The sequence below is a fragment of the Streptomyces sp. NPDC048291 genome (genome assembly GCF_043201715.1).
In the GTDB taxonomy this organism is placed as follows: domain Bacteria; phylum Actinomycetota; class Actinomycetes; order Streptomycetales; family Streptomycetaceae; genus Streptomyces.
In genome coordinates this window covers 1-56,280 of record NZ_JBICZC010000007.1, presented here as the reverse complement: position 1 = coordinate 56,280, position 56,280 = coordinate 1, and the positions used below count along the sequence as shown (strand labels likewise).

51 protein-coding genes and 1 rRNA gene (1 of these 52 only partly in view) are annotated in these 56,280 nt (G+C 71.5%); 27 read left to right on the top strand and 25 right to left on the bottom strand.

The genetic code is table 11. The annotated features are described in order from the left end of the window. The 3 genes from ACGF5O_RS19680 to ACGF5O_RS19670 all read right to left on the bottom strand — a co-directional run. Positions 1–370 carry the 5' portion of a hypothetical protein gene (locus ACGF5O_RS19680; protein ID WP_393811138.1) on the bottom strand. It extends 29 nt beyond the left edge of the window, so the window shows 370 of its 399 coding nt (coding positions 1–370); it begins with the start codon at positions 368–370; its stop codon lies beyond the left edge, outside the window. Then, a complete protein-coding gene (locus ACGF5O_RS19675; RefSeq protein ID WP_365695129.1) occupies positions 367–657 on the bottom strand; it encodes a hypothetical protein in 291 nt (96 codons plus the stop codon). Before ACGF5O_RS19675 ends, ACGF5O_RS19680 begins: the two co-directional genes overlap by 4 nt. Before the next feature lie 69 nt (positions 658–726). Continuing rightward, positions 727–1,374 carry a Uma2 family endonuclease gene (locus ACGF5O_RS19670; protein WP_393811137.1) on the bottom strand — a complete coding sequence of 216 codons (648 nt, stop codon included), beginning with the start codon at positions 1,372–1,374 and terminating at the stop codon, positions 727–729. A gap of 234 nt (positions 1,375–1,608) precedes the next feature. Between ACGF5O_RS19670 and ACGF5O_RS19665 the strand changes: the two genes are divergently transcribed. Next, on the top strand, positions 1,609–2,349 hold the full coding sequence (locus ACGF5O_RS19665) for a PH domain-containing protein (RefSeq protein ID WP_393811136.1): 741 nt from the start codon (positions 1,609–1,611) through the stop codon (positions 2,347–2,349). A 55-nt stretch (positions 2,350–2,404) separates the two neighbouring features. Continuing rightward, a complete protein-coding gene (locus tag ACGF5O_RS19660) occupies positions 2,405–3,172 on the top strand; it encodes a response regulator transcription factor (protein ID WP_393811135.1) in 768 nt (255 codons plus the stop codon). Here the strand turns inward: ACGF5O_RS19660 and ACGF5O_RS19655 are convergent. Next, on the bottom strand, positions 3,162–4,952 hold the full coding sequence (locus tag ACGF5O_RS19655) for an ABC transporter ATP-binding protein (protein WP_393811134.1): 1,791 nt from the start codon (positions 4,950–4,952) through the stop codon (positions 3,162–3,164). The genes ACGF5O_RS19660 and ACGF5O_RS19655 overlap by 11 nt on opposite strands. 825 nt (positions 4,953–5,777) lie before the next feature. Next, positions 5,778–7,574: a bifunctional metallophosphatase/5'-nucleotidase gene (locus ACGF5O_RS19650; protein WP_393811133.1), complete on the bottom strand. Its 1,797-nt coding sequence runs from the start codon at positions 7,572–7,574 to the stop codon at positions 5,778–5,780. A gap of 169 nt (positions 7,575–7,743) precedes the next feature. On the opposite strand from ACGF5O_RS19650, the gene mshD reads away from it, so the two are divergent. Next, positions 7,744–8,673, top strand: coding sequence for a mycothiol synthase (mshD, locus tag ACGF5O_RS19645; RefSeq protein WP_393811132.1), 930 nt, complete (start codon positions 7,744–7,746; stop codon positions 8,671–8,673). Positions 8,674–8,728: 55 nt separating this feature from the next. Here the strand turns inward: mshD and ACGF5O_RS19640 are convergent, their stop codons facing one another. The 5 genes from ACGF5O_RS19640 to ACGF5O_RS19620 form a co-directional block, all read right to left on the bottom strand. After that, positions 8,729–8,887 (bottom strand): hypothetical protein, encoded by a 159-nt coding sequence (locus ACGF5O_RS19640; protein WP_393811131.1) that lies wholly within the window; start codon positions 8,885–8,887, stop codon positions 8,729–8,731. Positions 8,888–9,012: 125 nt separating this feature from the next. Next, on the bottom strand, positions 9,013–10,554 hold the full coding sequence (locus tag ACGF5O_RS19635) for an ABC transporter permease (RefSeq protein ID WP_393811130.1): 1,542 nt from the start codon (positions 10,552–10,554) through the stop codon (positions 9,013–9,015). Further along, positions 10,551–11,441, bottom strand: a complete 891-nt coding sequence (locus ACGF5O_RS19630) for an ABC transporter ATP-binding protein (RefSeq protein ID WP_393811129.1) — start codon at positions 11,439–11,441, stop codon at positions 10,551–10,553. The genes ACGF5O_RS19635 and ACGF5O_RS19630 overlap by 4 nt, the downstream gene beginning before the upstream one ends. Positions 11,442–11,553: 112 nt before the next feature. After that, entirely contained in the window at positions 11,554–12,363 is an 810-nt protein-coding gene (locus ACGF5O_RS19625; protein WP_393811128.1) for a zf-HC2 domain-containing protein, read from the bottom strand. Continuing rightward, a complete protein-coding gene (locus tag ACGF5O_RS19620; protein WP_393811127.1) occupies positions 12,360–12,908 on the bottom strand; it encodes an RNA polymerase sigma factor in 549 nt (182 codons plus the stop codon). The genes ACGF5O_RS19625 and ACGF5O_RS19620 overlap by 4 nt, the downstream gene beginning before the upstream one ends. Positions 12,909–13,019: 111 nt before the next feature. Here ACGF5O_RS19620 and ACGF5O_RS19615 point away from each other — a divergent pair, with 111 nt between their 5' ends. From ACGF5O_RS19615 to ACGF5O_RS19580, 8 genes are all read left to right on the top strand, one after another. Beyond that, complete coding sequence (locus ACGF5O_RS19615) at positions 13,020–13,421, top strand: GntR family transcriptional regulator (RefSeq protein ID WP_393811555.1); 402 nt, start codon at positions 13,020–13,022, stop codon at positions 13,419–13,421. Continuing rightward, positions 13,418–14,296, top strand: coding sequence for an ABC transporter ATP-binding protein (locus ACGF5O_RS19610; protein ID WP_393811126.1), 879 nt, complete (start codon positions 13,418–13,420; stop codon positions 14,294–14,296). The genes ACGF5O_RS19615 and ACGF5O_RS19610 overlap by 4 nt, the downstream gene beginning before the upstream one ends. Further along, entirely contained in the window at positions 14,293–15,207 is a 915-nt protein-coding gene (locus tag ACGF5O_RS19605) for an ABC transporter permease (protein ID WP_393811125.1), read from the top strand. Before ACGF5O_RS19610 ends, ACGF5O_RS19605 begins: the two co-directional genes overlap by 4 nt. Then, entirely contained in the window at positions 15,204–16,010 is an 807-nt protein-coding gene (locus ACGF5O_RS19600; RefSeq protein ID WP_393811124.1) for a hypothetical protein, read from the top strand. Before ACGF5O_RS19605 ends, ACGF5O_RS19600 begins: the two co-directional genes overlap by 4 nt. Before the next feature lie 196 nt (positions 16,011–16,206). Next, positions 16,207–18,564: an RNA degradosome polyphosphate kinase gene (locus ACGF5O_RS19595; RefSeq protein ID WP_393811123.1), complete on the top strand. Its 2,358-nt coding sequence runs from the start codon at positions 16,207–16,209 to the stop codon at positions 18,562–18,564. Then, complete coding sequence (locus ACGF5O_RS19590) at positions 18,545–19,567, top strand: CHAD domain-containing protein (RefSeq protein ID WP_393811122.1); 1,023 nt, start codon at positions 18,545–18,547, stop codon at positions 19,565–19,567. The genes ACGF5O_RS19595 and ACGF5O_RS19590 overlap by 20 nt, the downstream gene beginning before the upstream one ends. After that, positions 19,564–19,980, top strand: a complete 417-nt coding sequence (locus ACGF5O_RS19585) for an NUDIX hydrolase (RefSeq protein WP_393811121.1) — start codon at positions 19,564–19,566, stop codon at positions 19,978–19,980. The genes ACGF5O_RS19590 and ACGF5O_RS19585 overlap by 4 nt, the downstream gene beginning before the upstream one ends. A gap of 93 nt (positions 19,981–20,073) precedes the next feature. Further along, the gene (locus ACGF5O_RS19580) at positions 20,074–23,049 is read left to right on the top strand and encodes an AAA family ATPase (protein WP_393811120.1); all 2,976 of its coding nucleotides are present in this window, start codon (positions 20,074–20,076) and stop codon (positions 23,047–23,049) included. A gap of 6 nt (positions 23,050–23,055) precedes the next feature. Here the strand turns inward: ACGF5O_RS19580 and ACGF5O_RS19575 are convergent, their stop codons facing one another. The 3 genes from ACGF5O_RS19575 to ACGF5O_RS19565 are packed head-to-tail and all read right to left on the bottom strand — an operon-like array spanning position 23,056 to position 25,364. Next, the gene (locus ACGF5O_RS19575) at positions 23,056–23,514 is read right to left on the bottom strand and encodes a cupin domain-containing protein (RefSeq protein ID WP_393811119.1); all 459 of its coding nucleotides are present in this window, start codon (positions 23,512–23,514) and stop codon (positions 23,056–23,058) included. After that, positions 23,511–24,515 carry an alpha/beta fold hydrolase gene (locus ACGF5O_RS19570; RefSeq protein WP_393811118.1) on the bottom strand — a complete coding sequence of 335 codons (1,005 nt, stop codon included), beginning with the start codon at positions 24,513–24,515 and terminating at the stop codon, positions 23,511–23,513. The genes ACGF5O_RS19575 and ACGF5O_RS19570 overlap by 4 nt, the downstream gene beginning before the upstream one ends. 48 nt (positions 24,516–24,563) lie before the next feature. Beyond that, entirely contained in the window at positions 24,564–25,364 is an 801-nt protein-coding gene (locus ACGF5O_RS19565; RefSeq protein WP_393811117.1) for an alpha/beta fold hydrolase, read from the bottom strand. A gap of 249 nt (positions 25,365–25,613) precedes the next feature. Between ACGF5O_RS19565 and ACGF5O_RS19560 the strand changes: the two genes are divergently transcribed. From ACGF5O_RS19560 to ACGF5O_RS19550, 3 genes are all read left to right on the top strand, one after another. Continuing rightward, entirely contained in the window at positions 25,614–28,424 is a 2,811-nt protein-coding gene (locus ACGF5O_RS19560) for an AAA family ATPase (RefSeq protein ID WP_393811116.1), read from the top strand. A gap of 392 nt (positions 28,425–28,816) precedes the next feature. After that, positions 28,817–29,671 (top strand): hypothetical protein, encoded by an 855-nt coding sequence (locus ACGF5O_RS19555; RefSeq protein ID WP_393811115.1) that lies wholly within the window; start codon positions 28,817–28,819, stop codon positions 29,669–29,671. Between the two features lie 104 nt (positions 29,672–29,775). Continuing rightward, entirely contained in the window at positions 29,776–29,943 is a 168-nt protein-coding gene (locus ACGF5O_RS19550; RefSeq protein WP_294008537.1) for a hypothetical protein, read from the top strand. A gap of 23 nt (positions 29,944–29,966) precedes the next feature. Here ACGF5O_RS19550 and ACGF5O_RS19545 read toward each other — a convergent pair whose 3' ends face one another. Continuing rightward, the gene (locus ACGF5O_RS19545) at positions 29,967–30,305 is read right to left on the bottom strand and encodes a metal-sensitive transcriptional regulator (protein WP_352089325.1); all 339 of its coding nucleotides are present in this window, start codon (positions 30,303–30,305) and stop codon (positions 29,967–29,969) included. A gap of 197 nt (positions 30,306–30,502) precedes the next feature. On the opposite strand from ACGF5O_RS19545, the gene ACGF5O_RS19540 reads away from it, so the two are divergent. Together ACGF5O_RS19540 and ACGF5O_RS19535 are read left to right on the top strand one after the other, a co-directional pair. Continuing rightward, a complete protein-coding gene (locus tag ACGF5O_RS19540) occupies positions 30,503–31,123 on the top strand; it encodes a DUF47 family protein (RefSeq protein ID WP_351703506.1) in 621 nt (206 codons plus the stop codon). Between the two features lie 7 nt (positions 31,124–31,130). Beyond that, the gene (locus tag ACGF5O_RS19535) at positions 31,131–32,129 is read left to right on the top strand and encodes an anion permease (protein ID WP_393811114.1); all 999 of its coding nucleotides are present in this window, start codon (positions 31,131–31,133) and stop codon (positions 32,127–32,129) included. 366 nt (positions 32,130–32,495) lie between these two features. On the opposite strand, the gene pstB is transcribed toward ACGF5O_RS19535, so the two are convergent. The 4 genes from pstB to pstS all read right to left on the bottom strand — a co-directional run bounded on the left by pstB (position 32,496) and on the right by pstS (position 36,639). Further along, positions 32,496–33,272, bottom strand: a complete 777-nt coding sequence (pstB, locus tag ACGF5O_RS19530) for a phosphate ABC transporter ATP-binding protein PstB (protein WP_393811113.1) — start codon at positions 33,270–33,272, stop codon at positions 32,496–32,498. A gap of 38 nt (positions 33,273–33,310) precedes the next feature. After that, positions 33,311–34,357 (bottom strand): phosphate ABC transporter permease PstA, encoded by a 1,047-nt coding sequence (gene pstA, locus ACGF5O_RS19525; protein ID WP_393811112.1) that lies wholly within the window; start codon positions 34,355–34,357, stop codon positions 33,311–33,313. Then, on the bottom strand, positions 34,354–35,364 hold the full coding sequence (gene pstC / locus ACGF5O_RS19520; RefSeq protein ID WP_393811111.1) for a phosphate ABC transporter permease subunit PstC: 1,011 nt from the start codon (positions 35,362–35,364) through the stop codon (positions 34,354–34,356). The genes pstA and pstC overlap by 4 nt, the downstream gene beginning before the upstream one ends. A 144-nt stretch (positions 35,365–35,508) precedes the next feature. Continuing rightward, positions 35,509–36,639 (bottom strand): phosphate ABC transporter substrate-binding protein PstS, encoded by a 1,131-nt coding sequence (pstS, locus tag ACGF5O_RS19515; protein ID WP_393811110.1) that lies wholly within the window; start codon positions 36,637–36,639, stop codon positions 35,509–35,511. A 364-nt stretch (positions 36,640–37,003) separates the two neighbouring features. On the opposite strand from pstS, the gene ACGF5O_RS19510 reads away from it, so the two are divergent. Continuing rightward, positions 37,004–38,566, top strand: a complete 1,563-nt coding sequence (locus ACGF5O_RS19510) for an FAD-binding oxidoreductase (RefSeq protein ID WP_393811109.1) — start codon at positions 37,004–37,006, stop codon at positions 38,564–38,566. A gap of 160 nt (positions 38,567–38,726) precedes the next feature. Here ACGF5O_RS19510 and ACGF5O_RS19505 read toward each other — a convergent pair whose 3' ends face one another. The 5 genes from ACGF5O_RS19505 to ACGF5O_RS19485 all read right to left on the bottom strand — a co-directional run bounded on the left by ACGF5O_RS19505 (position 38,727) and on the right by ACGF5O_RS19485 (position 43,360). Then, positions 38,727–39,419 (bottom strand): phosphatase PAP2 family protein, encoded by a 693-nt coding sequence (locus tag ACGF5O_RS19505; RefSeq protein WP_393811108.1) that lies wholly within the window; start codon positions 39,417–39,419, stop codon positions 38,727–38,729. Between the two features lie 193 nt (positions 39,420–39,612). Next, a complete protein-coding gene (locus tag ACGF5O_RS19500; protein WP_393811107.1) occupies positions 39,613–40,632 on the bottom strand; it encodes an NlpC/P60 family protein in 1,020 nt (339 codons plus the stop codon). A gap of 73 nt (positions 40,633–40,705) precedes the next feature. Further along, positions 40,706–41,479, bottom strand: coding sequence for a trypsin-like peptidase domain-containing protein (locus ACGF5O_RS19495; RefSeq protein WP_393811106.1), 774 nt, complete (start codon positions 41,477–41,479; stop codon positions 40,706–40,708). Between the two features lie 101 nt (positions 41,480–41,580). Then, positions 41,581–42,348, bottom strand: a complete 768-nt coding sequence (locus tag ACGF5O_RS19490; RefSeq protein WP_393811105.1) for an SDR family oxidoreductase — start codon at positions 42,346–42,348, stop codon at positions 41,581–41,583. Between the two features lie 103 nt (positions 42,349–42,451). Next, on the bottom strand, positions 42,452–43,360 hold the full coding sequence (locus ACGF5O_RS19485) for an oxidoreductase (RefSeq protein ID WP_393811104.1): 909 nt from the start codon (positions 43,358–43,360) through the stop codon (positions 42,452–42,454). A gap of 108 nt (positions 43,361–43,468) precedes the next feature. Between ACGF5O_RS19485 and ACGF5O_RS19480 the strand changes: the two genes are divergently transcribed. From ACGF5O_RS19480 to ACGF5O_RS19440, 9 genes are all read left to right on the top strand, one after another. After that, positions 43,469–44,071: a TetR/AcrR family transcriptional regulator gene (locus ACGF5O_RS19480; protein ID WP_393811103.1), complete on the top strand. Its 603-nt coding sequence runs from the start codon at positions 43,469–43,471 to the stop codon at positions 44,069–44,071. Between the two features lie 294 nt (positions 44,072–44,365). Further along, the gene (locus ACGF5O_RS19475; RefSeq protein ID WP_393811102.1) at positions 44,366–45,730 is read left to right on the top strand and encodes a peptidase S8; all 1,365 of its coding nucleotides are present in this window, start codon (positions 44,366–44,368) and stop codon (positions 45,728–45,730) included. A gap of 372 nt (positions 45,731–46,102) precedes the next feature. After that, positions 46,103–47,410: a peptidase S8 gene (locus ACGF5O_RS19470; protein WP_393811101.1), complete on the top strand. Its 1,308-nt coding sequence runs from the start codon at positions 46,103–46,105 to the stop codon at positions 47,408–47,410. Positions 47,411–47,745: 335 nt separating this feature from the next. Beyond that, on the top strand, positions 47,746–48,054 hold the full coding sequence (locus ACGF5O_RS19465) for a hypothetical protein (RefSeq protein WP_089101683.1): 309 nt from the start codon (positions 47,746–47,748) through the stop codon (positions 48,052–48,054). 140 nt (positions 48,055–48,194) lie between these two features. After that, positions 48,195–49,034 (top strand): hypothetical protein, encoded by an 840-nt coding sequence (locus tag ACGF5O_RS19460; protein WP_393811100.1) that lies wholly within the window; start codon positions 48,195–48,197, stop codon positions 49,032–49,034. Beyond that, on the top strand, positions 49,024–50,376 hold the full coding sequence (locus ACGF5O_RS19455) for a hypothetical protein (protein WP_393811099.1): 1,353 nt from the start codon (positions 49,024–49,026) through the stop codon (positions 50,374–50,376). The genes ACGF5O_RS19460 and ACGF5O_RS19455 overlap by 11 nt, the downstream gene beginning before the upstream one ends. Beyond that, positions 50,373–51,932, top strand: coding sequence for an SCO6880 family protein (locus tag ACGF5O_RS19450; RefSeq protein WP_393811098.1), 1,560 nt, complete (start codon positions 50,373–50,375; stop codon positions 51,930–51,932). The genes ACGF5O_RS19455 and ACGF5O_RS19450 overlap by 4 nt, the downstream gene beginning before the upstream one ends. A gap of 14 nt (positions 51,933–51,946) precedes the next feature. After that, entirely contained in the window at positions 51,947–53,362 is a 1,416-nt protein-coding gene (locus ACGF5O_RS19445; protein ID WP_393811097.1) for an ATP-binding protein, read from the top strand. An 11-nt stretch (positions 53,363–53,373) separates the two neighbouring features. Further along, on the top strand, positions 53,374–54,888 hold the full coding sequence (locus ACGF5O_RS19440; protein WP_393811096.1) for a type IV secretory system conjugative DNA transfer family protein: 1,515 nt from the start codon (positions 53,374–53,376) through the stop codon (positions 54,886–54,888). Here the strand turns inward: ACGF5O_RS19440 and ACGF5O_RS19435 are convergent. After that, a complete protein-coding gene (locus tag ACGF5O_RS19435) occupies positions 54,885–55,451 on the bottom strand; it encodes a GNAT family N-acetyltransferase (protein WP_393811095.1) in 567 nt (188 codons plus the stop codon). The genes ACGF5O_RS19440 and ACGF5O_RS19435 overlap by 4 nt on opposite strands. A gap of 131 nt (positions 55,452–55,582) precedes the next feature. Here ACGF5O_RS19435 and ACGF5O_RS19430 point away from each other — a divergent pair, with 131 nt between their 5' ends. Next, positions 55,583–56,131 carry an isochorismatase family protein gene (locus ACGF5O_RS19430; protein ID WP_393811094.1) on the top strand — a complete coding sequence of 183 codons (549 nt, stop codon included), beginning with the start codon at positions 55,583–55,585 and terminating at the stop codon, positions 56,129–56,131. A 58-nt stretch (positions 56,132–56,189) separates the two neighbouring features. Here ACGF5O_RS19430 and rrf read toward each other — a convergent pair. Then, positions 56,190–56,280 (bottom strand): 5S ribosomal RNA (gene rrf / locus ACGF5O_RS19425); the annotation flags it as partial.

The window sequence follows — 56,280 nt, the reverse complement described above, 5'->3', positions numbered from 1 at the left end:
CGATGTCGATGGCAACGACCCCCGGCGGATAGCGGTCTTCACGGTCCGTCAGGAGGATCGACATCCCGTTGAAGTCGGGACGCGGCAACGCCGCATACAGGGCGTGGCAGGTGTCGGCTCCGCCGTAGCCGTCGCGGATCATGGTTCCGACCGTCGCCGCTGCGGCCGTGTTCAGCTCGTCGACTTCGACGGACGAGAAGGCGAGGACACGGTGTGCAGTTCCCTCGTCCTCCGACTCCGCCTGCATGAGGCAGATCGCCGGGATGCGCAGAAGATCGCCGGGGGTGCGCGCCATGTTCGCGGCCAGGAGGTTCAGCGTCTTGTGGCCGGCCACCAATGCGCGGGTCGCGCTGGTGTCGAGGATGATCACGCTGCTGCGTCTCCCCTGGCCGCGCGCGCCTTCTCCGCGGCGATGCGACGGATGTTGCCCAGCACGTCAGGAGCCCGTTCGAACTCCTCGTCGCTGATGTCGAGTCCAATGACATCCCGCACCACCTGGCGATCGGCGGCGAGTCGCTCGGCGATCTGCTCGGCCGTGGGCTGCTGGGCCGCCAACTCGTCTACCAGCTGCCCCAGTGTCAGCCCTCTTTCCTTGGCGATCTGCGCAAGGTGATCTCGGGCCTGCCGAGAGACCTGGATCGTGGTGGTGTCGGTCATGACCTCACCATAGCCACTCCATGAAACCGATTGGAGGCTTCTTCCATCGGCTTCACCCGTTCGTGGCGCTCACCCCCTCTTGGGCCCCGTGATCGCCTCCCCGATCACGAACCCCTTGGCGGGACCTTCGGGAACGGTGACGTCGGTGCCGTAGGGGACACGGTGGATGTCCTCCCAGTCCGCCTTGTCGGGGCGGGGGCCGGTGAAGAGGGTGACGGCGCCCTGGCCGTCGTAGTCATCGATGATCACGTACACGGGGATGCCGGCGCGGGCGTACTCGCGGCGCTTGCGGATGCGGTCGCGGTCGAGACTGCGCCTCCCGGGAGAGGTGACCTCGAAGACAACTCGAACGCCCGCAGCCGTCAGGCCAAGCCCGTCGTCCGTCACGTACCGCTCGGGGTCTCTGGCTACGACGAACAGGTCAGGTACCCAAGCGCGGTTCTCATGGAGGACGTTCGTGTCGTTCCGGACGGCGAAGTCCCCGCCCTTCAGGAATTCCGCCAACGCCTCCCTCAACATGAAGATGATCTGGCTGTGCGAGTAGCGTCCGGTGGGCGACACCTCGATGGCTCCCTCGATGATCTCAGCGCGGTAGCCCTCGGGGAGTTCCATGGCCTTCCATGCCTGCCACAGGACCTCGTCCAGGTCGGGTACGTTCACGATGTCAGCCGAAGCCTCGGACATGGTCTCGGGCCTCTCATGTGCGAGAGCGGTCAAGGTGGCACCTCCTCATCAAGTGTGGGCTTGGCGTGACTGCGGCACAAGCAACGCGATCACGGTAGGTCGGACGAGACCGGTGACCTGGTGATATGACTCCAGACCACCCGTTCGAGCGATGACGGAACGGTCCGCCGACGGTCGGCCCGAGCCGCTTCCCGGGGCCACAGAAGGGCGCCTTATCCTCTCCCCAGTCGCGCACCCGTTCGGTGTGTGTGGGGAGGGGTTCGGATCGTGGACGAGGGTGGAGTCGTCGAGCGGGAGTACCGGAAGCGGCGGAAGCAGCCCCGGACACAGCTCATGCTTCTGGGGCTGCTGCTGGTGAACGCGTTCGTCCAGACCAACCGGGTCTCCGCCGACGGGGGCAGTGGCAGGGACTGGTGGGGGCCGCCGGTCTTCGGGCTGGTCGTGTTCCTGGCGATCGCGCGGATCGCGCTGGAGCAGTTCCGGGCGCGCACCAGGGTCACGGCCGCCGGCATCACCGTGCAGGGGCCGGTGCGTGCGCGGACCTGGGCCTGGTCGGAGGTGTACGACATCCGGGTCGAGCAGGCGCCGCGCGGTTCCGGGCGGGCGGCCCCGCAGTGGCTCACCTACCTGTACGACTTCGAGGGCCGTCGCTTCCTCCTGTGGCACCTCAACGACTGGCAGGTGGACGACCCCTACACCGAGGTCGCGGAGCTGTGCCTGGCCGCGGCCCCGCTGCGCAGCCTCACCTGGGAGCGCCGCCCGGACGTCGAGGAGCGGATCCTGCGCGGGGCCGTGCGGCGCAAGGCGGGGACGTGGGGGGCGTACGGCGCGATCGCGGTCTTCTTCCTCTCGTTCGTGGTCGACATCTGGCGGGCCGCCGTGGGGCGCCCGGACCATCCGTTCGTGCTGATGGTGTGCGTGCCCCTGGCCTCGGGCGTCGCCCTGGCCGCCGTACTCGACCGGTACTGGAGCACCCGGCCGCCACGCACCCCGGCCCGGCAGCCGTAGCCCATCCACATCCCACCCCCAGCCCCGGCACAGCCGCTCGTCACACTTTTGTCAGATGGCTGAGATGGCTCAGATGGCGAGGAAGATCCTGCTGGCCGACGACGACGCGGCCGTACGGGACGGGATCGGGCGGCTGCTCAGGTTCGAGGGATACGAGACGGTCCTCGCCGGGGACGGCAGAGTCGCCCTCGATCTCGTCGGGGCTCCAGAGAGCGAGCCGGACCTGGTGCTGATGGACGTGGAGATGCCGGGTCTGGACGGGCTGGCGGCCACCCGGCGGATCCGGGCGTCCGGGTCCACCGTGCCGATTCTCATGATCACCGGGCGGAATGCCGTGGGGGATCGCATCGTCGCCCTCGACAACGGGGCCGACGGCTATCTGGCGAAGCCGTTCGCCGCCGAGGAACTCCTCGCCCGGGTACGGGCGTTGCTGCGGCGCAACCCGCGGCGGGAGGCGGCGACGGGGGCGGGTCCCGGTCCCGGCGGGGACCGGTTCCTCGGGTTCGACGACGTCGCGATGGATCTGCGCGCCCGGACCGTGCACCGTGGGGACCGGGCCCTGGATCTGACGAAGACCGAGTACGCGCTGCTGGAGTTCCTGCTGCGGCAGCCCGGGCGGGTGCTCAGCCGGGAGCGGATCCTGCGGGACGTGTGGGGCTTCGAGTTCGCGCCCGCGTCCAACACGCTGGACGTCTACGTCATGTACCTGCGGCGGAAACTGGAGAGCCGCGGCGAACCGCGGCTCATCCACACCGTGCGCGGGATGGGCTACACCCTGCGGACGGCTCCTGCCACCTCGACCACCACCTCGACTACCACCTGAGGATCATCGTCTCGTCCGGTGCCGGTGCCGCCGACTCCGCCGCGATCGTCTCGGGGAGCGGGTGGGCCAGGGCCGCGTAGGCGCCGTCGCGGGCGAGGAGTTCGGCGTGGGTGCCGGCCTCCACCAGGCGTCCGCGGTCGACGACCAGGATGCGGTCGGCGTCGGGGGCGAGGGTGAGGTCGTGCGTGATCATGATGGTCGTCCGGCCCGCCATGAGTCTGCGCAGGGGGGCGACGACCTGGCGGGCGGCGATCGCGTCCAGGCCGGCCGTCGGCTCGTCGAGGACGAGGACCGGGGCGGCGCGGAGCATCGCGCGGGCGATGGCGATGCGTTGCAGCTGGCCGCCGGAGAGGGCGGCCGTGCCGGGGGCGATGTGGGTGTCGTAGCCCTCGGGGAGGGTCGCGATGAAGTCGTGGGCGGCGGCGTCGCGGGCGGCCTGTTCGATCTCGGTGTCCGTCGCGCCGGGGCGGCCGCACTCGATGTTCTCGCGGACCGTGCCGTTGAGGATCAGCGTCTGCTGCGGGAGCAGGGCGACGTTCTCGCGGAGGAACTCCAGGGGGAGGTCGGTGAGCGGGACGCCGTCCAGGCAGATCACGCCGGCCGAGGGGTCGTAGAAGCGGGTGAGGAGCTTGGAGAGGGTGGACTTGCCGGCGCCGCTCCTGCCGGTGACCAGGACCAGTTCGCCGGGGCCCGCCGCGAGGTCGATGTCACGGAGGGAGGCTCTGGGGGACTCGGGGTAGCGGAAGGAGACCTGGTGGAAGCTGACCCAGCCGCGGACCGGCCAGGGGCCGACGGGTGCGGCGGGGTCGGTGACGGCGGGCTCGGCGTCCAGGATCTCGCCGATGCGCTCGGCGCCCGCGGTGGCCGCGGTGAGGGTGAGGCCGAGCTGGCCGAGGTTGCGGATCGGCGGGTAGAGGTAGCCGAGGAAGGCGGCGAAGGCGAGGAGCTGGCCGAGGGTCATGCGGCCGGCGGAGATCTCCCACACTCCGAGACCGATGACGGACAGGACGCACACGGTCTCCACGACCTCGACGAACTGCGCGTACATCTCGCTGAGGCGGGCGCCGCGCACGCTCGCCCGCATCCAGGCGCGGGCCTCGACGTCGAGGCGCTTCTCCTCGTCCCGGCGGCGGTTGTAGGCCTGGGTGAGGACGACGTTGCCGAGGGACTCCTCCACCACGGAGGTGATCGCGCCGTCGGCGACCCGCTCGTCCTGGGAGGCGGTCCTGATCCGGCCGGAGAAGCGGCGGGCGGCGAAGAGGAAGAGGGGCGCGAGGACGAAGGTGGCCAGGGCCAGGTCCCAGCGCAGCCAGAACGCGGCGGTCGCGTAGAAGACGGCGGAGAAGGCGGCGGCGACGGTGCCGACCACGCCGGAGACGACCATCTGCTCGATGGCCTCGACGTCACCGGTGAGGCGTTCCACCAGGTCGCCCTGGCGGTGCTTCTGGAAGAAGTGCGGGGGCAGGTCCTGGACGTGCCGGAAGACCTTGGCGCGCAGCCGCAGCACGAATCTCTCGGCGGTCCAGGTGGCCAGCGAGTTGCCGAGGTAGCCGACGAGCGCGCCCACCGCGGCGACCAGCAGCCAGGCGCCGGCCGGGCCCCAGAAGGCGGAGAGCGAACCGTCCTGGAGGGCGTTGTCGGTGAGGTCGGCGAAGAGCAGGATCGCGGCGGTCTCGGCGAGCGCGGACACCACGACACACGCGATGATCATCCACAGCCACCTGCGGTCGCCGCGGGTCAGCGGCCAGAAGCGGCGGAAGGCCGTACGGGCCTCTCTCATGGTCTACAACTCCCTTCGGGAACGGCGTCGGTACGGGCAAAGGCCGAGGCGGGGCCACCGGTGCGACCACGCGTAACCGGTGACCCCGCCTCACTGCGTACCTCAGTGCTGGTCGCCCACGGGGCGCTTCGGCTCCGGCTTCTTCGGCGCGGGCTTCTTCGGGGCCGGGGCCGGCTTGCGGGTCTTCCTGACGGGGACGATCTTGTGGAAGCTCATGGTGCTGTTCCTCTCTCCGACGACTTGTGTCGTGGTTCTGCAACAGTTTTTCTACTGTCCCGCCGCAACAACCTGTGAATTGATTTGAATTACTTCTGTAAATTCTTTGTCAGCGCTCGTCGCCGACCGGGCGGCGCTTCGGCTCCGGCTTCTTCGGCGCGGGCTTCTTCGGGGCCGGAGCGGGCTTGTGGGTCTTCCTGACGGGGACGATCTTGTGGAAGCTCATGGAAATTCCCTCCTCTGGGCCGGTGAGTTAGCGGTTGCCGACAGGGCGCTTGGGCTGGGACTTCTTGCAGTCCTTCTTCTTCGGAGCCAGCTTCGGGGCGGGCTTCTCGGTCTTCTTCACCGGGACGATCTTGTGGAAGCTCATGATCTTCTCCTTCGTTCTGTCGTCCGCGCCGTTCGCTTTCGACATGGAAAACATTACGCGGCCGGAGAGCCGGAGAAAGCCATTTTCAGTTAGACCTCGATGAATTACGGCTGAGATGAATTTTCAGGAGCAACTGGGAACCGTGCAGCGCCTCACATAGGTTTTATCCAACGGAACAAGCAGAAAGGGCCCGGTACGCACGGGGTGCGTACCGGGCCCTGGGTGGGGGTGGGCGGTGCCTACTGCACGATCGTGATCCGGTCCGTGGCCGGCGGCGCGAGCGGGCTCGTGGCCGAGGAGTTGGCCGTCAGGTACTGGGCCAGGGCGGAGAGGTCGTCGGTGCCGACCAGGTCGCCGGTGCCCTGGCCGAGGGTGGTGAAGCCGTCGCCGCCGCCCGCGAGGAAGGAGTTGGTGGCGACGCGGTAGGTGGCGGCCGGGTCGATGGCCGTGCCGTTCAGCTTCACGGAGTCGGTGACGACACGGTCCGCGCCCGTCTTCGTCAGGTCCAGCGTGTAGGTGAGCCCCCTGGAGGGCTGAAGGATCTTCGGGGCGGCGGCGTTGCTGCCGCTCACCTGCTCCTTGAGCACCTGGATCAGCTGGGCCCCGGTGAAGTCCTGGAGGTTCACCGTGTTGGCGAAGGGCTGGACCGTGAAGCCCTCGGCGTACGTCACGACGCCGTCGCCCTCACTCCCCTTCGCCGCGTACGTCAGCCCGGCCCGCACCCCGCCCGGGTTCATCAGCGCGAGGTCGGTCTCCGGGTCCAGTTCCCTGCCGTAGGCGAACTGGGCGTCGGCGATCAGGTCGCCCATCGGGGACTCGGTGCCGGTGCTGTTGACGTCGGCGGAGATGTAGCCGATGGCACGGTTGCCGATCGGGGCGGCGAGGGCGTTCCACTTGCCGATCAGGTCGGTCATGTCGGGCGCCTTGGCGACGTCCCGGGTGACCACGTGGTTCGCCGACTGCACGGCCGTACGCGCGATGTCGCCGGTGCGGCGGTCGTACGTGAGGGTGGTGTCGGTGTAGAGGCGGCCGAAGGAGGCGGCGGAGGTGACCATACGGGGGTTGCCGGCCGGGTCGTCGATCGTGCAGACGTACGCGGTGTGGGTGTGGCCGGTCACCAGCGCGTCCACCGCCGGGGTCACGTTCTTCGCGATGTCGACGATCGGGCCGGAGATGCCGCTGCCGGCGCCCGCGGAGTCGCAGTCGTAGTTGTAGTTGGAGGAGGCCGGGAAGCCGCCCTCGTGGACCAGCGCCACGATCGACTGGACGCCCTGGCGCTGGAGCACCTTGGCGTACTTGTTGATGGTCTCGACCTCGTCCTTGAAGGCCAGGCCCTTGACGCCGTCGGCGGAGACGATGCCGGGCGTGCCCTCCAGGGTGACGCCGATGAAGCCGATCTTCACGTCCTTCTTCTGCCAGACCCAGTACGGCTTGAGGATCGGCTTGTCCGTCTTCTCGTCGAGGACGTTGGCCGCGAGGTAGGGGAAGTCGGCACCCTTGAACTTCTTGGCGGTGTAGCAGCCGTCGGTGGGGTGGCAGCCGCCGTTCTGGAGGCGGGCCAGTTCCCTGGCGCCCTCGTCGAACTCGTGGTTGCCGACCGTGGTGACGTCCAGGTCGAGCTTGTTGAGCGCCTCGATGGTCGGCTCGTCGTGGAAGAGACCGGAGATGAGCGGGGAGGCGCCCACCATGTCGCCGCCCGCGGCGGTGACGGAGTACGCCTTGCCCTTGCGGGCCTGCCGCAGGTGCGTGGCGAGGTACTCGACACCGCCGGCGTCGATCGTCTTGGTCGTCCCGTCGGCCTGGGTCTCGGTGACCCGGCCCGAGGAGCCGGACGGCGGCTCCAGGTTGCCGTGCAGGTCGTTGAAGGAGAGCAGCTGGACGTCCTGGTAGCGGCTGGGGCCGTGGTGCCCGTGCCCCTTGCCGGAGTGCGCGTCGGCGGGCAGCGCGCTCGCCAGGGCTGCGACGGTGGCGAGCCCTGCGGCCGACGCGAGCAGCGCGTACGAACGCCGTCTGGACGGTCTGGACCTCGCTTGCATGGAACCCCCCTGTGGGTCTGCTGAGAAGTGGCCCGGTCCGGCGCAGCCTAGGGTCAACGCGCGTAGCGCAACAGGGGGTTCATGGTTACATCTTGGTTGCCGGTTGCCCTGCCCTTTACCTTTCCCCGGTGCCCGCACTTTGCCGATCCCGCCCCGTACCCTCGTACGCATGACCAGCGACGACACCGCACGGCCCCCCATGTACTCCCGCTCCATCGACACCTACTCCGCGCTCACCCCGGATCAGGCCGAGGCCGTACGGGAGCTGCTGGCGCGGGCCGCCGAGGCCGACGGCCAGCAGCCGGTGTCCGAGCAGGGGCGCCTGCAGCTGAGCGGCGGTGCCCGGGAGGGCGTCTCCCATCTCCTCCTCTCCGTCGGCGACGAACTCGTCGGCTACGCCCAGCTGGAGGACACCGACCCGGTGGAGGCGCCGGCCGCGGAGCTGGTCGTGCACCCGGCGCACCGGGGCCACGGCCACGGCCGCGCGCTGGGCGCCGCCCTGCTGGCCGCGTCCGGCAAGCGGCTGCGGGTCTGGGCGCACGGCGGGCACTCGGCGGCCCGCCACCTCGCGCAGGTCCTCGGTCTCACACTGTTCCGCGAACTGCGCCAGATGCGCCGCCCGTTGACCGACCTGGACCTGCCGGACCCGAAGCTGCCGGAGGGCGTCACCGTCCGCACCTTCGTCCCCGGCCGGGACGACACGGCCTGGCTCGCCCTCAACGCCGCCGCCTTCGCCCACCACCCGGAACAGGGCTCGCTCGCCCAGCGCGACCTGGACGACCGCAAGGCTCAGCCGTGGTTCGACCCGGCCGGCTTCTTCCTCGCGGAGCGCGGCGGCGAACTCCTCGGCTTCCACTGGACGAAGGTCCACGACGCGGAACGCCTCGGCGAGGTCTACGTCCTCGGTGTCTCCCCCGCCGCCCAGGGCGGCGGCCTCGGCAAGTCCCTCACCACCGTCGGCCTCCGCCACCTGGCCGGCCGCGGCCTGCCCACGGCGATGCTGTACGTCGACGCCGACAACACGGCGGCGGTCGCGGTCTACGAGCGCCTGGGCTTCACGACCCACGAGACGGACCTGATGTACCGGACGGAGACCTGAGGGAGCCCGGGAGGAAGGCCGGGAGGAAGGCCGGGAGGGAGACCTTGAGGGTCCCTCACCGGTTCGGCGGTCGCCTGCGGTTGATCAGGTAGGCGGACCTGCCGAGCACGGCGACGGCGACCGCCGCGGCGAGCGCCTTGACGAGGGGCCCGGCGCCGCCCGCCAGGGTGGCCACGGCGAGGACGAGGACCACGGCGGCCGAGAGCCAGGGCATCGCCCTCTCAGCCGGTCCCCCGTCCCGGAAGGGATTGTCCACACCCGCCTCCCCACCCCGCCTGTCGCCTGACGTCTGTCGCCGTCGCCTGTCGCCTGTCGCCTGTCGCCTCCATCATGCCCCCGTCAGCCCGCCTGGCAGTCGTCCGGCCCCTTCGGTGTCTTCACGCCGAGCAGGCGGGCCGCCTCGGCGGTCGTCGTGTGCGGTGAGACCAGTTGCTGCCAGTGGGACTTCACCCGGGCGGCGATCGTGTCGTGGGGCTCGCGGAACAGCTCGCGTACGACCTCGGTCTGCTGGGCCGAGACGGACATGCTGCCGCCGTCCGGGGTGAGGACCGATGCCGAGCCCACCAGGCTGTCGTCGATGCGGAGGTGGCGGAAGGTGTCCTCGGGGGTGGGGTCGGTGGCGAGGGCCAGCCACATCGTGGTGACCGGGCGGGCGTCGCACATCTCGACGGAGGCCTGCTCGTTGCCCGCGACCAGGACCCGGGCGACCCCGACCGCGAACTCCGGGACCCGGTTGCCGCCCCACTGGGTGCCGACGGTGACCGTGCCCGGGGTGGAGCTGGTCGGGAGGGTGGCGTCCGTGGTGAGGTCGGTGATCTCCTGGATGCGCTGGCGGACGGTGAGGCGGGTGGTGGCCTGCTCGCCGCCCGCCTCGGACTGGACCCGGTGCACCACTCCGGCCCAGTCGACCGCCCAGCCCTTCCAGTCCGGGTACGCGCAGTACCGGGAGCCGGCCCGCTCCACGCACGTCTGGAACTTCGCCGGGTGGTCCGCCTCCGCCTTCCGCTCGGCCTGCACCCCCGTGGAGTCCCCCGGTGCCTGCCCGGCCACGCCGGCCACCGCCGCCACCAGGGCCACGGCGGTCGCCGCCTTCAGGAGCCGCGCCCGGCCGCCGGCCACCAGCATCGCCACGCACACCAGCAGCACCGTCAGCCCCAGCAGGTACAGCGCGTGCCAGCTCGCCGGGCGGCCCAGCAGTTCGCCCGGGACCGGGGTGCCGCCGTTCTCCAGCACCGCCGGCCACAGCCAGTCCACGCCGTGCGTGCCCGAACCGCCGGGCAGCAGGCTGGTGACGAACCCGATCGCGAGCAGGAAGACCAGCGGGGCCGCCGGGTGGGGCAGGACCCGGGCCAGCAGCACGCCGACCGCACCGGCGAGCAGGACGGTCAGCGGGGCCACCGCCAGTTCGAAGACCGAGCCGTGGCCGACCGCGCCCGGCCGCAGCGCCGCCCGGGCGAACTGGACGTCGACCACCAGGGCCACGCCCACCGCGAAGGGCACGACGGACAGGGCGTGGGCGAGCGTGCGGCGCGCGGGCGACATCGCCAGCACCCCGAACTGCTCCTCCAGACCGCGCCGCCGCGCGAGCAGCGCCGCCCGGTGCACGCACACCAGCAGGGCCACGGCGAACAGCTCCGGGCCGCCCTGGGTGGAGCGGTCCACGTCGTGCAGCACGGGATACGCGTCCATGCCCTCGTCCCGGCCGAACAGGCCGTAGCCGACGTAGGCGAGGTACAGCAGGCCGAAGACCAGCAGCGGGATCTGCACGAGGAGCTGGCGGGCCTCGAACACGGCCAGGGCGAAGACGGACGCGGACGCGGTGTCGCGCTCGCGGCCCCCGTGCCCGGCCGTCCCGGGCTCCCGCACGAGTACGGTCGTCATGCCGCCGTCGCCTCCGTACCCGCCGTGCCCTCGGTGCCCGCCGCGTTCTCCGCGTCGAGGACCAGCAGGTAGCCGTCCTCCAGGGTCGGTTCGAGCAGGTCGGCGCCGGTGGGCGGGTCGCCGACGTTGCGGAAGGTGCCGGTGCCGGTGCGCCAGCCCGCCCGCGCGCCCGGGGCGCGTTCCGTACTGCTCCACACCCGGCCGGCCGCGCGGGCCGTCAGCTGGGCCGGTGTGCCGTCGAAGCGGACCCGGCCCTCGACGAGCACGACCACCCGGTTGCAGAGCATCGCCACGTCCTCGGTCTGGTGGGTGGACAGCAGCACCGTGCGGCCCTCGCCGGCCTCCGCGATCAACTCCCGGAACCGCATGCGCTGTTCGGGGTCGAGTCCGACCGTCGGCTCGTCCAGGACCAGGAACCGGGGGTCGCCGACGAGCGCGGCGGCCAGCGCGACCCGCTGCCGCATCCCGCCGGAGAGCCGCTTGATCCGCCTGCCGCGTACGTCGGCGAGACCGACCTGGTCCAGGACGTGCCGCACCTCGCGATGGCGGCCGCCCCGGTCGGTGCGCTCCTTGAGGATGGCGACGTAGTCGACGAACTCGAAGGCCGTGAAGTCCGGGTGGAAGCCGGGGGTCTGCGGGAGGTAGCCGAGCATGCGGCGGACCGCGAGCCGGCCGGCCGGGGTGGCCGGGTCCTCGCCGTACACCGTGAAGGCGCCGCCGTCCGGCGGTACGGCGGTGGCGAGGACCTTCAACAGGGTGGTCTTCCCCGCGCCGTTGGGCCCGAGCAGGCCCGTGACGCCTTCCGTCAGGGACAGCGTGACGCCGTCGAGCGCCGGGGTGCCGCCGTAGCGCACGGTGAGGCCGGCGGCGGAGACAGTGGTGGTCAACGTAGGACTCCAGCGATCAGTCGATCAGACGGGCAGTCGATCAGACGGGCAGACGGGCAGTCGGGCAGTCGGTCGGTGGCGCGGTGGCACGGTGGCGCGGCAGGGCCGTCGGTCAGTAGGGCCTGGCGTCGAAGCGGTCCCGTACCTGGTGGAGGAGGAGCGTCGCGAGTGCGGCGAGCGCGGCGGCCGCCGACTGCCCGGCCGTGGTGAAGGCGGCCGGCGTGTGCGCCGGGTGCATCGCCGCCACCGCCATCAGGGCCGTCCACGCCCCGCCGACCAGTCCGGGCCCGAGCAGCGGGCCCAGCCGGACGGAGAGGGCGAGGCCCGCCGCGGTGAGCGCGAGGCCGGGCAGCAGCCAGCCGAAGGCGAGCAGGCCGTAGCCGGGCAGGGCCAGCGCGGCCAGGCAGTTGAGGCCGAGCGAGGCGGTCAGCGCGGCCACGGTACGGATCATCAGCAGCCGGAAGCCGTGGGTCGGGGCGACCGCGGCGATCTCGTACGTGGGGTCGAGGACCGGCCCGTACGACAGGGCCACCGCGGCCAGCGGGAGCAGCGGGGCGAGGGCCAGGAACAGGGCCGGGGCGTCCACCGCGTGGACCACCAGGACCGTCGCCGCCAGCACGAACGCCACCGACACCAGCCAGGACCTGCGCAGTACCGGGGTCGCGGTGAGCAGCCGAGCGGTGGGCTCGGAGACACGGAGGCGGACAAGCAGCCGTTCGCCCAGGCCGGGCTTCGGCGCGTCCAGTTCGGCGTCCAGCCGCTCCCAGCCGGCGTCCAGCGCGACCGGATCCGACACGGACGCCAGTACCGCCCTGCACGCGGCGCAGGAGCCGACGTGGGTGTCGGCCGACCACAGCAGCGGCGGCGCCAACTCGCCGAGCGCGTACGCCCGTAGATCTTCTTCAGACACGTGCCAGGTCATGCCAGTTCCTCCCGCAACTGCTTGCGCGCCCGCATCGCGCGGGTCTTGACCGTGCCCGGCGGGATGCCGAGCAGGACCGCGGCCTCCCGGGTGGTCAGTCCGTCGATCACCGTGGCCTGGAGCACCGCCCGCAGTTCGGGCGAGAGCCGGACCAGGGCCCCGGCGAGGTCCCCGTGCTCCACCCCCGCGAGCACGCGTTCCTCCGCCGAGACCTCGTCCCGGTGCCGCAGCCGGGCCAGTGCCTGCCGCAGCCGGCCGCGGGCCCCGTCGCCGCGCAGCGCGTCGACCAGCCGCCGCGACCCGATCCGCCACAGCCACCCGGCCGCGTCGGCGTTCTCGGTCTCTCGGTACCTGGCGGTCCCCCGCCACACCGCGAGGAACGTCTCCTGCACGACGTCGTCGACGACCGCCGGATCCGCGCACCGGCCGCGCAACCGTGCGGTCAGCCACGGCGCGTACCGCCGGTACAGCTCCTCGAAGGCGCGCCGGTCCGCGTCCGCCGCGACCGCCCGCAGCAGCTCACCGTCGCTTCTCGTTCCGCTCACGTCTCCTCATCGCACGAGCCCCGCCGATCGGTTCACGGATCCCGGGTTGACTTTCGGGCAGCACTTCCACCACCCTTTCACTACTCAATTAGTGAAAGGGTGGTGGAACGGGTGGTCGAGTACCGCATCGACCGGCGCTCCGGCGTCTCCACCTACGTCCAGATCGTCCAGCAGACCAAGCAGGCCCTGCGCCTGGGTCACCTCCAGCCGGGAGACAAGCTGCCCACCGCCCGCGAGGTGGTCGAGGCCACCGCCATCAACCCCAACACCGTCCTCAAGGCCTACCGGGAGCTGGAGCGCGAGGGCCTGGTCGAGGCCCGGCGCGGCCTCGGCACCTTCGTCAAGCGCTCGCTCGGCACCGCCCCGGCCGCCGAGTCCCCCCTGCACGGGGAGCTGGCGGACTGGGCCGCCCGGGCCCGGGCGGCCGGCCTCGACCGCGACGACGTGGCCGCACTCTTCACCGCCGTACTGGAAACACACTTCGCCAAGCACCTCCAAGGAGAGAGTTCATGACCGACACCGCGATAGCGGCGTCCGCGCTCGGCAAGCGGTTCGGCCGGCGCGGGGGCTGGGCGCTGCGCGACTGCGCCTTCCGGCTCCCCGCCGGGCGGGTCTGCGCCGTCGTCGGCCCCAACGGGGCGGGCAAGTCCACGCTCCTCGCCCTCGCCGCCGGTCTGCTGGGCCCGACCGAGGGCGAGCTGACCGTCCTCGGCACCACTCCGGCCGAGGCACGCAGCAGGGTCGGTTACGTCGCCCAGGACAAGCCGCTGTACCCGCAGCTCACGATCGCCGAGACGCTGGCGATGGGCGCCGACCTCAACCCGGAGCGCTGGGACGCGGCCACCGCCGAAGAGGTCGTGGCCGGCGGCGACCTGGACCCGAAGTCCCGGGTCCGCACCCTCTCCGGCGGCCAGCGCACCCGGGTCGCGCTCGCCCTCGCCCTCGGCAAGCGGCCCGAACTGCTCCTCCTCGACGAGCCGATGGCCGACCTCGACCCGCTCGCCCGGCACGAGCTGATGGGCGTGCTGATGGTGGAGGCGGCCCAGCGCGGCACCACCATCGCGATGTCCTCGCACGTGGTCGCCGAACTGGAGGACTCCTGCGACCACCTGCTGCTGATCGGCGGCGGCCGGGTCCGGCTGGCCGGCGAGATCGACGACCTGCTGGCCGCCCACGCCCGGGTCGCCGCCGGCGCCGGCACCGATCTCGCCCCGCACACCGTCGTGGACTCCCGGACCACCGGCCGCCAGCTCACCGCCCTGGTCCGCCCGGCCGGCCCGCTGCCCGCCGACTGGCGCACCGACGCCCCCTCCCTGGAGGAACTGGTCCTCGCCCACCTCCGCAACCCCGAGGCCCCGGCCCTGACCGCGGTGGAGGCCACCGTATGACCACCCTGACCGCACCCGCGCCCGCGCCCGCCGCCCGGGCCCACCTCGCCCGCTGGCTGCTGCGCCTGCACCGCCCCGCGCTGTACGTCTGGACGGGACTGGTCCTGGCCCTCACCGCCCTGCTCCTCCTCCTGCACGGCCCGCTGACCGACGCCGCGGCCGACGCCTGGCGCCAGTACGACGCCTGCACGGACTGGGAACACTGCACGTACAACCAGAACGCGATCCTGCGCTACAAGGACTGGTACAACTACGTCACCCTGGCCCTGGCCGCGGTCCCCTTCCTGGCGGCCGCCTGGGCCGGCGGCGCGTTCGGCAGGGAACTGGAGTCCGGCACCGCCCGGCTCGGCTGGACGCAGTCCAGCACCCCCGTGCGCTGGCTGACCGTCCGGCTCGCGGTACCGGCCGCGGTCGTCGCCGCCGGGACCGCGCTGCTGGTCTGGCTGCACCACCTGGCCTGGGCCGCGGGCAACGGCCGTATCGACACCGCCAAGCAGTGGTACGACATCCCGACCTTCCACACCAACGGCCCCACCCTCGTCGCCCTGGCCCTGTGCGGCCTGGCCGCGGGCGCGCTGACGGGACTGCTGTCCCGCCGCACCCTGCCCGCCCTCGGCCTCGGCCTGCTCCTGACCGGCGCGGTCTGGACCGCCGCCCAGCTGCTCATGCCCCGCCTGTGGCCGACGAGGACCAGCAGCGGCGAGGCCTACTTCGCCCTCCCCAACAGCTCCTGGACCTGGCGGTCGGGCAAGCTCGCCGACGACGTCCCCTACGGCGACTACCACCCCGCCGCCCACTCCTGGCCGCTCCAGCTCACCACCACCGCCGTGCTCCTCGCCGTGGCGGCCCTGCTCACCCTCGGCTGCTACCTGGCACTGCGCCGCCTGACCGGAAAGAAGACCGCCCGATGACCGCCCTGCCCGCCAGCCCCGCACCCGGGCCCGCACCCGGGCCCGCGGTCGCCCACCGCTCGCTGCGCAGGCTGCATCGCCCCGCGCTGCTCGTCTGGGCCGCGTTCGGGCTGCTCGTGACGGGCTGGCTGCTCTGGGTGCACTTCTCGGAGGTACCCGCCGAGCGGGCCTGCCGGAGCTTCTTCCGCTACGCCCCCATGACCGCCGACTCCCTCCCCGGCTGCGATTACTCGGCGTTCACCGACGCCACCAACGTCGTCAACTTCCTCGGCGAGGCCCTCGGCTACTCCTGTGTGGCCGTCGCCGCCTGGGCGGGCGGGGCGCTGATCGGCCGCGAGCTGGAGTCCGGCACCGCCCGGGTCGCCTGGACCCAGTCCGTGTCCCCGGCCCGCTGGCTGGCCGGCAAGCTGACCGTGGCCGCCCTGCCGCTGGCCGCCGGGGGCGGGCTGCTCGCCCTGGTCTTCGGCTGGGTGTGGAGCTCCGACCGGCCGCAGCTGGTCAGCAACTGGACCTACGACCGCGTCTTCATCGCGCACGGCCCGCTGCTGCCGGCCCTGCTCCTGCTCGGCCTCGCCGTCGGCGCCCTCGCCGGGCTCGCGCTCGGCCGCACCCTCCCGGCGCTCGGCGCGGCCGCCGCCGTGACCCTGGCGGTCAGGCTCTACCTGCGCAAGGCGTGGCTGCCGCTGCGCGGCCCGCTGCACGGCTTCTGGGCCCTGCAACTCGCCGCCACCGCGATGGTGCTCGCCCTGGCCGCCGCGGCCACGGTCGGCGCGTTCTGGCTCTTGCGCCGCCGGACCCGCTGAGGGACCGTCGGTCCCGTGTGTCCCCCGGACGGACCAAGGGCGCGCGGGGCCGGTGGGAAGGTCGTACAGGATCGTCGCTTTCGTGATCCCCAAGGCCTCCTCGGGCTGATCACAGACGCCCGCGAGCCTCCCGCCGCTATCCCATACGCCATGTCTTCGTAACCATTGGTTCAGACGGACTTGCGACGCTCAGCCAATGAAGCCCGCCGTGCCAGAGCCTTCGCCGCCCCCCGAGGGGTTCGCGGGAAACGGGGTCGTCCAGCTCCCACCCGCACGCTCCGACGCGCCCGTCACGGCCCGGGCGCGGAAGAATGGGGTCATGAGTCAGCAGAACGCCCAGGCAGCCGAGGTTCACCACGCCCAGCCCTCCGTGGGCTCCATAGCCGCACACCGCCCGCACACCGTGGCCGCCGTGGTCTCCGACCTGGAACCCGACCTCGACGCCGACCTCGACACGTACGAGGAGTCGCAGGTCGACGGGGTGCAGCTGCCCCAGGGGCGCTTCCTCGACCGGGAGCGTAGCTGGCTCGCGTTCAACGAGCGGGTACTCGAACTGGCCGAGGACCCGAACACCCCCCTGCTGGAGCGGGCGAACTTCCTGGCGATCTTCGCGAGCAACCTGGACGAGTTCTTCATGGTCCGGGTGGCGGGCCTGAAGCGCCGGATCGCCACCGGGGTGGCCACCCGCTCCGCCTCCGGGCTGCAGCCCCGCGAGGTGCTGGAGATGATCTGGGCCCGCTCCCGCGAGCTCATGGCCCGGCACTCCGCCTGCTACCACGAGGACGTCGCCCCCGCGCTCGCGGAGGAGGGCGTCCACCTGGTCCGCTGGGCCGAGCTGACCGAGAAGGAGCAGGCGCGGCTCTTCACGCTCTTCCGGCACCAGATCTTCCCGGTCCTGACCCCGCTGGCGGTCGACCCGGCGCACCCGTTCCCCTACATCTCGGGCCTCTCCCTGAACCTGGCCGTGGTCGTACGCAACCCGGTCAGCGGTCACAAGCACTTCGCCCGCGTGAAGGTGCCGCCGTCGCTGTCCCGCTTCCTGGAGAGCTCCCCGGGCCGGTACGTCCCCATCGAGGACGTCATCGCCGCCCACCTGGAGGAGCTGTTCCCGGGCATGGAGGTCGTGGAGCACCACGCCTTCCGGCTGACCCGGAACGAGGACCTGGAGGTCGAGGAGGACGACGCGGAGAACCTGCTCCAGGCCCTGGAGAAGGAGCTCATGCGGCGCCGCTTCGGGCCGCCGGTGCGCCTGGAGGTCGAGGAGTCCATCGACCGCGAGGTGCTCGACCTGCTGGTGCGCGAGCTGAAGATCTCCGAGGCGGAGGTCTACCCGCTGCCGGGACCGCTCGACCTCACCGGCCTGTTCCGCATCGCGGGCCTGGACCGGCCGGAGCTGAAGTACCGCAAGTTCATCGCGGGCACCCACCGCGACCTCGCCGAGGTCGAGTCGGCGTCCGCGCCCGACATCTTCGCGGCCCTGCGCGAGCGGGACGTGCTGCTGCACCACCCGTACGACAGCTTCTCCACCTCCGTACAGGCCTTCGTCGAGCAGGCCGCCGAGGACCCGGACGTCCTCGCGATCAAGCAGACCCTGTACCGGACCTCAGGCGACTCCCCGATCGTCAACGCGCTCATCGACGCCGCCGAGGCCGGCAAGCAGGTCCTCGTCCTGGTCGAGATCAAGGCCCGCTTCGACGAGCACGCCAACATCAAGTGGGCGCGCAAGCTGGAAGAGGCCGGCTGCCACGTCGTCTACGGCCTGGTCGGTCTGAAGACCCACTGCAAGCTGTCCCTGGTGGTCCGTCAGGAGGGCGAGACGCTCCGCCGCTACAGCCACGTGGGCACCGGCAACTACCACCCGAAGACCGCCCGCCTGTACGAGGACCTCGGCCTGCTCACCGCCGACCCGCAGGTCGGCGCGGACCTGTCCGACCTGTTCAACCGGCTCTCCGGCTACTCCCGCCGGGAGACCTACCGCCGCCTGCTGGTGGCCCCCAAGTCGCTGCGCGACGGACTGATCGCGCGCATCGAGAAGGAAATACAGCACCACCGGGCCGGCCGCCCCGCGTTCATCCGCATCAAGGTCAACTCGATGGTGGACGAGGCGATCATCGACGCCCTGTACCGCGCGTCCATGGCGGGCGTGCCGGTCGACGTCTGGGTGCGCGGCATCTGCGCGATCCGCCCGGGTGTCGCGGGTCTGTCGGAGACCGTCCGGGTCCGCTCGATCCTCGGCCGCTTCCTGGAGCACTCCCGGGTCTTCGCCTTCGGCAACGGCGGCGAGCCCGAGGTGTGGATAGGCAGCGCCGACATGATGCACCGCAACCTCGACCGCCGGATAGAGGCGCTGGTCCGGGTCGTCGACCCGGCTCACCGGGCCTCGCTCAACCGGTTCCTCGAGTCCGGCATGTCCGACTCCACCTCCTCCTGGCACCTGGGCCCGGACGGCGAATGGACCCGGCACGCGACCGACGCGGACGGCCAGCCCCTGCGCAACATCCAGGAGATGCTCATAGACGCCCGGAGGCGCCGGCGTGGCACAGCAACACCTTGAACCGACGGACCCGACGGCCCGGGTGACGACCGGGGACGCCCTCGCGGGCTACCTGCGCGCCCAGGCCACGGAGTTCCTCCGCGCGCTGCGCCTGCACCGGGAGACCGGGACGGTGAGCGCGACGGAGGAGTCCGTCGACGCGGCCCGCGCCCTGCGCCGCTCGGCCCGGCGCATCAGCGGCAGCCTGCACACCTTCCGACCACTCCTGGAGACCGACTGGTCCGAGGAGATCCGCCCCGAACTGGCCTGGCTGTCAGGCACGTTGGGCCTCGAACACGCCTACGAGGCCCGGCTGGAGCGCCTGTTGCTGGCGCTGCACCGCCTCTCCGGCTCGACGAGCCTGCCGGGCCAGGCCACTTCGGAGACGGTGACCGAGCGCGGCAACCTGACGGTGGGCGCGGCCAAGGCGGGCGCCCTCCTCGACCGCCAGCTCACCCTGGCCCGCACCCGGGCCCACTCCACGGCCCTCCAGGCGCTCGGCTCCTCCCGCTTCCACGCGGTCGCCGACAAGGTCGCGGTGCTGGCCAGCGAGGTCCCGCTGACGGCCGCGGCGCCCACGACCGACCTGCGCCCGCTGGCGTCGGCGGCCGAGGAGCGGCTCACCGACGCCATCGCGGCCCTCCCCCTGGTCACCGCGGGCCACCCGTACAACGCGGAGGCCCTGGTCCACGGCCTGTCCCCGGACCCGTCCCCGCACCCACAGGACGGCCCCTGGCACCAGGTCCGCCTCCTGCTCCGCCTGCACCGCTACGCCCGCGAGGTGCTGTGCGGCGGGGACGCGCCCGTGGACGTGCGGCTGCTCGCGGCCGGGCAGGCCCTGAACCGGCACCGCGACGCCTCGGAAGCCGCCGCCGCTGCCGCCTCCGCGGCCCGCACCCCGCGCATCGCCCCCGCGACGGCCTACGCCCTCGGCGTCCTCCACGCCGACCAGCGGCACGAGGTGGAGGCGGCCCGGTTCGCCTTCCAGCAGGCGTGGCAGAAGCAGCGGGTGGAGGCCGTGTGACCGACACCCCGGTGCTGGCGGCGGGCTGCGTCCTGTGGCGCCGCTCGCCGGTCGACGGCGGCCTGGAGGTCTGCCTCGTCCACCGCCCCAAGTACGACGACTGGTCGCACCCCAAGGGCAAGCTCAAGCGGGGCGAGGACGCGGGGGCGGGCGCGTTGCGCGAGGTGGCCGAGGAGACCGGCTACACGGCCGCCCTCGGCAACGAGCTCTCCACCGCCCACTACTACGCCAACGGCCGCCCCAAGGAGGTCCGTTACTGGGCCGGCGAGGCGGGCGAGGGGCACTTCACCCCGAACCACGAGGTGGACCGGATCCTCTGGCTCCGCCCGGTGGAGGCCCGGCAGCGCCTGACCCAGCCGCGGGACGCCGAGCTGGTGGACGAACTGCTGGCCGCACTGCACAACGCGCCTTAGCCGACAACGCCCCTTGGGGGGCTCGACGGAACCAGGGTCCGACTGGGGTCCGGCCCTGGGGAGTCGAGCGGCGGCAGCTGCTTGGCTTCGGACATGACCGAACACCCGTCCGAACACCCGTCCGGGCACACTCGGACCCCCGGCCGGGTCCCGCTCGTCGGCCGTCACGCGGAACTGCGGCTGCTCGCCGACCATGTGACGGGCGTTCAGGAAGGACGACGCGGCGGCGCGGTGCTGCTGGTCGGTGAGCCGGGGATCGGCAAGACCCGGCTGCTGGACCGGCTGGCCGCGAGCTGCCCGGAGCACCGGGTCGTCAGGATCGCAGGGGTACGGTCGGAGGCGGGGCACGGCTTCGCGGCCCTGCACCGTCTGCTCCGCCCCCTCCTGGACGGCCTCGACACGCTTCCGCCGCCCCAACGCGAGGCGCTCGGAGCCGCGTACGGCCTGGCACCCGGGGCAGCACCCGGGGCCGCCGCCGACCGCTACCTGACCGGCGTTGCAACCCTCACGCTGCTCACCGGCGCCGCCTCGACACGCCCCCTGCTGGCCCTGGTCGACGACGCGCAGTGGCTGGACCCCGAGTCCGCCGACGTCCTGGCCTTCACCGGCCGGTGCCTGCACGGCGACGCGGTCACGCTGGTGCTCGCCGGCCGCGAGGGCGACTACGACCGCGACTACGGCCTCGACGGGGACCGCTACCGCGACCACAGCCGCAGCCACGACGGCGGCCGTGGGGGACCGGCTCCGTTCGACGGGATGCCTGTGCTGTCTCTGGTGGGGCTGCCCCCGGGCGACGCCCGTGACCTGCTCGCGGCGCACGGCGCCGGGCGGGTCGACCCGGCGGTGGCCGACCGGATCGCCGCCGAGACCGGGGGCAACCCGCTGGCGCTGCTCCGGCTCACCCGCACGCTGACCGCGGAGCAGCTCTCCGGCACCGCCCCGCTGCCCGCGGCGCTGCCGGTCCCCGGCCCGCTCCGGGCGCACCTTCTGCGCCGGGTCCGCGCGCTGCCCGCCGAGACCCGGACACTGCTGCTGGTCATGGCGGCGGCCTCGCCGCGGGAACCGGTGGAGCGCTGGCGTGCGGCCGGGTATCTCGGCATACCCGCGGGCGCCGTGGACCCGGCGGTGGCCGCGGGCGTCCTCACCCGCGGGCACCCGTCCGGGTTCCGGCGTCCGGTGGTCAGGGCCGCCGTCTACTGGGGCGCCGAGGCGGCGGACCGCCGCCTCGTGCACGCGGCGCTCGCCGCGGTCACCGACCCGGTGCGCGCCCCGGACCGCCGGGCCTGGCACCGCGCCGAGGCGACGGCCGGACTCGACGCGGAGGTCGCCGACGAACTCGAGGCAGCCGCGCGACCCGCACGGGCCGTTGGCGGACCCGCCGCCGAGGCGGCCTTCCTCTCCCGTGCGGCCGAACTGTCCCCCACCGACCGGGCCCCGCGCTTCCTCGCCGCCGCCCGCGCCCACCTCGCGCTCGGGAACCCGGCGTCCGCACAGGCCGCCCTGGACCGGGCCGAGACCGAACTGGGCCCCGGCGACGCCCTCCTGCGCGCCCGCGTCCGGCAGACGAGGGCACGGGTGGACCTGTACTTCGTGCGGCTGACCGGCATACCCGCACGCCTGCTGGACGCCGCCGGCCGCGTCGCCGAGTCCGACGCCCCGCTGGCCCGCCGGCTGCTGATCGAGGGGCTCGCGGCAGTGGTCGTGGGCCACGGCGGCCACGGCGGCCACGGCGGCACCGAAGGCACCGACGCCACCACGCCGTACGCGTTCGCCGCCGCGGTGCTGGCGTCCCCGGCGCTGCGGTCGGCGGGTTCCGCGGCCACCGACCTCCTGCTCAGGGGGCTCGCCGCGCGGCTCCACGACGACTACCCGTCGGCCGTACCGCTGTTGCGGCAGGCGCTCAGGGCGTTCGGGAGCGAGCCGCTCCCGAACGAGGACGAAGGACCCGAAGAGAACGACGAGAACGACGAGAACGACGAGAACGCGGACGACGGGACCGGTGTTCCGCTGGCGGTGCTCGCCCTGTTCGCGGCCGAGGACGTGTGGGACGAGGTGGGCGGACGGGAGGCCTGTACCCGGTTGGCCGGCCAGAGCCGGGGCACCGGCGCGCTGGGCGCCCTCCAGACCGCTCTCATGGTCCAGGCCCTGTGGGACGTGCGGGCGGGCCGGTTCGACGCGGCCCGGGCCGCCTTCGAGGAGGCCGCGGAGCTCGCCGCCGCCACGGGCCTGCCCCCGCACGGGCCCGCCCAGCGGATCGAGCTGCTGGCCTGGAGCGGCCGGGAGGCCGAGACCCGGGCGGCCGCGGCCGAGATCGCGGAGGTCTGGGTGCGGCGGTACGGCAACGACGACTTCGGCGACCGGGCCCGGACCTGTCTCGCCGTCCTGGAGACCGGCCTCGGCCGGTACCCGCAGGCGCTGGCCTGCGCGCGCGTGGCGCTGGAGAAGGACCGCCCCGGCACCGGGAGCCGGGTGCTCCACGAGGTGGTCGAGGCCGGCGTGCGCAGCGGCGACCACCGCGCCGCGAAGCAGGCCCTGGCCCGTCTGGAGGCGCGCGCGGCGGCGAGCGGCACCCCCTGGGCGCGGGGCCTGCTGGCCCGCTGCCGGGCGCTGATGGCCGACGACGAGCACGCGGAGGCCTACTACGCCGAGTCCGTGGAGCTGCTCGGCCGCACCGGGATCGTCACCGAGACGGCCCGGTCCCATCTGCTGTTCGGGGAGTGGCTGCGGCGGCGCAGGCGGCGCGGCGACGCCCGGGAGCAACTGCGCACGGCCCACCGGTTGTTCACCGGGATGGGGGCCGCGGCCTTCGCCGAGCGGGCCCGCGCCGAGCTCGCGGCCGCCGGCGAACAGGCCCGGGCCCGTACCGCGCCGGCCGATCGCGAACTGACGCCCCGGGAGCGGGAGGTGGCCCGGCTCGCGGCCGACGGGGTGATGAACGCCGACATCGCGGTCCGGCTGTTCATCAGCGTCTCGACCGTCGAGTACCACCTCGGCAAGGTCTTCCGGAAGCTCGGCATCACCTCACGGCGCCACCTGGCGTCCGCGCTGGATGCCGAGCCCCGGCTCTGAGCGGTGCTACTCGGTGGGCGGAGGTCCGGCGACCCGTACCCGGTACGCCTCGGCCGAGGCGATGATCGCGCCGATGTCGAAGGCGGCCGGGGCCTCGTCGACGCTGGACACCGGCGTGCCGTTGGCCACGAACCAGTCCTCGACGTTGGCCGGCGAGAAGACGGTGGCCAGCCGGGCGGACTTGCTGCGCACGAGGTAGCTGTGCGCGACGCCACGCGGGCCGTGCGCGGCCTGGCCGGGTTCGAGGTCGAACTTCTGGTCGCCGACGAAGAAGGTCACCTTCCCGTCCAGGACGATCCAGACCTCCTCCTCGTCCTCGTGGACGTGCAGCGGGGGCGCGTGGCCTGCGGCGTCGGTGAACTCCATGACGCTGATGGATCCGCCGGTCGCCCGGCTGGGCACCAGCACGCGGGCCTGCCCGCCGAGGAACCAGAACGGCTCCGCGGCCGTGTGCGGAGCGGTCATGACCGTCCCTTCAGGAAGGTGAGCAGGATGCGGGTCATCTCCGCCGGGTGTTCCTCGTAGAGCCAGTGGCCGGAGTCGGGTACGACGACCCCGGTGACGTGGGTCGCGTACTTCTTGACCTGCTTGGGCACGGAGTCGCCGAGGCTGCCGTCGGCCCCGATCGCGAGCACGGGCATGGTCAGCTTCTTCTTCTGGTAGACGGCGTCGTTCTTCATGTCCTGCGGCAGCGTCCGGAACCAGGCCAGGCTCGCCCGGAGATGGGCCGGGTCCTTCAGGTAGCCGGCGAAGACCGCGACGTCGTCGGGGGTGACCGCGCCCTTCTGGACCTCCAGGTTGTCGATGAACCGGTCCGTCCACACCTCCTCGCGGCCCTGGATGAGGTCCTCGGGCAGGCCGTTGCCGAGGGCGAAGAAGCCGAAGTGCCAGGCGCCGGGGCCGTTCGCCGTCAGCGACGGGAAGCTGTAGATGCCCGGGTCCGGGATCGGGGCCTCGCTGAGCACGAGCTTCTTCACGTCGGCGGGGTGCGCGGCGGCGTAGGAGTAGGCGACCATCGTGCCGATGTCGTGCCCGACGAGCCGGATGTCCTTGTCGTGGCCGATCTTGGCGAGCAGGCCGTGGATGTCCGCGGCCATGGTCTTCTTGTCGTAGCCGGTGGCCGGGGCGTCGCTGCTGCCGGCGCCCGGCAGGTCGGGGGCGATGACCGTGTAGTGCTCGGCGAGCGCGGGCATGATGTGCCGCCACTCGTACCAGGTCTGCGGGTAGCCGTGCAGCAGGACCAGGGTCGGGCCGTGGCCGCCGATCACGTAGTTGAGGCCGACGGTGCCGACCTGCGTCCGGTGCTGGGTGAAGCCGGCCGGCAGGTCCTCCTGCACGGCGGCGGCCCGGGTGGCGGGCGCGGCGGTCGCGTGCTGCGTGGCGCCGGCGGCGGTGAGGCCGAGCGCCGCCGCCGTGGCCAGCAGGGTCAGGACTCTCGGGGTGGCGGCAGCGGACAGGTGTCGCACGGGGAACTCCAGGGAGGGGGAGGAACCGGGCAGCGGACCCGGGAGGCGCTAGAGGGACTGCCGGTGCAGCCAGGTCAGGACCGTGTTCGCGACCTCCTGCCAGCCGTTGTCGATGGTCAGCGAGTGGCCCCGGTCGGGGAAGTCGGTGATGTCGGTGACCGCGTCGGAGTGCCGGTACTGCTTGAGCGTGGCGCGGGTGACCGTCTCGGGCACCGTGTGGTCCTTGCCGCCCGCGATCAGCAGCAGCGGCCCGCGCGCGGCGTTGGCGGTGTCGACCTTGGCCGGTGAGTGCGGGTTGAAGTTGGCCGCCGCCGCCTCGAAGAGCGGTTTGCCCGGGGCCGGGATCGTCCAGCGCTCGTACAGCCGCGCCGACTCCTCCTCGGCGAGCGTGTTGCCGAACGCGAACCGGAACTGCTCGGCGGTGAGGGACACCGCGCGGTGCTTGTTCGCGGGGTTCCAGAACACGGGTGCGGTGACGCGCAGCGCCGACAGCGGGAGCGGCAGTACGCCCTTGATCTGCGCGGCGTCGATGGCCACGGCCGCCGCGGCCAGGTCCTGCCCGAGCAGCTTCTGCGCGATCATCCCGCCGAAGGAGTGCCCGATCAGCACGGGAGCCGTGTCCAGTTGGCGGATGATCGCGGCGTAGTGCTCGACGACGTCGTCGATGCCGTGGTCGGCGATGCTCTCGGGACGGGCGCGGGCCTCCTCGACGGTGTCCGGGACTCCCGGCCAGCCGGGGGCCGACGCCGTGTAGCCCCCCTCTCGGTCGAACAGCTCGATCCAGGGGTGCCACGAGGTGGCGTGCAACCACAGTCCGTGGATGAACAGGACGGGCCTCGGTGTCGTCATGGCTGCCTCTTCGCTCGGGGAACGGGGGCGGACTCGCCTCGGCTCAGGACACCATCCGGGCCGTGGCGTTCGAATCGGGGTGGACCCACAGTCCCGGGGAACGCCGGTCACTGGGGTCGGGGCGGCCCGCGCCCCCGCGCGGGCCCCGAACCGCACGTTTTCGCCCGTGACTTGACGATCTTTGTGCCCCGGGCGGCCGTCTCCCGGCGATATCCTGCGGGTTGCGGCAGGTCCGGCCCTTGGAGGCTCGTGTTGGAGCGCGCTGGTTCGGAGGGGCTGTTCGTGGGCCGCCTCGGCGAGTCGGCCCGGTTGGCGGAGTGCGCCGACCGGGTGCGGGCCGGGGAGTCGTGGCTCGCGGTGGTCGAGGGAGAGGCCGGGATCGGCAAGAGCGCCCTGCTGCGCCGTTTCGCCGCCTCCCTGTCGGACCACACCGTCCTGTGGGCCACCGCCGACGCCTCGGAGACGGGCTTCTCGGGCGGGGTCATCGGCCAGCTGACCCGGCGGGTGGACCGCGAACTGCTCGCCCAGTTCCCGCTGCTGGCCGGGGAGCCGCCGGCCGGCGCGACCCCGCACGCGGTCGGCGGGCAGCTGCTGCTCCTGCTGGGGGCGCTCCAGGAGTCCGGGCGGCCGGTCGCCGTGGTGGTGGACGACCTGCAGTGGGCGGACCGGCTGTCGATCCAGGCCCTGGGCTTCGTGCTGCGGCGCCTGTGGGCGGACCGGGTGCTGACCGTGGTGGCGACCCGTCCGGACGCGGAGGCCGCGGCGGAGCCCCTGGACCGGCTGCTGCGGTCCCTGGACCGGACGGTCAGGCTGGAGCTGCGCGGCCTCGGCGACGGCGAGGTGGCCCAGCTGGCCCAGGGGCTGGTGGAGGGGCGGCTGGCGGCGGGCCTGATCGAGCGGCTGTACGCCCACACCCAGGGGCATCCGCTGTACGTCCGGATGGTGCTGGCCGAGGTGCCCGCCGCCGCGCTCCACGACGGCGTGCTGGAGCGCTGGCCGGTGCCGCCCTCGCTCCGGGTCGGGATCCGGGCCCAGATGAACCGCCTCCCGAAGGGCGCGCGCGACCTGCTCGCGGCGCTGGCGGTGCTGGACGCGCGGGTGCCGCTGGCGACGGCCGGACGGCTGGCCGGGGTCGCGGATCCGGTCCGGGCCCTCGGCCCCGCCCTGGCGTCGGGGCTCGCGCAGTGGTGGCCGATGGAACACGAGAGCCCCGTCGCGCTGGTGCACGCCCTGCACCGCGACGCCGTGTACGAGACGCTCACCCCCGAACGGCGCCGGGCCCTGCACGCCGGCGCGGCGGCCGTCGTCGGCACGGCCGCCGGCTGGGCGCACCGGGTCGCCGCGGCCGGCGGACCCGACACCGGGCTCGCCGACGAGCTGGAGGAGTCCGGCATGCGGGAGGCGGCGAACGGGCGCAACGCCCTGGCCGCCACCCGGCTGCTGTGGGCGTCCGCGCTGTCGGAGAGCCGCGAGGAGCACGAGCGACGGCTCCTGACCGCCTGCGCGCAGTCGCTGCTCACCATGCTGCCCGGCTGGTCCGCGAAGCTGCGGCCGCAGGTCGAGGAGTGCGCCCCGGGTCCGCTGCGCAGCTGCGTCCTGGGCGTGATGGACATGATGGCGGGCCGGTTCGCCGCCGCCGAGGCCCACCTGGACCGGGCCTGGCAGGACGCCCTGGCGCAGCCCGCGGCCGACTGGGTCGCCGTGCTGGCGGGCACCTTCCTCGCCAACATCACCCTGTGGCACGGCCGCGGCGCCCAGACGGTGGAGGTCGCCCGCCGGACCCTGGCGATCGGCGACCTGGACCCGGCCACCACGGACTTCACCCGGGCCGCGCTGGCCACCGGACGGCTCTGGCACCGGGGCCCGCGCGCCGCGCTCCAGGACCTCACACACCTTCCGGACGACGGCTCGCCGGTCCCCGACCACAGCCTCGACACCCTGGCCACCCGGGGAGTCCTGCGGCTCTTCCTCGGCGAACTCGCCCCCGCGCGCGCCGATCTGCGGACCGCGGCGGCACGCGACCGGCAGGGCGCCGGGGCCAAGATGGGCCCGCTGACGCTCTCCCTGCTGTCCGTGGTCCACTACCTCGCGGGCGACTGGAACGAGAGCGAGTCGGTCGCGGACCGGGCGCTCGCGGTGGCGGCCACCCACGACCAGCTGCTCGGCGACGCGGCGGCCCGCTTCTCGGCCGTCTGCGTGCTGGCCGGCCGGGGCGAGTGGGACGCGGCCGAGGACCACGTGGACAACCTCGCACGCCTCGCGAAGAACCTCGGCGCGTCGACCGAGATCGTCTACTGGTCGCTGGCCGGGGCCACGGTGGCGCAGGCCCGCGCCGACCATCCGGCGATGCTGCGCGCGCTCGCGCCGTTGCTCGACGGCACGCCGGACCCCGCGGGCGGCGCGGTCCGGCTCCGGTACAAGCCGTTCGGGCTCTGGCAGCAGTCGCTGCTCGTCGAGGCCCTGACCGGCTGCGGGCAGCCGGAGGCCGCCGCGGCCACGCTGGACGACATGCGGCAGGCGTTCGACGGCACCGGCTACCTCCGGGTGGTGGTCGCCCGGCTGGCCGGCCTCGTCGCCGAGGCCCAAGGCCGTCCGCACGACGCCCTGGAGCTGTACGAGCGGGCCGTGGCCGCCGTCGCCGCGGCGACCGACCCAGCCGACGCGTCCCCGCTCTACCGTGCCCTGCTGGAACAGGACTACGGCAGACTGCTGCTGGCCACCAGGGCCGCCTCACGGCGCACGGCCGCGATGTGGCTGAACACGGCGCACGGCCGCCTCAGCGCGCTGCGGGCCACCCCGTTCGTACAGCGCTGCGAGGCGCAGCTCGCGGCCAGCGGGCTCACCGCACCCGAACAGGCCCCCAGCCGGCTGCTCACCCTCACCGAACGCGAACTGTCCGTGGCGTACGTCGTGGCCGGCGGCCGGACGAACCAGGAGGCGGCGGCCGAGCTCTACGTCAGCCAGAAGACGGTCGAGTACCACCTGTCCCACATCTACGCCAAGCTCGGCATCACGTCCCGCCGCCAACTCGGCGAAGCGCTGCGTGCCTTGGAGAGCTGACCGCTCCGCCGTCCGCCGACTGCAGCGCCGTCGTGGCTGGTCGCGCCCACGCGGCGGAGCCGCATATTGATACAGCCCCGCGCCCCTTCAGGGCGCCCCTCACACCCCGGTTCTGTGTCCCGCGCCGTCCGTCCGCGCGAGGCTTCTCGCCCGCCGCGCCGGTCCGCGCCAGCCGCATGTGCACCGGGCGAAACAGAACCGCCCCTGCTCGATCATGCTCGTGTGGTGTTCCTGTCCCTGCAAGGCCCGCTCGGAACCGTCCTCCTGCGCCACGCCGACAACGTTACCGACGCTCGGTAAAGCACTGGTATGCGTGACGGCCCCTCCCACCCCTCGTTAAGCGGAACGACGCGGGACCCGTGACGGACACACCGGCTGGGGGTAGGCAGGCAATGGATCGGCGGCAGCACTGGCGCGCTGGGAAGACGGCCGTCACCGTAGGGCTCGTGGTCGGCCTCGGCGCCTGCGCCACCGGCTGCGGCGGCGCCACGGCCGAGGGCGCCGGCGGCTCCCCCGGTGACAACCCGGTCGCCCTCCTGAAGCGCACGGCGGACACCCTGCGGGCCACCCGCACCTCCCGGGCCACGACCTCGATGGAGATGGCCACCGGCGGCACCCGGGTCACCATCCGCGGCAAGGGCGTCTACGACTACGACCGGCAGCTCGGCAGGCTCACGGTCGTCCTCCCGCAGGACCCCGCCGGCACCTCCGAGCACCGCCCGATCACCGAACTCCTCGCCCCGGGCGCGCTGTTCATGAAGAACAGGGGCGCCGGGGTGCCCGCCGACAAATGGGTCCGGGTGGAGACCGCGAGCCTCTCCGACGGCAACCTGGTCACCGGCGGCGCCACCGACCCGTTCGCGGCGGCCGAGCTGCTGCGCGGCACCCGCACCGCGACATACGTGGGAGAGACCGAGTTCGCCGGGACCGAGGTCCGGCACTACCGGGGCACCGCCGACCTCGCGACCGCGGCCCGCTCGGCGTCCGCCGGCGTCCGGGCCGCACTGGCCGCCGCGGCCAAAGGGTTCGCCACACCTGAGGTCCCGTTCGACGTGTACCTGGACGACCAGGGGCGGATCCGGAAGCTCCGGCAGCGGTTCAGCTTCGTCAACGACAGCGGCAAGGGCACGGTGGCGGTCGCCTCGACGACCCTGCTGTACGGTTTCGGCACTCCGGTGGACGTGAAGCTGCCACGCTCCGAGGACATCTACGCGGGCCGGATCGCCGAAAACCAGCCGACGCACTAGTCAGGCGACGGCTCCGTACAACCTGTGAACTAGCCCGTCCGTGCCATGCGCGTTGTGTAGACCGCTGCCTACTCTAGAGAGTCGGTGACGGCAGAGAAGAGGTGATGCACGTGGCTCCGGTCGGCGGTACGGCAGTTCAGGACCACGTGGCCCTCGCCGAGATCGAGCTGTGCGGAGAGCTGATCATCGCGGCGTCGGCCGCCGAGGACCGGCTCAGCCTGGAGAGCATCGACGAGGTGCTGCGCGTGGCCGAGGAGCGCGAGGCCTACTGATTCAGGCCAGCGGCCGGGCGGGCTCAGGTCCGCAACAGGCGGGCGATGGCCTGGGTGGCCTCCTCGACCTTCGCGTCGATCTCCGACCCGCCCTTGACGGCCGCGTCGGCGACGCAGTGCCGCAGGTGCTCCTCGAGCAGTTGCAGGGCGAACGACTGGAGCGCTTTGGTGGAAGCGGAGACCTGGGTGAGTATGTCGATGCAGTAGGTGTCCTCGTCGACCATGCGCTGCAGGCCCCGGATCTGGCCCTCGATCCGGCGCAGTCGTTTGAGGTGCTCGTCCTTCTGCTTGTGGTAACCGTGCGTGGTCGCCGGCGCTCCGCTTCCGGAGGGCGTCGTGGCGCCGGCCTCGGTGGTCGTCATCGCGTCCTCCACATCGTCGATTCATATACCCCTGGTGGGTATATGGTAACGAACTTTGCTGGGTATAGGGCCCTCGGGACGCCCCCTTCATGATCACCAAGCCCGATGGGCGAAACTGGAGGGCGGCCCATTAGCCGTGGCCGGATGATGCGCTTAGCATCAGCCTGACCGAAACCCATGCATACCGAGGACCCCAAGTGCGCTTTCGTCTGACCCCCAGGGAGACGAGCTTCTACGACATGTTCGCCGCGTCCGCGGACAACATCGTCACGGGCTCGAAACTCCTGATGGAACTGCTCGGGGCGGACGCGTCTGCCCGGGCCGAGATCGCAGAGCGTATGCGGGCAGCGGAACACGCAGGTGACGACGCCACGCACGCGATCTTCCACCAGCTGAACTCCTCGTTCATCACGCCCTTCGACCGCGAGGACATCTACTCCCTCGCGTCCTCCCTCGACGACATCATGGACTTCATGGAGGAGGCCGTCGACCTGGTCGTCCTCTACAACATCGAGGAACTGCCGAAGGGCGTCGAACAGCAGATCGAGGTGCTGGCCCGGGCCGCCGACCTGACGGCCGAGGCGATGCCGCACCTGCGCACGCTGGAGAACCTCACCGAGTACTGGATCGAGGTGAACCGCCTGGAGAACCAGGCGGACCAGATCCACCGCAAGCTTCTCGCCCACCTCTTCAACGGCAAGTACGACGCGATCGAGGTGCTGAAGCTCAAGCAGATCGTGGACGTCCTGGAAGAGGCGGCGGACGCGTTCGAGCACGTGGCGAACACGGTGGAGACCATCGCCGTCAAGGAGTCCTGAGCCGTCGATGGACACCTTCGCGCTCGTCCTGACCATCCTGGTCGCGCTCTTCTTCACATATACGAACGGTTTCCACGACTCGGCGAACGCCATCGCGACCTCGGTCTCCACGCGGGCGCTGACGCCGCGCGCGGCCCTGGCGATGGCGGCCGTGATGAACCTCGCGGGCGCCTTCCTGGGCTCCGGGGTCGCCAAGACGGTCAGCGAGGGCCTGATCGAGACGCCCAAGGGCTCCACGGGCATGGGCATCCTCTTCGCCGCGCTGGTCGGGGCGATCGTCTGGAACCTCGTCACCTGGTACTTCGGCCTGCCCTCGTCCTCCTCCCACGCGCTCTTCGGCGGCCTGGTGGGCGCGGCGCTGGCCGGCGGCACGACGGTCCTGTGGAACGGCGTCGTGGACAAGGTCATCATCCCGATGTTCCTGTCCCCCGTCGTCGGCCTGATCCTCGGCTACCTGGTCATGACGGCCATCATGTGGCTGTTCCGCCGCTCCAACCCGCACAAGGCGAAGCGGGGCTTCCGGATAGCGCAGACCGTCTCCGCGGCCGGCATGGCCCTCGGCCACGGCCTCCAGGACGCCCAGAAGACGATGGGCGTCGTCGTCATGGCACTGGTGATCTCCGGCCACGAGACGTACGGCGACCCGATCCCGGTCTGGGTCAAGATCGTCTGTGCCGTGATGCTCTCCCTCGGCACCTACGCGGGCGGCTGGCGCATCATGCGCACCCTCGGCCGCAAGATCATCGAACTCGACCCGCCGCAGGGCTTCGCCGCCGAGGCGACCGGCGCGTCGATCATGTTCACCACGGCGTTCCTCTTCAAGGCGCCGATCTCCACGACCCACGTCATCACCTCGGCCATCATGGGCGTCGGCGCGACCAAGCGCGTGAACGCGGTCCGCTGGGGCGTCGCCAAGAACATCGTCCTCGGCTGGTTCATCACCATGCCGGCAGCGGCCCTGGTAGCAGCAGCAGCCTTCGGCATCATCGACCTGACATTCCTGTAGCCCCTCCGCCCACCCACCCGACTCGGTCGGCAGGGAGGGCCGGGCCTTCGAACACCGGCTGGGACAGCGCCCCGTCAGGGGCGCGGGGAACTGCGCGACCAGCCACGACCCGCCCGCAGCCGCGGTACGACAGCGCCACCCACCCCCTGCGGCTCTTCCCCACCCTCAGACCCGCAGCCGCCGGACGGCAGTCCCCGCCCACCCTCGACCTCGCCCTCTCTACGAACCGAGTCGGGTGGGCGGGTGGGTGGGTGGGCGAAAAGGCAAAGAGAACGCAGGCGGGCCCGCCCCCGGGAGCCAGGGGCGGGCCCTTTTGCGTCCTCGCGGTGGCACCGCCATGCAGCACCGCGAGGGGTCAGTTCCGGCTCAGCCGAATCGGCCGGAGATGTAGTCCTCGGTGGCCTGCACCGAGGGGTTGGAGAAGATGCGCTCCGTGTCGTCGATCTCGATCAGCTTGCCGGGCTGGCCGACGGCCGCCAGGTTGAAGAACGCCGTACGGTCGGAGACACGCGCCGCCTGCTGCATGTTGTGCGTCACGATGACGATCGTGAAGCGCTCCTTCAGCTCGCCGATCAGGTCCTCGATGGCGAGGGTCGAGATCGGGTCGAGCGCCGAGCAGGGCTCGTCCATGAGCAGCACCTTCGGCTCGACCGCGATCGCGCGGGCGATGCACAGACGCTGCTGCTGGCCACCGGAGAGACCGGAGCCCGGCTTGTTCAGGCGGTCCTTGACCTCGTTCCAGAGGTTCGCGCCCTTGAGCGACTTCTCGACGACGTCGCCGAGCTCGCTCTTCTTGAAGTTGCCGTTCAGGCGCAGACCCGCGGCCACGTTGTCGAAGATCGACATCGTGGGGAACGGGTTGGGGCGCTGGAACACCATGCCGACCTCGCGGCGCACGGCCACCGGGTCGATGTTGGTGCCGTAGAGGTTCTCGTCGTCGAGGAGGACCTTGCCCTCGACCCGGCCGCCGGGCGTGACCTCGTGCATCCGGTTCAGCGTGCGCAGGAAGGTCGACTTGCCACAGCCGGAGGGGCCGATGAACGCCGTGACGGTGCGCGGCTCGATGTTCATCGAGATGTCTTCGATGGCCTTGTGGGAGCCGTAGTAGGCGGTGAGCCCGCTTACGTCGATTCGCTTGGACATTACTTCTTCACTTCCAGGAGTCGGTCGCTGTCGGCCGGTCAGCGACCGGTCTTGGGGGCCTTCCAGCGGGCGATGCCGCGGGCCACCAGGTTCAGGATCATCACGAAGGCGATCAGCGTGAGCGAGGCCGCCCAGGCACGGTCGTAGGCCGCGTTGGCGCCGGCGCTGTTCGCGTACTGCTGGTAGATGAACAGCGGCAGCGACGACTGCGCACCCTCGAAGGGGTTGTTGTTGATGAACGGGTTGCCGAACACCAGCAGCAGCACCGGGGCGGTCTCGCCCGCGATACGGGCGATGGCCAGCATGACACCGGTCGTGATACCGCCGATGGAGGTCGGCAGGACCACCTTCAGGATGGTGCGCCACTTGGGCACGCCGAGCGCCAGGGACGCCTCGCGCAGCTCGTTCGGGACGAGCTTGAGCATCTCCTCGGTGGAGCGCACGACCACCGGCATCATCAGGATGGCCAGGGCCAGCGATCCGGCGAAGCCGAAGGGCTGCATGTCGAAGATCAGCATGAGGCTGAGGATGAACAGACCCGCGACGATCGACGGGATACCGGTCATCACGTCCACGAAGAAGGTGACGGCCTTGGCGAGGCGGCCGCGCCCGTACTCGACGAGGTAGACCGCGGTGAGGATGCCGATCGGGGCACCGATCAGGGTGGCGAGGCCGACCTGCTCCAGGGAGCCGATGATGGCGGCGTAGGCGCCACCGCCCGGCTGGGAGTCGGCGACGACGCCCATGGAGTGGGAGAGGAAGTAGGGGTCCAGGACCTTCACACCGCGCGAGACGGTCACCCAGATCAGGGAGACCAGCGGAACCACGGCGATCACGAAGGCGACCCAGACCAGGGAGGTCGCGACCCGGTCCTTGGCCTGCCGGCGGCCCTCGACGCGGGCGGCGATGCCGTAGGTGCCGAGGACGTAGAGGAGACCGGCGATCAGACCCCACTGGACCTTGCTGTCCAGGCCGCCGACCAGGCCGATGGCCACGCCGAGCACGATGGCTCCGGCGACGATGGCGTAGGGCGACCACTTGGGGAGGGTGGCACCACGCAGGGTGCTGGCTGCTGCGGTGCTCATGCGTTGGCCCCCGAGTACTCTGCGCGGCGCTGGATGATGATGCGGGCCGCGCCGTTGACCAGCAGGGTGATGACGAAGAGGACCAGACCGGAGGCGATGAGCGCGTCACGGCCGTCCGAGGTCGCCTCGCCGAACTTGCTGGCGATGTTCTGGGCGAAGGTGCCACCGCCCGGGTTGAGCAGGCTGGCGTGGATGTCGAAGTCCGGGGAGAGCACGGTGGCGACGGCCATCGTCTCGCCGAGCGCGCGGCCGAGGCCGAGCATCGAGGCGGAGATCACGCCGGAGCGCCCGAAGGGCAGCACCGACATCCGGACGACCTCCCAGCGGGTGGCGCCGAGGGCCAGGGCGGCCTCTTCGTGCATCTGCGGGACCTGACGGAAGACCTCGCGGCTCACGTTGGTGATGATCGGCAGGATCATGATCGCGAGCAGGATCGAGACGGTCAGGATCGAGCGCGGGGCACCGCCGTCCCAGGAGAAGATCCCGGTCCAGCCGAAGTAGTCGTTCAGCCAGCTGAACAGGCCGGTCATGTGCGGCACGAGGATCAGCGCGCCCCAGAGGCCGTACACGATGGACGGCACGGCGGCGAGCAGGTCGATCACGAACGCGACGGGGCCGGCCAGGCGGCGCGGCGCGTAGTGCGTGATGAAGAGCGCGATCGCGACGGCGATCGGGACCGCGATGGCCATGGCGATGATCGAGGAGACGATCGTGCCGAAGGCGAGGACCGCGATGCCGAAGGTCGGCGGGATGAGGTTGGTGTTCCACTCGAAGGTGGTGAGGAAGTTGCCGTGGTCGCGGTTGATCGCGAGGGCTGCCCGGTAGGTGAGGAAGACCGCGATCGCGGCCATGATCACCAGCAGCAGGATGCCGGAACCGCGGGAGAGACCGAGGAAGACTCGGTCACCGACCCGGGTGGCGCCGCGTGCGTTGCGCTTCTGCTGGGCCGCGGAGTGCTGTGGGGGCGTCGGGGGAGATGCGTCTGCTGTTTGCGTCGATATGTCCATCGGGTTCTCCGGTCTGCGGAGTCGCCTCGGGGGGCGGCTCGGAGGAGCCGTACGTCCCACACGTAGGGGCGTACGGCTCCGGGCGGCGGTGCACCGGACGGTGCGGCCGGGTTCCCTCGGGAACTCGGCCGCACTCGCGGATCTTTAGCTCAGGCCCTCGATGGTGGAGCGGACCTTCGTGATGATGTCGTCGGGGACCGGGGCGTAGTCGATCGTGGAGAGCAGCTTCTGGCCGTCCTCGGAGGCGATGTAGCGCAGGAACGCCTTGGTCGCCGGGAGGGTGTCGGCCTTGTTGCCCTTGTCGCAGACGATCTCGTAGGTGACCAGGGTCATCGGGTACGCACCCTCGGCCTTGGTGTTGTAGTCGAGCTGCAGCGCCAGGTCCTTGCCGGTGCCGACGACCTTGGCGGCCGCGATGTCGGCGGTGGCGGACTCGGTCGACGGGGCGACCGGCGCGCTGGCACCCGTGTCGATCGAGACGGCCTTGACACCGTCCGAGACGTAGGAGAGCTCGAAGTAACCGATGGCGCCGGAGGTCTGCTTGACCTGCTGGGCCACACCCGCGGACTGCGGAGCGGACTGGCCGCCCTTGGCCTGCCAGGCCTTGCCGCCGGAGTACTTCCAGTTGGACGGGGTGGCGGCGATCAGGTACTTGGTGAAGTTGTCCGTCGTGCCCGACTCGTCCGAGCGGTGGAACGCCTGGATCTTCAGGTCGGGGAGCTTGGCGGACGGGTTCAGCTTCTTGATCGCCGCGTCGTTCCACTTGGTGATCTTGCTGTCGAAGATCTTCGCGATCGTCGGAGCGTCCAGCACCAGGTTGTCGACACCCGGGACGTTGTAACCGAGGGCGATCGGGCCGCCGACCATCGGGAGGTCGATGCCCTGGCCGCCGGAGCAGACCTTCTTGGAGGCGGTGACCTCTTCCGGCTTGAGCGCGGAGTCGGAACCGGCGAAGGCGACCTGGCCCTGCGTGAAGGCGGTCACACCGGCGCCGGAGCCGGAGCCCTTGTAGTTGATCTGCACACCACAGGCCTGGGAGAAGTTCTTCACCCAGGCGTCGATCGCGTTCTTCTGCGCGGAGGAGCCGTCGGCGAGCAGCTGGCCCTTGGCGTCGTCACACTTGATGGAGCTGGCGTTCGAAGAGGCCGAGGCGGTGCTCGAACCGCTGCCGCCACCGTTGTCGTCCGAGCCGCACGCCGTCAGGGCCAGGGCGCCGGAGACAGCGACAGCACCGAGAGACAGGGCGCGCAGCCGGTTCTTGCGCTGAAGCTTCACTTTCGGGAGTTCCTTCCAGAGGCGCCACCTTCGGCGGCGTGCGAAGTAAGTGCTGGGTGAGGGCCTCCTGACTGGGCATTTACGACCGCTCACCGCACCCGGTAAGGCCGAAATTAGGCAGAACAGGTGAAGCGGCCGATGGCCATAGGTGAACGGGGGGTGAACCCCTGCCGTCGACCCGGTTAGGTCACGGAATGCTTACGGTGAGGGCACATGCCGGTTCCAACGAGTGGGTTACACGAACATTTCTTCGCCGTTCGCCATCGCAGTCGTTACGACGTCACAGCGTTCGTTACACCGCACGGGAACCCGTGTGCGACGGACGCCGTCTCGTCCCACGACAGCCGACGCGAAAGGCACGGGAATGGAACGGCGTACCTTCATATCGGGCGGGGCGGCCGCCCTCGCGGCGACCGCACTGACGGGGTGCAGCTCCGGCGGCGCCACGGCATCCCACACGACCGGCGCGCCACTCGCGACCACATCCTCTCGTACGGCGCTGAAGACCACCAGCGCAGCGGCCGCGGCCAACTGGACGGCCCTCGCCCACGCCCTGGACGGCACCCTGGTCCGCCCCGGAGAGGCCTCCTGGACGACCGCCCACCAGCTCTACAACACGCGGTTCGACGGCCTGAAGCCGGCGGCGGTCGCCTACGTGGCCCACGCCGACGACATCCGCACCACGCTGTCGTACGCCCAGGCCCACGCCCTGAAGGTCTCGATCCGCAACGGCGGCCACTCCTACGCGGGCTACTCCTCCGGCGACGGCCGACTCATCCTCGACGTCTCCAAGCTGAACCGCATCCGCGTCAGCGGCGGTACGGCGGTCGTCGGCGCCGGCTCCAAGCTGATCGACGTGTACCGGGCCCTCGCGGCCAAGGGCGTGACCATACCCGCGGGCTCCTGCCCCACGGTCGGTGTCTCCGGCCTGGTGCTCGGCGGCGGCCACGGGGTCGCGTCCCGCGCATACGGCCTGACCTGCGACAGCCTCACCCAGGCGACGCTGGTCACGGCGGACGGCACGCAGGTGGTCGCCAACGCGAGCACCAACAAGGACCTCTTCTGGGCGCTGCGCGGCGCCGGCAACGGCAACTTCGGCGTCGTCACGGAGCTGCAGTTCAAGACCCACCCGACCCCGCAGGGCGTGACGGCGTACCTGACCTGGCCGTGGGCGAAGGCGGCGCAGGTCTTCAAGGCCTGGCAGGAGTGGGGCCCGTCCCAGCCGGACGAGATCTGGTCCTCCCTGCACCTGGAGAACTCGGGCAGCGGCCCGCGCGTCTCGGTCGCCTGCTTCTCGATGGGCACGTACGGCGAGCTCCAGAACGCGGTGGACGCCCTCGCCCACAAGGCCGGCGCCAACGCCTCCTCCGTCTCGCTCCGCCGCCACGGCTACGAGGAGGCGATGGAGATATACGCCGGCTGCTCCTCCTTCTCCACCGAGCCGCAGTGCCACCTGCCCGGCTCCACCCCCGGCCGCTCCCCCCAGGGAAAGCTCGGCCGCGAGACGTACACGGCCCGCTCCGACTTCTTCGACCGCTCCCTCTCGGCGGCCGGCATCCAGACCGCCCTGCGGCAGATCTCCGCCGTGCGGGGCGGCGCGGGCAGCATCGCGTTCACGGCGCTCGGCGGGGCGGTGAACCGGGTCTCGCCGACGGCGACGGCGTTCGTGCACCGCCGGTCGCGGATGCTGGCGCAGTACATCGTGTCGTGGGGCGCGGGGGCCTCCGGCAGCACCGGCCAGTCCTGGCTGAACGCGGCACACACCGCGATGAAGCCGTACGCCTCCGGCGCGGCCTACCAGAACTACACGGACCCGACGCTCACGGACTGGAAGAAGGCGTACTACGGCGACGCCGTGACCAAGCTGGCCAAGGTCAAGAAGCAGTACGACCCGAACCGGTTCTTCTCTTCGCCGCAGGGGTTGTAGGGGCGTCGTCCTCGCCTGCGGGCGCGTGGGGGCTGATCGCGCAGGTCCCCGCGCCCCCAGAAGGTTAGCTGCGGGCAGTCGTGCCGCTGGGGCGGCACGGGTGGGCGCGGCGGCACCCCGCCAACGCGGGCGAGTGAAACCCCCAGCCCTCAGCCCCGGCCTACGCCGCCAGGTCACGCTCCTCCGCCTCGACCGGCGCCCGTCCCCCCGGCACCAACCCCACCCCCGCCGATCGCCCCCGCACGACCCACCTCACCCGCGACGACCCCTCCACCGCCTTCATCACCGGCGTCAGCAGAGCCGTCGCCAGGGGAGACAGCAGCAGGACGACCGCCGTACCGAGCGCGAACCCCCCGACCACGTCCGTCGGGTAGTGCACCCCCATGTACACCCGGCAGAACCCCTCCACCAGCGCCAGCGCTATCCCCGCCGCCCCGAACTTCCGGTTGGCGACGAACAGCCCGACCCCCATCGCCATCGTGATCGTCGCGTGGTCGCTCACGAAGGAGTAGTCGGTCTTGCCGGAGACGAGGACGTCGATCCCCTGGTGGGTGAGGAACGGCCGGGGCCGCTCGACGAAGCCGCGGATGGGAACGTTCACGAGGACGGCGATGGCGGCGGCGAGCGGCGCCCACACCAGCGCGGCCATGGTGGACGGCACGTCCTCGTCCCCCCGGCGCCGCACGGACCACCAGCACCACACCACCAGCAGCACCATCGCGACCAGCAGCCCGTACTCCCCGACGAACTCCATGGCCCGGTCGAACCAGTGCGGCGCGTCCTTGGCCAGGCCGTTGATGTCGTAGAGCAGGTCGACGTCAGGGTTCGACCCGGATTCGGCGATTACAGCCATCGCGCTGCGGCCCCTTCGTCGTCGTTCCGGGACGCACCTGCTGTGCGTCGCTCGCTGCCACCCCCGTGGTCGGCTACGTCAACAGGAACGCACGGCCCACACCACTACGTTCCAGGTTCCACCGAATGATCACGCAGACGTTATCGAAGAGAGATACAAACCCCCAGCTCAGGGGGTGGGTTATACGCTCGGTTCACACCGTGGTGGGGAGTGCTTTCGCGCCATCCTCGGTGACCCGGGTGGCCCCGAAGTAGTCGGCCGAGTCGATGGGGTCGAACCGGATCACGGCCCCGGTGTAGGGCGCGTCGATCATGTATCCGCCGCCGACGTAGATCCCCACGTGGTGGATGGCGCGGGAGTTCGCGAGGTCGGTGGAGAAGAAGACGAGGTCCCCGGGGAGCAGCTCGCCCCGCGAGGGGTGCGGGCCCGCGTTGTACTGGTCGTTGGCGACCCGCGGCAGCGTGATCCCGACACTGGCGTACGCCGCCTTGGTCAGCCCGGAGCAGTCGAAGCGGCCGTTGTCCGCCGCGGTGCCGTTGCCGCCCCAGAGGTAGGGGGTGCCGAGCTTGTTCTGGGCGTAGTTGATGGCCCCGGCGGCCTGCTTGGTCGGGGAGAGCCTGCTGACCGGCGCGGCGAAGCTCTGCTCCAGGGTGGTGATGGTCTTGACGTAGTTCTGGGTCTCCTTGTACGGCGGCACACCCTTGTACTTGATGACCGCGTACGCCCCCGCGTTGTAGGCGGCGAGCATGTTGTCGGAGATGTTGCCGGGCACGTCCTTCACATAGGACGCCAGCTGGCAGTCGTAGGAGGCGGCCGACGGAATGGCGTCGTTCGGGTCCCAGACGTCGCGGACCCCGTCGCCGTTCCCGTCGATGCCGTGGGTGGCCCAGGTGCCGGGGATGAACTGCGCTATCCCCTGCGCGGCCGCGGCGCTCTGCGCGTGCGGGTTGAACCCGCTCTCCTGGTAGAGCTGTGCGGCGAGCAGGGCGGGGTTGATGGCCGAGCAGAGGTTGCCCCACTTCTGCACGAGGCTGGAGTACGCGGCCGGCACGGCTCCCTTCGCCAGGGTCTTGCCGGCGCCGCCGACCCCGTTGAGAAGGTTCCCGGCGACGACGTACACGCCGACGACGAGCAGCATGACGAAGCTGACGCCGAGCGCCGTCGCCGCGCCACCGATCACCCATACTTTCCGCACGCCCCAACCCTCCCCCATGTCAGGGCTGTTCAACGCCATTTCGGCCGAGAGTGGCGCTATTTCACAGGAAGACGGCGCATGTGACGCCGTCTCAGCCGCCGACGGCGTCCTTGTACAGCTCGGCGGCCTCCCGGCCGAGCACCACGCTGTACGAGACGTCCGCGGTCGACCCGCCCTGCTCGTGCCCGCCGAGCACCCCGACCACCTCGTGGTCCCCGTTCACCCAGGGGCTGCCACTCGTGCCGCCCGTGAACTCGGGGCAGTCGATGCGCTGCTGGGTGGCGCTGTGGGCGACGGGCTTGTTGGTGCAACTGACCGGCACCTCCCGGGAGTCGGGGTACCCGGTGACGGTGACGGCGGTGGCGCCGGTGGCCACCCCGGCGGCGAACCGGTTGCTCCCGGTCACGTCCTCGACCCGCTTGCCGTCCCGCTCCTCGACGGCGGCGAAGGCGACGTCACTGTCCTCGCTCTGCCCGTGGGCCCACCCGTCCGGCAGGTACCGCTTCCCGACCTTCCACACCCCGTACGGCGCCTGCCCGTCCCGGTAGCCGGGCACGAACACCAGCCCGGCGGCGTCCCCGTCCCCGTCGACGCAGTGCGCGGCGGTGACGATGAGGTCCCGCTGCGTGCTGTGCACGACGGAGGCGGTGCAGAAGTGGTTGCCGGACAGGCTCCCGGCCTGGTCGGCGCCGAACAGCGCCCCGACCCTCGCGCTCTCCGGCGTGGCCCCGACCACCGCGGTCACCCCGAAGGGCCCCGCCGCCTCGTCGGCGGCCGCGACGGAGGCCGAGGTGGCGGCCAGCACGACGACAGCGCAGAGCGCGACGCGGCGCAGGGGGGCGGAGATGCGTGAGGTGCGCTTCATCAGCGCCCACTGTCTCCCACAAAGGTGAGAAACGGTTCCCGACTTCACTGAGATTTTTCTGGGAACCGCCCTTGCGGCCGGTCTCGGCCCACCGGACGGTCTCAGAACGTCGTCGTCATCCCGCCGTCCACCGCGATGGTCTGGCCGGTGATGAAGGACGCCGCGTCGCTCGCCAGGAAGACGACGATGCCCGCGATCTCGGCCGGACGGCCCCAGCGGCCCAGTGAGGTCCGGGTCCGCAGCCATCTGCCCCACTCCGGGTCCTCGGCCAGCTCCGCGTTGACCTCGGTGGCGAAGGTGCCCGGGGCGACCGAGTTGACGGTCGTGCCGCTGGGGCCCAGGTCGGCGGCGAGGGCGCGGGTCAGGCCGTCGAGGCCCGCCTTGGCCGTGGCGTAGGCGACGTCGCCGATGCGGCCGAGCTGGCCGACGACGGACGAGACGTTGATGATGCGGCCCGGCGTGCCCCGGGCGGCGAGCCCCCGGGCGACCGTCTGGCTCAGCGCGTACGCCGACGTCAGGTGGACGTCGAGCAGCGCCGACAGCTCGTCCGGCGCCATCTCCTCGACGCCCCTGCGGTCCCGGTGGCCCACGTTGTTGACAAGGATGTCGATCGCGCCGAGGGCGGCCACCGCCTCCCCGGTCGCCTCGCGGTCGGTGACGTCGAAGGCGGCGCCCGTGACATCCAGGCCGTCGTCCTCGCGCAGGGCCGCCGTCACCTGCTCCAGCGTCGCCGCGTCCCGGCCGTTGAGGACCACCCGCGCACCGGCACCCGCCAGCCCCCGCGCCATCTCCAGGCCCAGCCCCCGCACGGACCCGGTCACCAGGGCCGTCCGCCCGCCGAGCGTGAAGTCCACGGCGCCGCCGCTCATCCGGCCACCTCCCGGAGAACCGTCCTACCCGTTGTACCCGTCGTCTCCACTCACCGTATCCGGGTACCGCGACGGGCCGGGCGCGCGTCCAGCGACTGGGCGGTCACGCGGCCTCGACGCCGAGCGGCCACCGCACCCCCGTCAGCTCCTCCGACAGCGTCCAGAGCCTGCGGGCCGCCGCCGGGTCGCTCGCCGCCGCGCTGCGGCCGACCAGGGTCGGCGCTCCGCGCATCTCGCCGAGGCCGTCCGGGCCGACATAGCTCGCGCCCGGCAGGTCCTGGGTCGCCGCGAACAGCGTGGGGAGGGTGCCCGCGCGGTCGTCCTGGGCGAGGAGCCGGTTGCCGAGCCGCACGCCCAGGCGGGCCAGCGGGTTGGCGGTGTGGCTCTGCAGGTTGGTGGCCGCGTAGCCGGGGTGGGCGGCCAGGGCGCGGACGGGGGAGCCGGCCTCCGCGAGCCGGCGCTGGAGCTCCAGCACGAACAACAGGTTCGCCAGCTTGGACTGGGCGTAGGCGCGGGTCGGGTTGTAGGCGCCCTCCAGGTTCACGTTGTCGAAGTGGATCATCCCGTCGCCGCCCCGGTGCAGGCCCGAGGAGACGGTGACCACGCGGTCCGTGAGGTGCGGCAGCAGCAGGTTCGTCAGCGCGAAGTGGCCCAGGTGGTTGGTGCCGAACTGCATCTCGAAGCCGTCCTTGGTGCGCAGCTCCGGGAGCATCATCACGCCCGCGTTGTTGACCAGGAGGTCCAGCGGCCGGTCCCAGCCCGCGGCGAACTCCCGTACCGAGGACAGGTCGGCCAGGTCCAGGCGGCGGACCTCGGTGCTGCCGTTCACCCGCGCGGCGGCGGCCCGGCCGCGCTCCGGGTCCCGTACCGCCAGCACCACATGCGCACCCGCGCGGGCCAGCGCGTCCGCGGCCGTGAGACCGAGGCCGCTGTTGGCACCGGTGACCACGGCCGTACGGCCGGCGAGCCCGGGGAGGTCGGAAACGTTCCATTTGCGATTCTTCTCAGCCATGCCCGCCAATGTAGACGTCGCCAACAATGCTGTCAATGACAACAAAGATGGCGACGTCAACAAAGATGACACCGCCTACAAAGCTGGCAACGACTACATCGGGTTACGATGGCGCTCATGCCGCCAAGCCGCCCCTACCACCACGGAGACCTGCGCGCCGCCCTGCTCACGAGCGCCGAGCGCACCCTGCGCGAGAAGGGCACCGCCGCGCTGTCCCTGCGCGAGCTGGCCCGCGACGTCGGGGTGAGCCACGCCGCCCCCGGCCGGCACTTCAAGGACAAGCAGGCCCTGCTGGACGCGCTCGCGCTCAACGGTTTCGAGCGGCTGAACCAGGCCCTGGACTCGGCGGACGTCCCGGACGCCCCCCTCGAAGCACGCGTCACCGCGCTGGCCCGCGCGTACGTCACCTTCACCGTCGACAACCCCGAGCTGCTGGAGGTGATGTACTCCCGCAAGCACGACCCCGACGTCGACGCCGAACTGGCCACCGCCGCCGAACACTCCATGGGGTGCTTCGTCCAGCTGGTCGCCGACGCCCAGCGGCGCGGCGAGATCGTCCGGGGCGACCCGGAGGCCGTCACCCTCGCGGCCGCGGCCTGCATCCACGGCCTGGCCGTGCTGGCCACCAACGGCACCCTTCCGCCGGACGCGGCCCTGGCCGGCCTGGACCAGCACGTCCACCTCCTCCTGTACGGCCTCAAGCCCCGCTGACACAGCCCCGGTTGGCGTCGCGCGGCGGCTCGGTACGCCCCGATCAACGCGCATTGAGCCCCGCCCGGAACGGGCTTCAGGTCAACCGAACCCCAACTTCCGGCCATCCGGGCCCCAATGATCAGTAAGCCCTTCCCGCCCTTCAGTAACGCGGAAGTCAGGATTCCGAAACCCACCTTGTTGTCGCGTACTCAACAAGGGGATGGTCGTCGCGGGCCGCCGCCCCCACCGGCAACCACACCGGTGGTCCCCCACCCGCAGGCCTCTGTCCCACCTCTCCCAGGAGGCTGTACGTTGCGTACGCCCACCCCCAACTCCCCCCACATACGCGGCAGATGGCGTCAGGTCGGCTCGGCAGCAGCCGCCACCGCCGCGCTCCTCGTGGCCGGCTTCGGCACCGCCGCCCACGCCTCCGCGGCCACCGCCGCGACCCACAAGGTCAGCGCCAAGACCGTCGCCGCCCAGGTCGCCAAGGCCCATGTCCGGTACGAGAAGGCCGGCTGCGGCGCCACCCCGAAGACGGGCTTCGCCGCCTGCAACGCCCTCCGGGTCACCGGCGGCACCACCGCCTTCATGGAGAAGCAGGCCGCCCTCAAGGGCGTCACGCCGAAGACCGTCAAGCCGAACGCCGCCTCCGACTCCCCCACCGGATACGGCCCGAGCGACATCCAGTCGGCCTACGGCCTGGCGGACGCCGCCGCCTCCAACGGCTCGGGCGAGACCGTCGCCATCGTCGACGCCTACGACGACCCGAACGCCGAGGAAGACCTCGCGACCTACCGCTCGTACTACGGCCTCTCGGACTGCACCAGCGACAACGGCTGCTTCAAGAAGGTCTCCCAGACCGGCTCCACCACCTCCCTCCCCTCCGCCGACAGCGGCTGGGCCGGCGAGGAGTCGCTCGACCTCGACATGGTCAGCGCGACCTGCCCGAACTGCAACATCCTGCTCGTCGAGGCGAAGTCGGCCTCCGACGCCAACCTGGGCACCGCGGTGAACGAGGCCGTCAAGCTGGGCGCCAAGTTCGTCTCCAACAGCTACGGCGGCTCCGAGTCCTCCTCGGACACCACGTACGACACCTCGTACTACAAGCACGCGGGCGTGGCCATCACCGCGAGCGCCGGTGACGAGGGCTACGGCGCCGAGTACCCGGCCGCCTCCCGGTACGTGACCGCCGTCGGTGGCACCGCCCTGAAGACCTCCTCCAACAGCCGCGGCTGGACCGAGTCGGTCTGGAAGACCAGCTCCACCGAGGGCACCGGCTCCGGCTGCTCCGCCTACGACGCCAAGCCCACCTGGCAGACCGACGCGAGCTGCTCGAAGCGCATGATCGCCGACGTCTCCGCCGTCGCCGACCCGGCCACCGGCGTCTCCGTCTACGACTCCTACGGCTCCGACGGCACCGGCTGGAACACCTACGGCGGCACCAGCGCCTCCTCGCCGCTGATCGCCTCGGTCTACGCCCTGGCCGGTACCCCGGGCAGCAGCGACTACCCGGCCGAGTACCCGTACGCCGCGGCCGGCACCTCCGCCCTCAACGACGTGACGAGCGGCAACAACGGCACCTGCTCCACCTCGTACTTCTGCACCGCCAAGTCGGGCTACGACGGCCCGACCGGCTGGGGCACCCCCGAGGGGACCGACGCCTTCACCGGCTGAGCCCTTCACCGCATGACCTCCCCGTCGGGTCACGGGGAGCCGCCACCGTGAGGGGGACGTGGGGTCCCCTCGGCGGCAGGGAAAGAGAGACGGGCCACGGCAGCCGGCCGTGGCCCGTTTTTCGCGCCTTTGCAACTCCCGTGAGCCAGCTGTGAGTTGGGTCAAGCACCTGTCACCCGCTGTCCAACGGGCCGCCATCGGACGGTCACGCGAACGCCGCGTTCGGCAATGCGGAAGTCAGGATTCCCGATGGCTCTTGTTGTCGCGTACTCAACAAAGGATTCTCGTCGCGGACCGCCGCACCAGATCGCACCCGCACCGCCCCTGTTCGAACTGTTCCACCCCATTCAGGAACATCAGGAGGCTGCACGCATGCGTTCCACTCCCCCCAACAGATCCTCGCTGCAGCGCGGTTGGCGCCGGCTGGGCACCGCCGCGGCCGCCACCGCCGCGCTGGTGTTCGCCGGCTTCGGAACGGCCGTCCAGGCCGACGCCGCCGCCACCGCGTCCGGCAAGGTGACCTACGTCGCCACCCCCTGTGCCACCCCCAAGCACACGGGCGACCTCACCTGCAAGTCCTACCGCGTCACCGGAGGCCTCACCGCCTTCCAGAAGCAGCAGGCCGCGAGGACCGGCATCACCCCCAAGGCCGCCGACGCCTCCACCCCCTCCGGCTACAGCCCGACCAACCTCCGGTCGGCCTACGGCCTGACCTCCGCCGCCGCCTCCAACGGCTCCGGCGAGACCATCGCGATCGTCGACGCGTACAACGACCCGAACGCCGAGTCCGACCTCGCGACCTACCGCTCGTACTACGGCCTCTCGGCCTGCACCACGGCCAACGGCTGCTTCAAGAAGGTCAGCCAGACCGGCTCCACCACCTCGCTGCCCTCCTCCGACGCCGGCTGGTCCGAGGAGATCTCCCTCGACCTCGACATGGCCTCCGCGATCTGCCCGCTGTGCAACATCACCCTCGTCGAGGCCACCAGCGCCAGCTACGCCAACCTCGGCACCGCCGAGAACGAGGCCGTCACCCTCGGCGCCAAGTTCGTCTCCAACTCCTACGGCGGCTCCGAGTCCTCCTCCCAGACGACGTACGACACCTCGTACTACAAGCACGCGGGCGTCGCGATCACCGTCTCCGCCGGTGACAGCGACTACGGCGCCGAGTACCCGGCGACCTCCCAGTACGTGACCGCGGTCGGCGGCACCAAGCTGTCCACCTCGTCCACCACCCGCGGCTGGACCGAGACCGTCTGGCGCACCTCCAGCTCCGAGGGCACCGGCTCCGGCTGCTCCTCCTACGACGCCAAGCCCAGCTGGCAGACCGACACCGGCTGCACCAAGCGCATGGAGTCCGACGTCTCCGCGGTCGCCGACCCGGCCACCGGCGTCTCCGTCTACGACTCCTACGGCGTCACCGCCGGCTGGTACACCTTCGGCGGCACCAGCGTCTCCGCCCCGATCATCGCCGGCGTCTACGCCCTCGCCGGCACCCCGGCCAGCGGCACCTACCCGGCGCAGTACCCCTACGACTACGCGGGCACCTCGTCCCTCAACGACGTGACGAGCGGCTACAACGGCTCCTGCTCCACCGCGTACTTCTGCACGGCCGAGACCGGCTACGACGGTCCGACCGGCTGGGGCACCCCAGAAGGCACCGCCGCCTTCGCCAACTAGTCCGGCGCACAACCTCCGACGGGTCGCGGCAACCAGCCGCGGCCCGTTCGTCATGAGAACATCGGGACGGTGACGTTCACCCGACTGGCCGTCAAAAACCCCGCCAGGTCGCAAAAGGGCATAACGACGGAACTACACCACAGGTTCCGCCCAGGCCTCATTGCCCGGCGTGACCTGCCGTGATACACAGAGTGACCGTACGATCCCTTCGTACGAAACCCGCCAACCAATGACGTCAAGTCGACATACTCCGGCGACGTTGTCGGCGACAATGATGCGTGACCTCTGCACCGAGCAGGGGCGGACAGAACTACCCACCAGGGGCGGTGACTTACATGTTCCTTGCAGCCGACAAGGGTGACATCAACACCATCATCGGCGGAATCGCTCCGGACTGGGGCCCCTTCGGCAGCCTGGGCAACGAAGCGAAGACGATGATCCAGGTGGTCATGGCCGTCGCCATCCTGCTCTGCCTCGGCATCGCCGTCTGGGGTGCCGCCAAACAGCGCATCGGCGCCACGGCCCTCCGTGACACCTTCAGTGCCGAACAGGGCAAGGGCCTCATCATCGCCGGACTGACCGGAGTCTTCATCATCGGCTCGCTCGGCACCCTGTTCACCATCGTGTACGGCATGGCCGTCTAGCTGCCTGGACCTCACCCTTCCCCGCTCCGAGGTTGCGTCTCCCTGATGTCGAGTCACCACACCGCGCCCGCGCGGGAACCAGCACGGCTACCGTCGTACTGCTACGCGTTCCGGTACGACGTGGAGGGGGAGTACCCGGCATGAGCCTCGGAGACGAGCCCGGCTACCCGGAGAGCGGCCACACCCGCACCCGCCTGCCCGAGGGCGACCCCTACGGCGGCGCCGCCCGCCGCGCCGGCCGGTCCTCCTCCCGGAGCCTGGTCACGGTCGTCGGCGTGGTCGTCCTCCTCATCGCGGCGATCGCCTTCGCGAACAGAGGCGGGAACGACACCTCCTCGGACAGCAGCGGCACGGGCACCGGCAGCGCCGGCGACGGAAGCCGGCCGAACACGTCCTCGACGGCCGCCAGCGGAACCAAGCCGGTGGAGACGAAGAGCGACGGGATCCCGACGGGGTACGCACACACCCAGCAGGGCGCACAGAGCGCGGCGGCCAACTACGCGACGGCGCTGGGCTCCGACGGCATGTTCATCACCGCCACCCGGCACTCGATCGTGCAGACCCTCGCCGACCCCACCGTGATGAGCGGCATGCTGTCCAGCTTCGACGCCGACTACTCCGCCGACTTCCTGAAGAAGGCCGGCCTCGACACCGACGGCAGAGCCCCCACCGGCAGCACCTTCGTCAACCGCACACTGCCCGCCGGCACCAAGGTCACGTCGTACAGCGACGCCGCGGCCACCGTCGACGTCTGGTGCAACGGCCTGTTCGGCATGGCCGGCGAGAAGTCCACCAACCCGGTCACCAGCAACTGGTTCACCATCACCATGAAGCTGAACTGGAGCGGCGGCGACTGGAAGGTCCTGGAGTCCAGTCAGACGACCGGCCCCACCCCGGTCACCGGAGACAACCCCGTCTCCGGGACCGACGAGATCAGCAAGGCGGTCCAGGAATTCGGAGGGTTCACCTATGCCCGCTAGCCAGCACCACGTGCTCAAGCTGACCGGCCTGGTGGCCTCCGTGCAGGCCTCCGCCGTCCTCCTGGCGACCCGGGCCGCCGCGGCCCCGTCGCCGACCGGCACCCCCTCCGCGACCCCGTCCGCCACACCGAGCAGCAACAACTGCGCGGGCATCACCGGCCCGTCCCTGCAGCTCTGCGAGAGCGGCAACGGCGGCAGCGGCGGCGGCTCCACCACCGACCCCCTCACCTCCACCCTCGACCCCCTCTCCTCCCTCGCCCAGGGCTGCGCGAAGGCGGCCTCCTGGACCGTCGACAAGCTCAGCGGCGCCGTCAAGGAGACCGCGAACGTCGACTTCACCAACGAGAAGTTCCTCCAGCAGTACGCCGTCGTCTTCGCCGCGTCGACGATCCTCACCCTGCTCCTGTGGCTGCTGGCCGTGGCCAAGCGCGCGGTACGAGGCGTCCCCCTCTCCACCGCCATCTCCGAGGCCATCGGCTTCCTCTGGCTCACCGTCCTGGCCTCCGCCTTCACCCCCCTGATCCTCTACACGGTCGTCTCCGCCACCGACGGCGTCAGCGACGTCCTCGCCAAGACCACCGGCGACCAGACCGACACGTTCTTCGGCACCTTCTCCGGCGCCCTCAGCAAGGGCGACAACATCGGCGGCGGCCCGATCATGCTGATCGTCGTCTCCCTCGTCAGCATCCTCGCCGCCGGCGTCCTCTGGCTGGAGCTCGTCATCAGGGCCGCCCTGCTCTACGTCGGCGCCCTCCTCGGCACCGTCGTCTACTCCGGCCTCGTCGACAAGAACCTGTGGGGCCACGTCCGCCGCTGGGCCGGCATCATGATCGCGGTCATCCTCGTCAAACCGGTCATCGTGATAGTGCTCGGCCTCGCCGGCGCCCTGTCCTCCGACGGCGGCCCGGACTCCTTCTCCGCCGTCGTCTCCGGCCTCGCCATCATCCTGCTCGCCATCTTCGCCAGCGCGATGATCTACCGCTTCGTCCCCGGCTTCGGCGACGAGATCGCGGCCGGCCGCAGCAACCGCATCATGCAGGGCGCCGAAGGCAAGGCCGCCGCCGTCATCAGCAGCCCCGCCAACCTGGTCGCCCAGGGCATCAGAACCCACAGCGCCCGCGCCGACAACAACGGCGGCGGGGGCGGCGGTTCCGGCGCCTCCGGTGCCCGCCCGGCCAACCCCGTCTCGGGCGGCGTCGCCGCGCACAGCACCCGCACCCAGAACGGTGGTGGCGGCGGAACTGTCCCCTCCGCCGCACCCGCACCCCGGGCGCCCAGCCCGGCGAACACCCCGCACGCCAGCAACACCCGCAACAACAGCTCGGGAGGTGAAGGGCGTTGACGACAGAGTCCCACCTGTCCCATCCGATCACGCCCCGCCGTACGTATCTCATCGGCCGCGCCAGGCCGAACGCGATCATCGGCAGGAACCGTGAGTCCGGCGAGATCGTGCTCATCATCGCGGGCGCGTTCCTCGGCATGATGTGCGGGCTCCTCGTCCCGGTGCTCTCCCTGCGGATCGTGCTCCTCATGGGCTTCCCGCTGATCGCGCTGGCCGCGGTCTACGTGCCGTACAAGCGCCGCACCTTCTACAAGTGGTTCGAGATCAACCGCAGTTACAAGCGCTCCCTGCGCAACGGCACCGCCTACCGGTCCACCGCCTCCGAAGCCGGCACCCGCCTCGACGGCCGCGAGGTCGAGATCGGCCCGCCGCCCGGCATCGGCCGCCTCACCTGGCTCGCCGCGCCCTTCGGCCCCGACGAGATCGCCGTACTCCTGCACGCCGACCGCAAGACGGTCACCGCCGCCATCGAGATCGAGGGCCCCGGCGTCGGCCTGCGCGACTCCGAGGACCAGGAAGCCCTCGTCGACCGCTTCGGCACCCTCCTCAAGCACGTGGCCAACGGTGACGGCTTCGTCACCCGCCTCCAGATGCTCGCCCGCACCCTCCCCGCCGACCCCGACGCCCACGCCAAGGACGTCACACAGCGCGGCGACGACAAGGCCCCGGACTGGCTGTCCCGCTCCTACGACCAGCTCCAGTCCATGGTCTCCACCAGCAGCGAGCAGCACCGCGCCTACCTCGTCGCGTGCATGCACTACTCCCGCGAACTGGCCGCCGAGGCCCAGGCGATGGCCCGCGCGGCCCGCCCCCAGGCCGGCCGCAAACTGGACCGCGACGCCGGTCTCGCGGTCGTCATGGCCCGCGAGCTCACCGACATCTGCTCCCGCCTCCAGGAAGCGGACATCCGCGTCCGCCAGCCCCTCGGCCAGGGCCGCCTCGCCTCGCTCATCCACTCCATGTACGACCCGGACCACCCCATCGACCACATCCAGGCGATGACCCAGCGCAACGCCTGGCCGGCCGAACTCGACGCCATGGAGCCCACGTTCCTCCAGGCGAAGACCCGCGAGTCCTCCACCCGCGAGCCCTGGTGCCACGCCACGGCCTGGGTGAAGGAATGGCCGATGACCCCGGTCGGCGTCAACTTCCTGGCCCCGCTCCTGGTCCACACCCCGGACGTCATCCGCACGGTCGCCGTCACCATGGACCTCGAACCCACCGAGATCGCCATCGAGCGCATGCTCACGGAGAAGACGAACGACGAGGCCGAGGCCTCCCGTGCCGCCAAGATGAACCGGACCGTCGACCCCCGCGACATCGCCGCCCACAACCGCCTCGACCAGCGCGGCGAGGACCTGGCCAGCGGCGCCGCCGGCGTCAACCTGGTCGGCTACATCACCGTCTCCTCCCGCACCCCGGAAGCCCTCAACCGCGACAAGCGCACGATAAGGGCGTCCGCCGGAAAGTCGTACCTGAAGCTGGAGTGGTGCGACCGCGAGCACCACCGCGCGTTCGTGAACACACTGCCCTTCGCCACCGGAATCCGAAGGTAGAGGCTGATGCGCTGATGAGGGACCCGCTGTCCGTCCTCACCGAAGCCTTCACGTCCTTCCTGTTCGGGAAGGTCGAGACGACCCGCTCACCGGTCCGCACCTCCACCGGCCAGGCCCAGGCGGTCTACCTCCCCACGGCCGCCCCCGGCCTCGGCGACTCGGGCGTCATCATCGGCCGCGAGGTGTACTCGGGGAAGGGCTACATCTACGACCCCTTCCAGCTCTACGGCCAGCAACTCCCGGCCCCGCACTGGCTCGTCCTCGGCGAGTCCGGCAACGGCAAGTCGGCCCTGGAGAAGACCTACGTCCTGCGCCAGCTCCGCTTCCGCGACCGCCAGGTCGTCGTCCTGGACGCCCAGGGCGAGGACGGCGTCGGCGAGTGGAACCTCATCGCGGAGGAGCTGGGGATAACACCCATCCGGCTCGACCCGATGGCGGCCCTGGACCACGGCATCCGCCTCAACCCGCTGGACCCCTCCATCACGACGACGGGCCAGCTGGCGCTCCTGCGGACCATCATCGAAGTCGCGATGGGCCACGGCCTCGACGAACGCTCCGGCTTCGCCCTCAAGGTCGCCCACTCGTACGTCAACGAGACGATCCTCGACCGCCAACCCGTCCTGACGGACATCGTCGAGCAGCTACGGCACCCCGAACCCGAGTCGGCCGAGGCGATGAACGTCGCCATAGACGACGTACGGGCCTGGGGCCTGGACGTCGCCCTGGTCCTGGACCGCCTGGTCGACGGTGACCTGCGCGGCATGTTCGACGGCCCGACCACGGTCGGCATCGACCTCGACGCCCCGCTGATCGTCTTCGACCTCTCCCACATCGACCGCAACTCCATCGCCATGCCCATCCTGATGGCGATCGTCGGCGTGTGGCTGGAGCACACCTGGATCCGCCCCGACCGCAAGAAGCGCATCTTCCTGGTCGAGGAGGCCTGGCACATCATCGCCAGCCCGTTCGTGGCCCAGCTGTTCCAGCGGCTGCTGAAGTTCGGCCGCCGGCTCGGCCTGTCCTTCGTGGCCGTCGTCCACCACCTGTCCGACGTCGTCGACGGCGCGGCGGCCAAGGAGGCGGCCGCGATCCTGAAGATGGCGTCGACGCGGACGGTCTACGCCCAGAAGGCGGACGAGGCCCGAGCCACCGGCCGCGTGCTGGGCCTGCCCCGCTGGGCGGTCGAGATCATCCCGACCCTGACCCCCGGCATCGCCGTCTGGGACGTCAACGGCAACGTCCAGGTGGTCAAACACCTGGTCACCGAGACGGAACGCCCGCTCGTCTTCACGGACCGCGCGATGACCGAGTCCTCCAGCGACGTCATGACCGAGGACGACGCCCTCATCGCCGCCGAACTGGAAGCGGAACAGCGGGCCGCGGCCTTCGTGGAGCAGCACCTCGGCGACTCCGAATCGACGGTGGCGTAGGGAGGCCGTTCGTGAGACCGGACCCTCGGCAGGAGCGCGATCAGCAGGGCGGCGGGATCCCCGACGGCCTGCTGATCGGCATACTCGGGTTCCTGCTCGGCATCACGGTCATGGTGTGGACGGCGACGGGCCTGGCGGCCTGGTTCGCCCACGGCAGCTGGCCTTCGACGGTCAACCTCTCCCACACCCCGCTCGCGATGCGCCACCTCGTCGGCTCCCCGCACGACATCACGGGTGCCTGGCCGGACACACCGGCAGCCCAGCTGGCGGGCTGGGGCCTGTTCTGGGGCCTGTTCATCGGCCAGCTGATGGTCCTGGTCGTCCTCGCCGTGTTCGTCCTGGGGACGGTGACCCGGTGGCGGGCCGGCCGGAGAAGACGGGCGGCGACAGCGAAGGGCCGAGGCGCGACCCCGGTTCCGGAGCCCCGCCCCGAGCCGGAGACCGTCCAGGAGACCCGCCGGCCGGCCTTCCGGGAGGCAGCCGTCCCGGAGGCCTTCCACGAGGCCGTCCGGGAGCCGGCGGTCCCCGCGCCCGCCGCGGAACCGGAACGCACCCCGGCGGACATCCGCCCCTCCGCCGACGGTGACCGGCGGCCGGGCACCTGGACCAGAATCCACGTCGCCCCGCGGGAGAGCCGGCAGGCGACCGCGACCCAGGCGATCCAGGACGCACTCGGCCCCGCCCTCGTCGTCACCTCGAACCCCGCCCTCTGGTCGGAGACGAAGGACGCCAGAGCCAAACTCGGCCCCGTCCTCCTCTACGACCCGAACCACCTCTGCGACACCCCCGCCCGCTTCCACTGGTCCCCCACCGCCCACTGCGAGGACAAGCCCACCGCGATCCGGCGCGCCCAGGCCCTCCTCGCCCCCGTCCGGCCCACCGCGAAGATCGACCAGACGCTCACGGACACGGCCGAGACCCTCCTGCGCAGCTACCTCCACGCCGCCGCCCTGGAGAACCGCACCGTCCGCCACGTCCACCGCTGGGCCCAGGGCACCGGCGTCCAGGACGCCGTACGGACCCTCCGCACCCACCCGAAGGCCGCCCCGGGCGCAGCGGGCGAGCTGGAGGCCGCCCTCACCTCCCATCCCGAACGCCGGGACATCGCGCAGGAGTTGACGGCCAGGGCGCTCGCCGCCCTCTTCACGGTCAACATCCGCGAGGCCTGCACACCGAACCGATCCGATGCCCTCGCCCTGGATTCCTTCATCGATGAAGGGGGCACGCTTTATGTGGTCGGTGAATCCATCGAGGACCCCAGGACCAACCCCGGCGCGATGCCCCTCCTGACGGCCCTCGTCTCCAGCGTGGTCGAGCACGGCCGGCGCATGGCCGAACGGTCATCCTCCGGTCGGCTCGACCCACCACTGACCCTGGTCCTGGACGACGTGGCGGCCGTGGCCCCACTCCCGCAGCTCCCCGACCTCCTGGCCGACGGCACCGACCAGGGCCTGCCGTCCCTCGCCCTGCTCCGCTCCCACGAACAGGCCCGCTCCCGCTGGCCGCACCGGGAGCTGCCGGCCTAGACCGGCCACTCCAGCACGAACTCGAACTCCCGCTTCCCGGCGTCCGACTCCAGCCGCACGGTCACTCCGCTGGGCACGAACCCGACCTTCCGGTAGGCCCCCTGGGCCCGGGGGTTGTCCTCGTGCACCAGGAGCCGCACCCGCTCCGACCCCCGTTCCCGCGCCCACGCCACACCGGCGTCGAACAACGCCTTGATCAGCCCGCTCCCCCGGTGCCCGGGCCGCACGAACACCCCCACCACATGCCCCTGCCGCCGCTCGACCGGGAACCCGGCCCAGTCCGTCGTGCCGGCCTCCTCGATCAGCACGGTCACGGTCCCGGCCCACTCCCCGTCCGCCGCCACCGCGACGAACTGCCGCGCGCCACTGGGCTCCTCGGTGGACCGCGCCGCCCGCTCCCGGTAGAAGGAGTCCGGCCGCCCCAGGGCGTCGTCATAGGTCTCGAGGAACGCGATGTCCGCGACCGGATCCCGCAGCGCGACGAGACGCAGCCGCTTGACGGCCTCCCACTCGTCGGCCCGTATCGCGCGCACCACGTAATCACCGCTGGCCATAGCACTCATACGGCCACGCTAACGCCCACCGTCCACCGGACTCACCTGGTTTGTGAGTCGGTCCGTCAGTTGGTTTGTCAGTTGCTTCGTCAGTCGGCTCGTCAGTCGGTTTGTCAGTGCCGCGGTCTACGGTGGGCGCCATGACGACTCTCCCGAACCGCCCGAACACCGCCCTGCTGATCGTGGACGTGCAGAACGGGGTGGTGGACAGCTCCCACAACCGCGACGAGGTCATCGCCAACATCAACACCCTGCTCGCCAAGGCCCGTTCCGAGGCGGTCCCCGTCGTCTGGATCCAGCACTCCAGCGACGAGCTGAAGCCGGACAGCGCCCCCTGGCAGTACGTCCCGGAACTCGTCCGCGAGGCCACCGAGCCCCTCGTCCACAAGCGCTACGGGGACTCCTTCGAGGACACCGAGCTGGAGTCCGTCCTGGCCGAGCACGGCGTGGGCCACCTGCTCGTCACCGGCGCCCAGACCGACGCCTGCATCCGTTCCACCCTGCACGGCGCGATGGTCCGCGGATACGACGCGACGCTGGTCGCCGACGCCCACACGACGGAAGACCTCACCGCGTACGGCGCGCCGGCCCCGGAACAGGTCATCTCGCACACGAACCTCTACTGGAGCTGGCAGGAAGCCCCGGGCCGAAAGGGCGGCACGGTCGAGACGGCGGACGTCGCCTTCTGAATCCTCGGGAAAACGCAGAAAGGCCCACGCCATACGGCGTGGGCCTTTCCCAAAAATTGTTCGGCGGTGTCCTACTCTCCCACAGGGTCCCCCCTGCAGTACCATCGGCGCTGTAAGGCTTAGCTTCCGGGTTCGGAATGTAACCGGGC

Excerpts from the sequence above, each read along its gene's own strand:
- ACGF5O_RS19445 (WP_393811097.1), top strand. The coding sequence starts at position 51,947 with ATGAGGGACCCGCTGTCCGTCCTCACCGAAGCCTTCACGTCCTTCCTG.
- ACGF5O_RS19650 (WP_393811133.1), bottom strand. The coding sequence starts at position 7,574 with ATGCAAGCGAGGTCCAGACCGTCCAGACGGCGTTCGTACGCGCTGCTC.
- ACGF5O_RS19610 (WP_393811126.1), top strand. The coding sequence starts at position 13,418 with ATGACCGACACCGCGATAGCGGCGTCCGCGCTCGGCAAGCGGTTCGGC.
- ACGF5O_RS19640 (WP_393811131.1), bottom strand. The coding sequence starts at position 8,887 with ATGCCCTGGCTCTCGGCCGCCGTGGTCCTCGTCCTCGCCGTGGCCACC.
- ACGF5O_RS19595 (WP_393811123.1), top strand. The coding sequence starts at position 16,207 with ATGAAGCCCGCCGTGCCAGAGCCTTCGCCGCCCCCCGAGGGGTTCGCG.
- ACGF5O_RS19485 (WP_393811104.1), bottom strand. The coding sequence starts at position 43,360 with ATGGCTGAGAAGAATCGCAAATGGAACGTTTCCGACCTCCCCGGGCTC.
- ACGF5O_RS19675 (WP_365695129.1), bottom strand. The coding sequence starts at position 657 with ATGACCGACACCACCACGATCCAGGTCTCTCGGCAGGCCCGAGATCAC.
- ACGF5O_RS19430 (WP_393811094.1), top strand. The coding sequence starts at position 55,583 with ATGACGACTCTCCCGAACCGCCCGAACACCGCCCTGCTGATCGTGGAC.
- ACGF5O_RS19510 (WP_393811109.1), top strand. The coding sequence starts at position 37,004 with ATGGAACGGCGTACCTTCATATCGGGCGGGGCGGCCGCCCTCGCGGCG.
- ACGF5O_RS19495 (WP_393811106.1), bottom strand. The coding sequence starts at position 41,479 with ATGAAGCGCACCTCACGCATCTCCGCCCCCCTGCGCCGCGTCGCGCTC.
- ACGF5O_RS19480 (WP_393811103.1), top strand. The coding sequence starts at position 43,469 with ATGGCGCTCATGCCGCCAAGCCGCCCCTACCACCACGGAGACCTGCGC.
- ACGF5O_RS19550 (WP_294008537.1), top strand. The coding sequence starts at position 29,776 with ATGCACGTGGCTCCGGTCGGCGGTACGGCAGTTCAGGACCACGTGGCC.
- ACGF5O_RS19600 (WP_393811124.1), top strand. The coding sequence starts at position 15,204 with ATGACCGCCCTGCCCGCCAGCCCCGCACCCGGGCCCGCACCCGGGCCC.
- ACGF5O_RS19455 (WP_393811099.1), top strand. The coding sequence starts at position 49,024 with ATGCCCGCTAGCCAGCACCACGTGCTCAAGCTGACCGGCCTGGTGGCC.
- mshD (WP_393811132.1), top strand. The coding sequence starts at position 7,744 with ATGACCAGCGACGACACCGCACGGCCCCCCATGTACTCCCGCTCCATC.
- ACGF5O_RS19500 (WP_393811107.1), bottom strand. The coding sequence starts at position 40,632 with ATGGGGGAGGGTTGGGGCGTGCGGAAAGTATGGGTGATCGGTGGCGCG.
- ACGF5O_RS19635 (WP_393811130.1), bottom strand. The coding sequence starts at position 10,554 with ATGACGACCGTACTCGTGCGGGAGCCCGGGACGGCCGGGCACGGGGGC.
- ACGF5O_RS19555 (WP_393811115.1), top strand. The coding sequence starts at position 28,817 with ATGGATCGGCGGCAGCACTGGCGCGCTGGGAAGACGGCCGTCACCGTA.
- ACGF5O_RS19460 (WP_393811100.1), top strand. The coding sequence starts at position 48,195 with ATGAGCCTCGGAGACGAGCCCGGCTACCCGGAGAGCGGCCACACCCGC.
- pstC (WP_393811111.1), bottom strand. The coding sequence starts at position 35,364 with ATGGACATATCGACGCAAACAGCAGACGCATCTCCCCCGACGCCCCCA.
- ACGF5O_RS19655 (WP_393811134.1), bottom strand. The coding sequence starts at position 4,952 with ATGAGAGAGGCCCGTACGGCCTTCCGCCGCTTCTGGCCGCTGACCCGC.
- pstA (WP_393811112.1), bottom strand. The coding sequence starts at position 34,357 with ATGAGCACCGCAGCAGCCAGCACCCTGCGTGGTGCCACCCTCCCCAAG.
- ACGF5O_RS19580 (WP_393811120.1), top strand. The coding sequence starts at position 20,074 with ATGACCGAACACCCGTCCGAACACCCGTCCGGGCACACTCGGACCCCC.
- ACGF5O_RS19435 (WP_393811095.1), bottom strand. The coding sequence starts at position 55,451 with ATGAGTGCTATGGCCAGCGGTGATTACGTGGTGCGCGCGATACGGGCC.
- ACGF5O_RS19470 (WP_393811101.1), top strand. The coding sequence starts at position 46,103 with ATGCGTTCCACTCCCCCCAACAGATCCTCGCTGCAGCGCGGTTGGCGC.
- ACGF5O_RS19535 (WP_393811114.1), top strand. The coding sequence starts at position 31,131 with ATGGACACCTTCGCGCTCGTCCTGACCATCCTGGTCGCGCTCTTCTTC.
- ACGF5O_RS19625 (WP_393811128.1), bottom strand. The coding sequence starts at position 12,363 with ATGACCTGGCACGTGTCTGAAGAAGATCTACGGGCGTACGCGCTCGGC.
- ACGF5O_RS19545 (WP_352089325.1), bottom strand. The coding sequence starts at position 30,305 with ATGACGACCACCGAGGCCGGCGCCACGACGCCCTCCGGAAGCGGAGCG.
- ACGF5O_RS19575 (WP_393811119.1), bottom strand. The coding sequence starts at position 23,514 with ATGACCGCTCCGCACACGGCCGCGGAGCCGTTCTGGTTCCTCGGCGGG.
- ACGF5O_RS19660 (WP_393811135.1), top strand. The coding sequence starts at position 2,405 with ATGGCTGAGATGGCTCAGATGGCGAGGAAGATCCTGCTGGCCGACGAC.
- ACGF5O_RS19465 (WP_089101683.1), top strand. The coding sequence starts at position 47,746 with ATGTTCCTTGCAGCCGACAAGGGTGACATCAACACCATCATCGGCGGA.
- ACGF5O_RS19565 (WP_393811117.1), bottom strand. The coding sequence starts at position 25,364 with ATGACGACACCGAGGCCCGTCCTGTTCATCCACGGACTGTGGTTGCAC.
- ACGF5O_RS19605 (WP_393811125.1), top strand. The coding sequence starts at position 14,293 with ATGACCACCCTGACCGCACCCGCGCCCGCGCCCGCCGCCCGGGCCCAC.
- pstB (WP_393811113.1), bottom strand. The coding sequence starts at position 33,272 with ATGTCCAAGCGAATCGACGTAAGCGGGCTCACCGCCTACTACGGCTCC.
- ACGF5O_RS19505 (WP_393811108.1), bottom strand. The coding sequence starts at position 39,419 with ATGGCTGTAATCGCCGAATCCGGGTCGAACCCTGACGTCGACCTGCTC.
- ACGF5O_RS19490 (WP_393811105.1), bottom strand. The coding sequence starts at position 42,348 with ATGAGCGGCGGCGCCGTGGACTTCACGCTCGGCGGGCGGACGGCCCTG.